We start from the raw sequence: 57,671 nt of genomic DNA, 5'->3' as shown, positions 1-57,671 counted from the left end.
ATCCCTTTTTAATTCCTCAATTTCACTTTTCTTTTGTGCCTGCTGCTCCTGATAAACGTTTGAAGCAACCTGAGCATCGGCCAACTCCTCTTGGTAGCGATCAAAAAACAGATCCAACGGCAATTCTTCCTCGAGCTCGCTTTCCATCGATTGAATATCCGGTAGCTCCTCTAAGCCCTTTAACCCGAAATAATCCATAAAATACGTGGTAGTCCCATACAAAATGGCTCGCCCTGGTCCATCCACACGGCCTTTTTCTTCAACCAGCTGTCGTGCGACTAACTTTTGGACAGAACCCGAAGACTGAACTCCTCGTATTTCATCGACCTCGATTCTTGTGATGGGCTGTTTATAAGCAATGATTGCCAATGTTTCCAAAGCCGCCTGAGAAAGCCGATTAGCTAGCGGCGATTGGGCATATTTTTTCAATAGTGGCGCAAACTCTCGCTTAGTGGTCAGTACAAAATGGTTTCCAACTTCCAATATATTTAGAGCAGAGGCCGTGTTCTCCTGATAATCCTTTTGCAGTTCCTGAATCAAATCATAAACTGCCGCTGTTTTCGTGCTCAAAAGAAAACTCAGCTCGTCTAAACCGATTCCTTCATCACCCACGACAAACAGCAGTGCTTCCAATTCACTCTTTTTGTTCATTTGCCTCGTCCTCTTTCACTGCATAAAGCATGATTTCCGAATAATTCTCTTCTTGTGTCACACGAACTTGGCGATTTTTCATCAACTCTAGCATCGCCATAAATGTAGTCACAATCTCAGCCTTAGAATAGCTGGTCAAAAATGTCGCTAAGCTGCGTCCTACATTTGGAGAAAGTGATGACAAAGAGTTCTTAATGTCCGTCATCTTATCTTCAATTGAAGTCTCATCTGCGGCAATCGTAGTCTCAACTACCCGCCGTTTTTTCCGTTTTTCCAACATGGCATGAAAAGCCAAGAACAAGTCGATAGTCGTCAACTGGTTTTCTGGTAGTGCCGGATCCTCGTCTTTATATTCATCAACATCCATCGGTTCTTTAGTATAAAACTGGCTGCGCTCTTCTTCTTTTTCAGACAATAACTCAGCAGCATATTTAAACTTCCGATACTCTAAAAGTTGAGTCACTAATGCTTCACGGGGATCTTCTTCATACTCTTCGGTTTCTAGCTCCAGCTCAGGCTTTGGTAGCAGCATTTGGGATTTAATCGCCATCAATGTCGCGGCCATTACCAAATATTCTCCTGCCAATTCCAGCTCCAGTGTCTTCATCGCATGAATGTAACCCATGTACTGTTCTGTCACATCAGAAATTGGGATATCGTAAATATCAATTTCCAACTTTTGAATCAGATGCAACAACAGATCTAACGGTCCTTCAAAAACATCCAATTTGATTTTGATCTCTTCCAACTGCCGATTCCTCTCACTTCGCGGGGCGTTTTAAGCCCGCGGAAAATATTCTTTGTACACATCGGTCATGCGTTTTTTAGTAATATGCGTATAGATTTGTGTCGTCGAAATGTCCGCGTGCCCTAACAACTCCTGTACAGTTCTAAGATCCGCCCCATTTTCCAAAAGATGGGTGGCAAAGCTGTGACGCAGCGTATGAGGTGTAACGGTTTTTGTGATACCTGCTTGGCGCACGATCTGTTTGAGATTTTTCCAAATTCCTTGCCGCGACAGTCCTGTTCCGTGGTGATTGACAAATAAATGATCTTCTTCAGGATGTTTAGTTGTCAATAGTGGTCGGGATTCATCCAAATAACGACCAAGCCATTCAATTGCATAATCTCCTAAAGGTACGATGCGTTCTTTGTCTCCTTTACCCAACGTCTGCAACAGACCGATACTCAGATGCAAATCCTTCAATTTCAAGCCAATCAATTCGCTGACTCGCAAACCAGTGGCATACATAACCTCTAATATCGCCCGGTCTCGCAGCCCCAACAGCTCTTTTGTATCTGGTGTTTCAATAAGCTGCTCCACTTCTTCCAGACTCAGCGTATCCGGTAAGCGTTGTTGCTTTTTCGGTGATTCGATGTGTTGCATCGGATCGTGATCGGTATAACGTTCTTGCCGCAAAAATTGATGGAAACGGCGCAAACTTGAGATCATGCGGGCGATTGTTGCCGAAGATTTCCCTTCAGTCTGTAACTGCTGCAGTAATCCTAAAATTAAAAAGCGATCGACATTTTGCCAAGAAGTAATATTATTTTTTTTCAAATAATCCAGGTATTGATTCAGATCCCGCTCATAGCTTTCACGGGTATTTTTTGACAAGCCTCTTTCGATCAGCAAATAATGAAGGTAATCAACAATTTGCTCTTCCATAGTCTTCCCCTCAACTTTCGCTTTTCTATCATAGCAAATAACCGTCGATTTCGATAGTAGAAATCCACAGGCGCAAGAATTATCCAATAAGCAAGCATGTTTTCATTAGGTATAAATAAAAAGGGAATGACACGGACTTACCTAGTGTTTGATGAAATTAAGGTAAGCCAGCAGTTGAAATTTTTAGCAATAAAAAGCCGACTATCTTCCAATGATTCCAAGGAAGATGGTCGACTTTTGGGGTCTCACGTTTGGTAATATTCGTTTCAGAAGACGGTGGCTCAACTATTGTCACAGCTCCGTCTTCCTTGCAGCTCACGTTTGAGAGTGCTTCTTCCAAAGGCGCAGACAGGACGTTTGTCCGTCCACCTTAAGGCTATGATACCACTTGTTTACGGCGTTTTTTTCCACCGCCGGCAGCTCATCTGCGAGGCTCATCGTCTTCGAATTCTTTACGAAAATGGCGCCGCTCTTCTTCCGGTTCAACCTCATGTTCTTCTGGATCATGGAAAAGAACACGAATTTTCAACACTCGGGAGCCTTCCATTTCTTCTGATATCAAGGTTACATTGTCCACATCAAAGGAGAGTGCATCATCAGCATCTGGGATTGTCCCTAATGCAGTAATCAAATAGCCTGCCATCGTATCCACGTCACTCATATGCAAGTCAGTCCCGAATGCTTCATTGAACTCATCAATCAACATCCGTCCTTGAATCACGTATTCATTATCGGCAATTTTTTCATACAGGGTTTCCACTTCATCCGATTCGTCATCAATTTCACCGACGATTTCTTCCAATAAATCTTCTAATGTAACTAAGCCGACGACACCACCATATTCATCCAAAAGAATCGCCATTTGATTTTGCGTCTTTTTCAATTCATACAGCAAGTCATCAATAAACACTGTTTCAGGAACAAACAGCGGCTCTTGCATAATCTCTTTAATCTGCAACTTGTCGAAACCATCTTTGAAAGAAGCTTTCAACAAATTCTTAGTATGGAGAATCCCGACGACCTTATCCTTATCGTCATTATAGACTGGGATTCGTGAGTAGTTTTCAGCTAGAATGCCGGTCAAAATTTCTCTTACCGGATCATTGATATCCACCATAAAGGCATCCGTACGAGGCACCATGACTTCACGGGCAACCTTAGTATCCAAAGAAAAAATTCCTTGAAGCATCTCCAGCTCATCTTCTTCAAAAACACCTTCTGTTTCCAACATATAACGCATTTCATCTCTGGTCATCTTGGAATCTTCATCATCGAAGTCCATCGGTGTAATCCGTGCCAATAAGCTGGTAGAAGCCGACAACAGCCAGACAAAAGGTTTTGCAATTGCGCCGATTACTCGAATGATGCCAGAAGTAAACTTCGCAACTTCTTCGGATTTGTTCATCGCGATTCGTTTAGGATACAACTCACCGAAGACGATAGAAACATACGTCAAAATAGCCAACACGATGATATTTGCAATACTTTTTGCAGCAGCACCGCCACCTAATACAGGGGCTAAGCGGGAAGAAAGCGTATCAGCCAAGGATGCACCGGACAAAATATTGACCAAGGTGATCCCCACTTGGATTGTAGACAGAAAGTTGGTAGGATTTTGCAATACCTTCAACAGTTTCTGGGATTTGACATCTCCTTCTTCAGCTTTTTGTTCGATCCGATTTTTATTGACGGATACAACAGCGATTTCTGAGGCAGCTAAAAAGGCATTGATCAACGTCAAAACGATCAATAACAATATCTGCGCAAAAAGCGACTGACTCTCGGGGTCAGCATTCATAATGGCACTCTCTCTCTTTCATCTTCAAAATTAGTTTTGGGTAGAAAAAAACGTGGATAAATCCACGTTAAAATCGTATCATAAAGCATTTTTCTTTGCAATAAAAATCATTTCTCAAGACTGGTGGTTTTATCGGTCAAAAGGGAATGATTTTGCTTGATTTTATCATCTTTTATCATGCGAATCACGAAAATTACTATGGTCCGGCAAATAGCATAGAAAGGAACTCCCAAGAAAATGCCTAAAAGGCCAGCAATATTTCCTGCTACCAACAATACCAGAATAATCGTCAATGGGTGGATCTGAAGTGACTTGCCGATAACATTTGGGTAAATCACATTTCCGTCAAGCTGCTGAACAATCAAAACCACTACACAACACAGCAGCGCTTGCAGTGGCGAGCTGAAAACAGTCACTGCCACAGCTGGCAGCAAGCCCAAATACGGTCCCAAATATGGAATCAAGTTGGTGATCCCGGCGACCATCCCAAATAAGAAGGCATAATCGACGCCGATAATCAGATACCCGATAAAAGTGAACGTCCCAACAAAAATACATTCGATCGCTTGGCCGCTGATGTAACTAGAAAGTGTCTTGTTCATCTGCCCTAACAATTCTACAATCTGCTCCCGCCGCTTTTCAGGGAAAAAGCGTTGAATATTTGGCACTAGGCGCTCCCCATCCTTCAACATATAAAACAAAATGAAGGGAGCTGTCACGACAGTCATTGTCGTGGAAGCAATACCACCGACAATTGAGCCTAAACTATTTGACAAACCACTAAGAAACTTTTGAATGATGCTGCCATAAGAAATATCCAGTTTGTCAATTTGAGCTTCGATATCAACACCATTAAAAATTGGATTTTTAGCAATTTCTGTCAGCCATTTTTGGACGGAACTGATGAAGTAAGGCGTATTTTCTGCCAATGAAGCCAACTGTTTGACCAGATTTGGAATCACCGCTAACACAGTCCAAACAATTACCCCTAGCAACAATAAGAGCACTATCACGATTGCGAGGATTCTTTTCATCTTGGTCAGCTTTGTCAGCAAACCTACGATTGGATTTAGCAAATAGTAAAGAAACCCGGCAACCAGCACTGGTGCAAACAACGTGGTGAAGAAAGTTCCAATAGGTTGAAAAATAAAATTGATCTTGGTGGAAACTAAAATCAGTGTGGCTACAATCAAAAGTTCCAAAGACCAGAACATCAGCTTGGAGTTCTTCAATTTATCCAGCATATATTTATTCCTTTCCGTACTTTCTTTAAACTAACTACCAGAACAGAAAACTAGGCCTCTGCACTGCTAACTGAGATTTTGCATACTGACAATTTTTAAAAGAAAATACAGCCATTTTTATCAGTCAATTAAAAAGTATCTGTGTCCATCTTACCAAAAACCTTACAGAATACATACTGGAAAGAACAAACTTTTCGATTCATCTCGTTATTCCAAATCTGTGCTTTTCAGTTATACTAAAGAAAAGCTAATTTATGGCTTTTAGCAAATGAACAGGAGGTCAAGAAATGGTGATCGTTCATACCAAAGATACCATGAGCGGAATCTATTTAGATGCCGTCAAAATCCGACATAAAGTATTCGTTCAAGAACAACAGGTGCCTTTGTCGCGAGAAATCGACAAAGACGAAGCCTATGCAATCCATTTTGTACTCTACGATCAAGGTGAGCCTCTTGCAACTGCCCGACTATTGCCCATTGATGAAAATCAGGTCAAATTACAACGAATGGCCGTTCTTAAACAAGCACGAGGGCGAGGTCTCGGAGAAAAGGTTTTAGAAGAAGCTGAACGTTTCGCAAAAGAACAAGGCTTTAGGGAAATCACTCTCGGCGCCCAATTAACTGCACGTTTATTTTACGAAAATTCAGGATTCACCGCCTATGGTCCTGTTTTCCAGGATGCTGGAATCGATCATATCGCAATGACAAAAGACCTCTGACTCTAGCGCTAGGCAACTTATAATACAGGACAAACGTCACTAAAACTATGGCAATCCGCCTGTTAATGTCTTGCAAAATCAAGACTACCCAAGGTGAGAAACAAATTACTTTTATGTAGTAAATGGCGAACCTTTCATCTATAGAGATAAAAAAGGGTATGCCAGCAAATAATTGCGACAATCCTTGGGTCAAGTCCGTAGCAGGAACACGATCATACCTATAGAAGCAAAAGTCTGTGTTTGAAATTTTTCGCAATAAAAAGCCGACGAACTTCCAATGTTTTTAATGGAAGTTCGTCGGCTTTTGGGGTCTTGCGTTTGGTAGTGTTCGTTTCGAAAGTCACTGACAAGAGAATTGTCACAACCTTTTTTATTGCTAACTAGTCATGATTGGATTAGGCAAAGTTGCAAGTAAAAAAATTGCGCTGTTCTTTGACAGCTATTGGATATAAGTTTTTAGTGCTGCTAATATCCCTTGGGCAACTTTGTCCGGGTAATCCGCCTTTGTAATTTCAGCTAAATCGTGATCACTGTTTACGTAGCCCAGCTCAATCAACAGGCTGACTGGAACATAGGTTTCCCGAATGACATAATAGTTGCCAAAGCGAACCTCATTATTCGTTAATGGTAAACTCTGACCCAATGCTTTTGAGACAGTTTCCCCAAACTTTTGTCCTTCGTTGTAATAATAATAAGTGGTAAAACCCTGCATGCCATTGGCGTAATCGAAATTATCGTAGTGAAAACTGATAAAAATATCTGGATTTTCTTTTTGGGCGGCTGCCGTCACATCTTTTAGTGCCAACAGCTTGTCTTCTGTGCGGGTATAAGTGACATGCACCCCATTGTCAGAAAGTAGTTTTCCCACCGTTTCAGCCGTTTTTAAGGTCAGTGTTTTTTCATTCACACTGCCATCTGGACTTTCTGCACCAGTGTCGATTCCCCCATGTCCAGCATCCAAGACGACGGAGAGCTGGCTAAGATTTGTTGCCTTTTCTCTACGCTCGACTTCAACTATTGTCCCGGCATTTGCTTTAGGGATATAGCCTTCTTTTCCGGAATCGGCTCGGACTTTGACGTATTCGCCCTCTGTTTCCAAATAAGCCGCCCACTCTCCACGATGAAGCTTAGTAAGAACTTCACTTTCAGGATCAACCGTTTTTTTCACTTGAACGTAGTCATTGGCCGTTTCCTCAGTGGCATCGGTATCGTATAAGGACGGATCCACATAGGCGGCTACCATTTTTTCTGTCGTAATCCCTCGTTCCGGCAATTCAGATGACGAGGAGGCAGCTGTCGTTTGACTGCTACTCGAATCAGTCGGTGCTGCGACTGCATCTTCTTCCTGATTGAAATAGTATAAACTTCCTAGTAAACCTGCTGCAATGACTGCTGTGGCAGCAATCAGGATCAGCCCACTCTTTTTTTTCATTTTCGTCACAGCTCCTGTTTTTGTCATCTTTAATCTTACCCTATCTGCCTTAATTTTGGCTTAAAAAACACCTTGATTAAAAAGACGATTTTCAACGTCCATCTCAAAAAGAGCTACCAAAAAAGCGCCCAAAAAAACTGCCACAGACTTTCTGCAGCAGTTTTCGTCATTTTTGTGACAATTGCTTGTAGCGGTTATACCAGATATCGATGTAGCCTTCTGAAAACGGGCCTTTCCCATTATTAATCCAATCTACCAAGATTTTGACATTTTCCTTTAAAATAAAGTCAATGTCTTTAGGATAGTGCATAATCTTAGAGTGCAGTTCATACTCATCCACATCCAACAAGCGCTTTTCACCATCTGGAAATACTTTGATATCCAGATCATAATCGATGTACTTCAACGCTTCTTCATCCAGTAAATAGGGTGAAGCCAGATTGCAATAATAGGAAACTCCTTTCTCTCTGATCATCGCGATTACATTGAACCAGCATTCCTTATGGAAATAAACAATCGCCGGTTCTCGTGTCACCCAGCGCCGACCATCTGATTCGGTGACCAAGGTATGGTCGTTGACGCCGATCATTGAATATTCACTGGTTTTCAATACCATAGTATCACGCCACGTACGGTGCAAATTGCCATCGTGTTTGTAACTTTGAATGGTTACAAACTCGCCTTCTTTCGGAATTCGCATAGTTACCCTTCCCTCGCAAGCATGATTGCTTATCGTTTAGGATTTGTGAGCCAAATCAACCCGTTTTGCAGCTTGAAATCAGCTTTCATGAAACACACGTACTTCTTGGATTTGCAACGGACCTGCGCAAAAAGCAGGAATCATTCTTGAGCGGATGTCACATTATCCTAGTTACGAGCGTCACAAACCCGGCATCGGGAACATTATATCAATAAAAGCAGATATTGACTAGAAAACTTTGTTATCCCTCCGATTTTTATCAAGCTGTTCCACCAATTTTTGCTGTGGCTTTGGAAAAACAAGCTTTGAAAATTCGTCTTTTGCAACCCATTGTCCCGGCATTTTCTCTGGTGCTTCGCCGCCGATCATTCGCCCATAAAAAAGCAACAGGTGCCACTTCAAATGGCTGAATACGTGCGTCACTTCACCCAAATGCCGTTTCTGCCAAATAACATGAGCTTCTTCAAAAGGAAGCACCTGCTCCGCTTTATCCTCTTCTGCCACCAAAAGCTCCATTTGCAGCGACTCTTCTTTATTAAAACCTGTCTTTAGCTGTTGGTAATGCGTTTCGTCGATTTTCAGCAGCGGAAAGGTCCACATTTTTGCCAAAAGCCCGTTTTCCGGACGTTGCACTAACCAAAACTCCCCCTGACTATTTTCAATAGCAGCAGCCACATAATAAACCGGTTTTGGAGGCTGCTTTTTGGTCTTGACGGGGAAATCAGTCATCTTATCGTCTTTATAAGCCAAACAAAAGTCTTTTAAAGGACAGACGGGACACTCTGGCTTTTTGGGGGTACAAACGCTTGATCCGAGATCCATCAACGCCTGATTAAAATCACCTGGTGCAGCTTTTGGTATAATTTTTCGCATGGCTTCATCAAAAACTTTGCGGGAAGAAGCTTTTGCAATATCTGCCTCGATTTCAAATAAGCGACTGACTACTCGCATAACATTGCCGTCAATAGCCGGTTCTGGCAGGCCAAATGAGATACTGGCAATGGCACCCGTCGTATAAGGACCAATCCCTTTGAGAGAAGCAATCTCTTCCACCGTATCGGGCATTTTTCCAGCAAAGTCTGCTACCATTTGTTTTGCAGCCGCTTGTAGATTACGCGCCCGGGAATAATAGCCCAACCCTTCCCAGACTTTTAAAAGTTTTTCTTCATCTGCTGTGGCTAAGGCGTGAATCGTGGGAAATTCTTCCATAAAGCGATAATAGTAGTCGATTACCGTGTCTACACGGGTTTGCTGCAACATAATTTCTGAGATCCAGACACGATAAGGATCGGTATTCATCCGCCAAGGCAAGTGACGCTTCTTTTCATCATACCAATCTAAAAAGTTCTCCTGCAGTTGTTTGATCTCTTCTTTGGAAAGGGTGTCCCATGGTCTATTCGTCATCTTCAGTTTCCTTGTTTTCAATATAAATTTGTATAGCATCTAAATCAAAACCTTTTTGGTACAGGCTTTGCTTGACTTTTTGCCTGCGCTCTCGTGGCGGTTTTCGTTGATGTCTGCGCCACAATTTGTCTCCTTCTTTGGCCAAAGCTGCGGCTTCAGAATCAGCTTCTTTTTCAATCCGCAACTCAGCGAAGGCAGCATCGATTACTTCCCCATCAAAGCCTTTTTGCATCAGGGTCTGCCGAATCTTCTGTTGGGTTTCTTTAAAGCTTTTCCCATGAATTTTTTTTTGGGCTTTCATTGCTGTTTTTAACGCAACTTCCTGCTGATCTTCTTGACTGTATAGTCCTAGTGCCTGTTGGATCAGATCTTCGGCAACGCCTTTTTGCAGCAATTGTTGTTTCAAATTTCTTGGGCCCTTGTCAGAAAGACGCATCTGGGTTCGGACATAGCTTTCTGCAAAAACCAGATCATCCATCAAATGTAATTCTTTCAGGTGTTGCAAAATTCTCCGAACATCTTCTGGCGGTATCTCCTTGTCCTTAAGAAAGCGGCGCAGCTCCTTTTCCGTGCGTAATTGATAGCTGACATAGCGGTACGCTTCTTGCAGGCCAAGATCATAGGTACTGCTCTTTTTTAGTTCTTCAAGCTCAGTTTCGGTTAATTCCAGTCCCTTCAAAAGCCGATACTTTACTAGCTGGTCTTCAGAAACCCGCAGCCGCTCCTGATTGGAAAACTTCACCACAAAAAGGCCGCCCTTGTCTTTGGCAATTCCAGTCACTGTTATCCTATCCATTCACCTGCACCTGCTTTCTTCTCATCGGGGAACATACATTCCAGTTTAACATAAAAAAACTTTTTCAACGGCCGTGATGTGTTAAAATAATGTAGAATTTCAGAAATGAGGGAATCTTATGTTGCAAACCGTCGTTAAAAACGGCCAGAAACTCAAATTAAAGATCAAGCGCCTGGGAATCAACGGTGAGGGGATTGCCTACTATCGCCGCCTGGCAATTTTCGTTCCCGGTGCCTTACCCGGCGAAGAAGTCCAAGCGACTATTCTTCGCGGAGAAACAAAATATGCCGAAGCACGCTTAGATGACATTTTAAAGAAGAGTCAAGACCGGATTACGCCTCCTTGCCCTTTTTATGAGCGTTGCGGCGGCTGCCAACTTCAACATTTGTCTTATCCGGCTCAGCTAGCCTTCAAGAAAGATCTTTTGCAACAAGCACTGACTAAGTTCAAGCCAAAAAACTGGCAGGAATATCAGCTGCTCCCTACATTGGGTATGGATGAACCTTGGCACTATCGTAATAAAGCGCAATTTCAATTACGCTACGATCCGGTTGTAAAAAAAGCGGTGGCTGGCCTTTATGAGCGAGATAGCCATCGACTTGTCGCAATCAACGATTGTCCAGTCCAACTGCCGGATACCCAAGAAGCTATCAATACTGTTTTACAATTACTGAATAAATATGAGCTGCCAATTTATGATGAAAAGAAAAACAGTGGTATTGTCAAAACGATCGTAGTTCGTACCGGAAAGCAAACGGGTGAACTGCAAGTCGTTCTCGTGACCGCTACGACTAAACTGCCTCAGAAGAACCCACTAATTCGAGAAATTACTCAACGGCTGCCTAAAGTCGTCTCAATCATGCAAAACGTTCAAAGTAAAAAAACATCCTTGGTGATGGGAGACGAGACGCTGCACCTTTGGGGAAAAGAAGCCATTCGTGAAGAGCTTTTAGGAATGTCCTTTGACCTTTCTGCCCGTGCATTTTTTCAACTAAACCCGGCACAAACTGAAGTCCTGTATCGCGAAGCAGCGAAAGCACTTGATTTACAAGAAAATGAAACGCTTGTGGATGCTTATTGCGGTGTGGGTACCATCGGATTGAGTATGGCAGACAAAGCCAAAGAAATTCGCGGAATGGATATCATCGAAGCTGCCATTAGTGATGCCCGCAAGAACGCTGAGCAAATGGGCTTGAAAAATACTCGTTACGAAACCGGTACTGCGGAAGAGCTGCTACCACAGTGGCTTTCTGAAGGTTTTCGACCTGACGCTATCGTCGTAGATCCTCCTCGAACCGGTCTCGATCAGAAGCTGCGCCAAGCACTAAAGCGCTACCCCGCGAAAAAATTAGTCTATATTTCTTGCAATGTTTCCACGCTGGCTCGCGATCTGGTGCAGCTTTCAGAAGTCTATGACGTAGTTTATTTACAATCCGTGGATATGTTTCCCCAGACTGCCCGCTGTGAAGTCGTCGTTAAACTGACCCTTAAAAAATGATTCGCAGCTATCTCTTTATTTTCTACCTTAAGCGGATAACATCCTGTCAGTTTCACCTCAAAAGCGGACGACTACTTTCCCATACGAAAAGCTGTGACAATCACCTTATCCTTTCTCTAAAGCAAACATGAGCCAATAAAAAGAGAAGCAACTTCTGTGAAGAAAAACCAGAAGTTGCTTCTCTTTTCATTGTTAAACCTGTCAAACGATTCGCTAATTATCCTTCAGAAATGATTGCTGTCACAGGGTTCTTGTCGCGTTATAAAACTTTTTCTTGTTTATTTTGACATTGGCGACAGATTCCGTGAAAAGTCAGTCGATGATCTTTGACAGCAAAATGATAGCGACTCTCCACTACCTCTTCCACTTCACCTAACAGATCTTCTTCAATTTCTTCAATATTTCCGCATTCAAGGCACAGCAGATGATGGTGAAAATGCTTAGCTCCTTCTTTGCGAAGATCATAGCGGGCAACACCGTCATTAAAGCTGACTTTATCTACCACGTGAAGATCCGTCAAAATTTCCAACGTGCGGTAGACCGTTGCTAAACCGATATCGGGACTTTTTCGTTTTACAAAAAAGAAAACTTCTTCAGCGGAAAGGTGATCCTTTTCGTTTTCCAGCAAAACCAGCAAAGTGGCCTCACGTTGCGGAGTTAATTTGAAGCCGGCTTCGTGAAGTTGCTTTTTGACTTTCATCAATGCGCTGTTTGTGTTCATTTCCCAGATCTCCTTGCTGTTACATTATAATCATTACAATCTAGATGACGAATCATCTCTATCAAATTAAACTTATTATAAAGAATAATCGGGAATAAAACAAGTCATTCTCATTTAGGAAGTAAGATTGTATAGCCGTCTTCTTGCTTGATGCGCTTTTCCTTCAACAGATGACCAATAGCTCGCTTAAACTGGCCTTTGCTGATTCCAAACATCTTTTTGATGGCTTCTGGATCAGATTTGTCTGTATAAGGCATTTTTTTATCTGCTGATCGGTCCAAATACACCAACAGCATTTCTGCATCATCGTTGATAACTTCATGGGCCCGTGGTTTCAATGAAGCATTTAATACACCATCTGGCCGAACACCGATGACTCGTCCTTTGACTTGTTCACCAAGACGTGGCTCCATGTAGCGTTCAGAAGGATGGACAAATGCAATATAAAAATCATCGGTTAACAGATATGTTCCCGCTAACTTTAAGCGGAATACCGTTCCAGCGATGTCTTTATTTTTTTGTTCTTCAATCCCATGTCGGCTCAATGAGCGGAAAATTTTTTCATCCGCCAATGTGCCCCAAATGCGATCTTTGTGATCTACCCGCAAAGAAACCATCAGTCGATCGCCTTTTTTGGGCCACAGCTCCCGCATCGTAGGCAGCTCATCAAGAGAAACTGCAATATCTTTATCTGGCAAGCCGATATCCACAAATGCCCCAAGATCCCGGCGAGTTTCAGTTACTTCTGCAAAGGCATAATGTCCTTTACGACTTTTGGGAATCACAGTTGTAAATGACGGCTCTTGCTTTTGATTGAGATAGCCGAATCCTTCGACTGCTTCTCCTAATTGATGTTCCCCCTCCGTTTTGCGCAAGCGAAAAGTAAAACCATTTTTTTGGATGAAATAATGTGTTTCATTTTCATCCGTCACCAAGCCGCTGAAGACAGCTGCTAGTAATTCATTCATATTCGTTCCTCCATGGGGATAGCCCCGTTAAAATTAGACACTTAGCCCAAAAGCAAACGTAGCAAGGCAATACCAGCGATGCCGACGATGACAATCTTCATAAGGTCTTTTGTATAATAGCCTACCACTAAAGCAGGCAAACACGCTACTAATTCAGATACCTTAACAGTCGGCCACTGACCAGTCCGGAAATTCAACAGACTCTGTACTAGCAACGCTGTCAGAATACACAGTGGCAGAAAACTCAAAAAACGATTCACAGGCTCAGGAAAAACTAATTTGTCAGCAATAGTAAAGGGCAAAATGCGGGGAATCCACGTCACAACTGCACACCCTAAAACCAATACCAAAAATTCAGCAGAGATCATTGGATCACCTCTTTTCTTTCACTAAAAGCGCCTACCAGACAGCCACACAATGTCGCTCCGATAACAGCAATCTCAGCAGTTGAAACTCGCATTAAGATCACCAACGAAACAACAACAGTAAGCAGAACAAGCACTGTCTGACGGGTTCTTTTTTTCAATGGCAGTTCGGCTTGAAACAGCCATAGCCCTAGAAACATGGCCGTTAGTGCAAAGTCCAGCCCAAAACGCTCCGGACTGGGAATAAACTGGCCCAGCAGTCCACCAGCGAGGTTGGCAACAAGCCATGTAAGATAAGCAGCAACATTCAATCCGTGCATCCACGAGGAAGTCACGGAACGACCTTCCTGTAACGCCGTCGTCAAAACACCATATGATTCATCAGTCAGTAGTGTTCCAACACCGATATTACTAAGCAGACTTCGCCCACGAAAATGATAGGTCACCGATAGACTCATCAGAAAATGTCGTAGATTAACTAAAAATACGGTAGCAATAATAGACGAAACAGGTGCTCCGATAGCCAATAAGCCGCAAATGATAAACTGCCCGCTGCCGGCATACACCAATAACGACAACAACGCGATTTCTAAAATCGTCAACCCTACGCCTTTTTCAACGACTCCAGCGGCGAAACCAATCCCCAAGTATCCAAGTATTGTTGGAACACAAGCTTTTACTCCGTCGCGGAACGTCAAATAACCCTTTTGTCCTGCTTCCATGACAACGTCCCCCTTTTTATTCGATTGAAAACATCATATCGAAAAAAAGGAGGACGAACAAGGATTTTCAGAATTTTTCGGAAAATTACAGTTGTATCAACGAATGGTATGATCGTTACCATTACCACGGAAATAGCCAGTTTTACAATTGATCGTGACTAAATACAAAGGCAATTGATCATCAGCCATTCCTTGGGTTAGCGCTGACTGGTTATTGGTAGCAAAAAGATTGTAATACCCCTCTCCGTTTTCAATACGCACTGGTTCTAGTTTATAGCCACCCTCAACGATGTATCCCCGCTCTTTACAGATAGCTAAGACTTGTTCTTTAACGCCTGGTGCCCAGGTCCATGCTGGGTTACTGCTGTCAGCAATGTCAGATGCTACTGATCCTAATATCGGTGCATTGTCCGTGTTTGGTACCATGTTAGGTGAAGCTTCTGCTGGCAACGATCTGCCTTGGTTGTCAGTTGCCGCTCCACTAGTTGAGCCGCTTGCCGTTGAATCTGAAGCGTTATTTTCAACAGGTGTGCCAGCATCATCTGCCGTAGTTTGTGCGGCTTGATTAGCAGCAGCTTCGGCGGCTTGTTCTGCAGCTGCCTTGTTAGCAGTGATCTTTGCTTGCACCGTCTTCAATTGCGCTTGCAGCTGTTCTTTTTGCTCACTTGTTAGTAAGGCCGCTACCAACTTTTGTGCCTTTTGATAATCAGCTTCAGCTGGATTGGCGACAACTTTCCCTTCTTTTATCAAGGGATCAAGCGCTGTCTTGGCGGCAGCTAAATCTTTTTGTTGCTGTTTGAATTCTGCTACGGCATCTTTCAATAGTTTACTAAAAGGTGTCTCTTGTGTGGGCAATTCAAAATCAAGCGCACTATCCGGTTGGATGGGAACATCTTTTTTCAGTTCAGAGCCGGCAATGACTGGCGCTTGAAATAACTTATTGACGTCTTCTTGCAGTTGAAATTTCGTCTTGATTTCAGCAAATTCTTTTTCCAAATCGGCTTTATCAACAGAAGTTTTGACTAGCTTGCTGTTTAATGAGGCCAACTCTTCTTGGGTGATACCCGCTTTTAGAAATTGATGATCCTCATCAAGATACAAAGCAGAAATGGCTTGTTGCAATGACTTGGCTTCTGCCTGGGCTCTTTCTGCCGCTTGTTCTTGTGCCTGCACCTTTTGCTGTTCTTGTTGCTGGTGGTAGGCATAGCCGCCGCTCCCCGCTGCCAAAACAACAGCTGCCGCCAACAAGAATGGCCACTTCTTGCGACCGCTTTTTGATGGCTCATCAAGAGTCGACTTCGTCACGGCAGGTGCTGTTTGTCCAGAAACATTCGATGACACGGATGCGTTGGGTTCATTTCCTGAGGCTTTCACTGTTTTTGCTGCTGTCGATACTGCAGCAGCTTTGTCTCTGCGGGGTGTTTCAGGGTTAGAATCGACAGTCGAAACACCATTGTGCTGGGCTTTTTGTTCATTTTCCTGCTGGTTTTCTTGTTCATCTTCGAGATTCGCTACTACTTCAGCCTCTACCGGCACTGTCTTTTCAGTAGCATTCTCTTCCTGCTCAGCATCTAGTTGCTCATCAGCCCTTTCTTTTGATGGCAAATCATCTGACTCTTCTGTCACAGGAATGAACGATGCATCGGTAACCGGCGAAACAGTATCTCCATCAGCACTTTCAGTCAGTTCAGACACATTTTGAGCAGCTGCTTCAGCGGTTTCCTTTAGTAAAGGCGCCTCAGCTTCTTCCGTACTTCTTGAAACTTGGGAGGTTTTTACTTCCGCGTGCACTTCTGCCGACTCTGAAATTGGCTGATCTGCTGATTGCACAGGAGCTTTTGTCAGGTTACGCTCCTGTGGCTCGATTGCTGTATCCTTTTCTGGATCATTCTCAGGTAGTTCACCAGATTCTTTTGGTACTTCTGAAGCAGCCGAGGCCGATTCCTTTTCAGAATGTTCCTGCTTGGGTTCAAGGGCTTCGTTACGTTGTGCATCAGCAGGTTCCTTGCGGTTAGCTGCGATCAGCTCCTCCAATGTTGGCCCCTCATCTTCGACACCCATCCGATGTCGCTTGATATACGCAGCCAAGATCGGATTTTCGGAATCCTCTTCCTCTTCGTCTTTTGTTTCCGGTGAAGATAAATTTGGTTCTTGTTGTTCATTCATTTGGGACATCAACGCCCCTAGGGAAACATCTTCAAAATCAGACCAAGAAACGGAATCATTGCTTTTCCGATTTTTTTCATCAATTTCATGTAGTTTTTGTGCGATATTTTCTTTTATTTCATGGCCGCACCGTGGACAAACCAATTTGCCATCCAACGGTTCAAAGCCGCAATGTGGACACTTATCAATCAAAATAGCTTGCTCCTTACTTTGCTCAAGACTAATTGAGCTAGAATACGATTGCCTAACAGTAAATCTATCATATTATCCCGGCCGCGCCAATATTGTGAAGGTTACGATTTCCTTAAATTACTGTGGCGCTATGTAACTGTTTCGAGCTTTTAGGCACGTTATCTACAATTATCAGCGCCAAATAAAAGCGCCTCAAGCATAAGAAAAGCCGCTCTCAGTGAGAAGCGGCTTTAAATGGCTTATTCTAAAAAGTCTTTCAATTGTTTCGAACGAGACGGATGACGCAGTTTGCGAAGTGCTTTCGCTTCAATCTGACGAATCCGTTCACGAGTTACGCCAAACACCTTCCCGACTTCTTCCAATGTACGTGTGCGACCGTCGTCAAGTCCAAAGCGCAGACGCAAGACGTTTTCTTCTCGGTCAGTCAATGTATCCAAAACATCTTCCAATTGCTCTTTCAACAGCTCATAAGCAGCATGATCAGCCGGACTGGTAGCTTCTTGGTCTTCGATAAAATCACCTAAGTGGGAATCGTCTTCTTCACCGATTGGCGTTTCCAAAGATACAGGCTCCTGAGCAATTTTCAAGATTTCACGAACTTTTTCAGTCGGTAGATCCATTTCAGCACCAATTTCTTCTGGTGTCGGTTCCCGACCAAGATCTTGCAACAATTGTCGTTGAATCCGGATCAGCTTATTGATTGTTTCCACCATGTGAACTGGAATACGAATCGTACGGGCTTGGTCCGCGATGGCCCGGGTGATTGCCTGACGGATCCACCAGGTTGCGTAAGTCGAGAATTTGAACCCTTTGCGGTAATCAAATTTCTCAACTGCCTTCATCAGCCCCATATTTCCTTCTTGAATTAAATCCAAGAACTGCATGCCACGTCCGACATAACGTTTCGCGATTGAAACGACTAAACGTAAGTTAGCTTCAGCCAGGCGTTGTTTTGCCTCCTGGTCGCCTTCTTCAATCTTCAATGCCAAAGCGACTTCTTCTTCAGCCGTCAATAGCGGCACCCGACCAATTTCTTTCAAATACATCCGAACAGGATCATTGATTTTGACACCAGTTGGCGCTGAAAGATCTTCATCTTTCGCTTGTGTCGCCTTTTTTTCATCTTTTTTCAAGCTGTGAACAGATGGTTCTCCATTTTCGTCCACCACACTGATACCGGCATCTTCAACCTGCTGGATCAATTTATCCATCCCATCGGCGTCTAAAGAATAAGGTGTGGCCAATTGGTTGGAAAGTTCATCATACACCACTTGTCCTTTGGGTTTGTTTGCTTTGATGAACGCTGCTACTGCCTTGGTGTAGTCTTGCTTTGTTTCGTTTGCCATAATATTAGAAGGCCCCCCTTAAAAAATGTCGGTTTGCTTCAGTTGTTTCCTTAAATTTATAATCTCAACTGCCAACTCGAGTTCCAGTTGCGTATTTCCTACACGACCAGCTTCTTGCTGCCGAATAACTTTTTCATTGATTTCATCAGCTAATCTGGTCTTGTGAAATACCCGTAGGAGCGCACGAATCTCATGTTCGGTACTATCCTCTGGCATCGACAAGGTGGCAATGTTGATCACTTTGTTTTTGATTTCTGAATCATCAAGATAATCCAGAAAGGCGGCAATTTCAAATTCCCCTTTACTTTCGTAAAACGCTTGAAATAACCGATAAATCTGTTGATAGTCCTCATGAAGAAAATGGATGTCTTCTTGCTTCAAGCGAAAAACCAAACGCGGTTCACCAAACAACCGATAAAGCAGCTGTTGCTCCGCACGCTCGCCTTGAGTCAATGGACGTCTGGGACTATTTGGTGGCGCCAGAGAAGCTCCTGCGCCAAACTCCTCATCCGGTGGCGGTGGACCATAATCCTCATAGCCGGAAAAACCAGCCGCGCCATTTCCATAAGTCGAAGTTTGAGAACTACCCTTTTGCTGCACTTTTAAACTGCGCAGCTGCTGCTGCAACGTTTCTCGTTGCAAGTGGAACTCAGTTGCTAATTGAGTAAGATAGTGATCTTGCTGTATCAGTGAATCTACCTTGGTCAATTCTTTCAAAACGGTTTCGATATAGAGCAGTTGATCGTTCTCATTCGCTAAGTTATATTTTCGTCGATAGTAGTCCATCTGGAAGCTGAAGACCGTTTCGCGACCATGACGAGCCAATTGTGCGAAGGCTTCACCGCCAAACTTTTGAACATATTCATCCGGATCCCTACCGTCAGGAATCCTAACAATATCTAATTTCATCCGGCTGTTTTCCGTCAAAAGTGAAATTGCCCGCTGTGTCGCCTCAATGCCGGCATTGTCCCCATCATAACAAATGACAATAGTTTCCGCCATTCTGTCAACCGCAGCAATTTGCTGTTGCGTCAAACTAGTCCCCATGCTGGCAATCCCGTTTTTGATGCCCGAACGCCAAGCAGCGATCACATCCATAAATCCCTCAAATAGATACACCGTACTCTCCTTACGAATCGTACTACGGGCTTTGTCGAAGTTAAACAGCACGTTGCGTTTGTTAAAGAGTTCCGTTTCCGGTGAATTCAAGTACTTGGGTTGATCAGTACCGGGAAAAGCTTCCGTTTTAAAAAAGCGCCCCGAAAAACCAATCGTCTTTCCTTGGGGGTCGCGGATTGGAAACATAATTCGTTGGTAAAAACGGTCAGCCACACTACCGTCATCACGAAGAATGAATAGACCACTGTCAGGATATAGCTCGCGATCAAACTTCTCATTTTTAAAGACTTGCTCTAAAAATTGCCGCTGATTGGGCGCAAATCCAATCCCAAACTCAGCAATCAGCTCGTCTGTCAATCCTCTATCCCGCAGATACTCCAACGCCTGTTCACCAACAGCGGTGTTCATCAGCATATGATGATAAATTTCCTGCGCTTTTTCATGCAACCCAATGAGCTGTCGTTGTTTTGAATTGACAGGACTACCTTGCGCACTTTCACGATATTCCGGTGCTAACGGAATGTTCTCCATGTCCGCCACTTTAGCGACGGCTTCTGGAAAACTAATTCCTTCAATCTCTTCTAAAAAACCAAAAACATTGCCGCTCTTGCCACAACCAAAGCAATGAAAAAACTGCTTATCCTCCGCTACAGAAAATGACGGTGTCTTCTCATTGTGAAAAGGACAGAGTCCAGAGTAGTTTTTGCCGGCTTTTTTCAGTTGCACATATTGGCCGATGACATCGACGATATTCACTTTTCCACGAATCTCATCGATCAGTTGCTGCGGAATCCTAGCCATCTGCCTCACTCCTTCCCCCTGTGTTGAAAGCGGGTCGCTATTCAAATCCGACAGAAAAGACAGCTGACCATATCAAAAGCAAATCCGCTCACCGCTACGAAAGACCGCCGGGTATACCTGTTTTACTTCTTTGTTTCAGTCGTTCTCTTTTGATACATCGAATCCTCTGCGGTAAAAAATCGCACCAATAGACATCAGCGCGACCAACAGAAAGACCCAATTATACATAGTTTATTTTACCACAATGAATTTCATTTTCAAGTCTTTTGCATAAGTCCTTTCAAAGCAAAAAAGAAACGATCATCCGTGAAAATTGAATTTTCTCACGAATGATCTTCTTGATTATTTGTACTTTTCTTCTAAGCGACTCATCCAAGCCCCTAAAGCCGCCCCTGCCACGCACAAGGCAACACTGGCCGCATAGTTTCCCGCGGTGAACCCGCTATAGTCAGTCGGAACAATCATAATCGTGGAGGCTAAAACAATGCCCATGATAAAGTGAAATAGTTGTGGGTAGGCCTTGCTGAAAATGTAATCCATAACTTTCGACAAGCCCAAAACACAAATCACTCCGCCAATTCCGATTGGTAAAATCACACCCATATTAAGGTTTTTGATTCCGTCAGACATAGCTTTATACATCCCCATATATACCAAGAAGTTAGAAGGACTCAGCCCCGGTACAATAATTCCCAAACCAATCAAGCCACCGGCAATCATCCAAGTGAAAAAATTCTGATCTACATGACCAAACAAACCTGAACCTTTCCACAAAAACAACAATCCAGCAGCAAAACTTACGATTAGAATCACAACTTCTCGGGTACTGCGTCCTTTTTTTCCAGCCTCTTTCCACAACGCCGGAATCGTTCCAAGAATACATCCGACAAAAAACCAAAGAACTATGTTTTCATAAGTACCTAATGCAAAGCTAACGACAAAAGAAAGCAAAAAGACGCCGGTTATGCCCCCTAATCCCACCGGAATGAAAAACAAAACATTTTCTTTAAAATTACGGGTAATATGAGCCAGAAAGGAAATGATCCGCTCGTAGATCCCAAAAATCGCAGCCAATGCTCCGCCGCTGACCCCAGGAAGAATAAATCCAGAGCCGATAAACATTCCTTTTACAAAGCGTAGGATCCAGTCGCCGCCTCGCTTATTTTCTGTCATTTCTGTTTGCTTTTCCATGAAAACCAAGCCACCTCTTTTTTTCAAATATTCTTTAGTTTATCACAACTTCAACTTTCGACAACCCTAAAACAAGAAAGCAGTCAGCTCGTATTTCGTCTCATTCCACTTCACGATATCTGCGTAGAACAGATTTCCGCCGTTATGGTACAAAAAACCACCATTGTATAAAAGCGAATGAATTCCCCAGTAGCGGTATTTGGTCTGGTCTGCATTTCCCAGTTTTGGAGATAAGACATCTCGAGAATAGCTTTCAGCAATCTCTTTAGAATTCTTTTTCCCTCTTTCTGCGACATAGTTAATATAGTCAAGTCCAAAGTTATAGGCTTGAATCGCCGTTTCTTCGTCACAACCGGCTGCTTTGGCCTCTTGCAGTGCCTGAGCCAAAAATTTCACACCGGCATCAATTGAGTCGCCTTCATCGGTAATCTTCCCTGATTCACCATACCTGCTTTCAGAACTCTGCATCAAATCCGAATGTTTGCCCTTCGTCTCGGTAAAAATAATTGCTGCAATCAAGTCCGTTTGGTTGGCAATTCCATATTTCTCTGCGGCTTCAGCTATTTCGTCATCGTAACGATGGACATCTTTTAAAATCCGATAGTTTCGAATACCCAGAACAACGCCACCGATGATTAGTAGCAAAATCAGCAAGCCTAGTAAAAATTTCAAAATCCGTTTTATCACACGCTCAACCATCCGTTTTCTTTATAATTTCGTTATTGAAAAAACTCAACTTCTGGGAAATTCCCAGTGAAAGTCCCCTTCAACAATATGAAAATTCGTCTTTTTTCATACTACTATTTTACCTTTTCTTTGACCAGAAATGATCATTTTCTTTTCATAAACTTAAACAACCACCTTACAAAACCGTTCGTCTTGTCACTGAATCATTGTCCAAAAAACAGCAAAGCCGCTATAATATAGAAAAGCAGGTGAAACAGATGGTACAAGAAAAGCACTATGCCATCATGAAAGATGGTACAAAAATCTATTACGAAACTTGTGGCTCTGGTCCAACGCTGGTATTTCTTCATGGAAACGGCAGTAACGGCCGCTTTTTTTCTTATCAGGTCCCATTTTTTGAAAAAAATCATCGACTGATTATCGTAGACAGTCGCGGCCACGGGCATTCTACCAACAATGCCAAAGCCCTCTCTTTCCGGCTGATGGCGGATGACTTATTTACGGTTTTAAAACAAGAGCAGGTGACTATTTGTGATATCGTTGGCTTTTCTGACGGCGCCAATTTGGCTATGAAATTTGCAACTATGCATCCTGAAATGGTGCACAGATTGGTTTTAAATGCCGGAAATACCAATGTCAGTGGTGAAAAACTACTCTCCCGCGCAGCGACCCGTATCTGGTATGGTTGGACCTGGCTTTTGAGCTATTTTGTTCCCGGCTATAAAGCCAAGCTCAAAATAATTGGTTTGATGTTAAAAGACATCGGCGTTTCAAAAGAAGAATTACAACAAATCAAAGCGCCATCTTTGGTCATTGTAGGCAGTCACGATCTAATCAAAGTCCGCCACTCCCAATGGATTGCAAAGAACATTCCCCGCTCTGTTTTTAAACAGGTTTCCGGACAAGGGCACCTGCTAGCCCGTCGCGTCCCCCTTGTCTTCAACCAGGAAGTGGCTGCTTTTTTGGATGTGCCTTTTCCAATTTTCGAAGATCACTTGTGCTAGTATGCTGTCTGATACATTTTCAAATGAAGAGACTCTTTTTGAAGTCTAAAAAAAATGAATTGAAGGTGATGAAATGAAAGCAAGCATTGAATGGATCAAAGCCCATGCTAAAATATTCAAAACAATCTTTCTAGTAGCAGTGGTTGTTATCGTATTTGGAGAATTGATTTCTATTGGTAAAACAGTCAATATTAACCAACTAAAAAACTCCTTTGCCGATATTCCAGTTTATAAAATTATTTTGATGGGAGTTATTGGTATTCTCTCCATATTGCCAATGACTGGCTATGATTTTACTTTGAACCAGATGCTAGATCTCAAACATAAAAAAAGTTATATTCTCGAAACTAGTTGGTTAGTGAACACCATCAATAATATTGCCGGTTTTGGCGGTTTGGTGAGCATTGGCTTACGTTCAGAGTTTTACACAAAAGAAAAAAATAGCAAGGAAGTACTAGGTGCACTGTCGAAGATTCTCTTGTTTCTTGAGTCAGGTCTTTCTATTTTCAGCTTGATTAGTTTCTTCATGGTAATTTCCGGGACCACTGAGTCCTTCTTACGACAATACTGGGTTTGGTTGATCGGCGGCGGTCTATATTTCCCAGCAGTCTATCTATTCACTGCATTAAAGAAAAAAGGTCTTTTGGGCGGACTACAGACAAAATTTCGCCTCCAATTAGCCCTGTCTTCCTTCCTTGAATGGGGCGGTGTTTTAGCGACATTCCTAGTTATCGGCTGGTTTATGGATGTTCATGTGTCCATGTGGAATGTGGTACCTCTTTTTATCGCTTCTTCGGTGATGGGGATTGTCTCCATGATTCCTGGTGCGCTGGGGTCTTTTGATGTCATGATGATCTTGGGCATGTCCAATTTGGGGATTCCACGAGAAACCGTCATCGTTTGGTTGTTGCTGTTCCGCCTCTTTTATTACTTAATTCCCTTCGCTCTTGGAATGGTGCTGTTTTTTAAAAACATCTGGACTCGCTTGGATTCACGCTACGACAGCATTCCAAAAGAGCTAACCTTAGAAATTTTCCATAAAATTGAAGTTTTTATGTTGTATTTCAGCGGCATCATGTTGGTGCTTTTAGCGACGATTCCACAAGCTTTTTCGGAACTCAAATGGCTACAACACTTGAATTTCTTCCGCTATCATGCAATTGTTCAGTTCCCTAATATTATTCTAGGATTTTCTCTTCTAATCATGGGCCGTGGAATCGCTGCCCGGGTCAAACGGGCCTACTTTCCGACGATTGCCTTGTTAAGTATTGCGATTGTTTACAGTTGGTTGATTGACTTTAGTCCAGCAGCTGTAGTTTTATTGAGCTTAATGCTAATAATGATTGTCGTTTCTCGTAGTGAATTGTTTCGGGAGCAGCTTGTTTATTCGTGGGAATGGTTAACCATCGATGCCATTATTATCGGTACGCTGTCTTTGCTATATATCGCGATTGGTGTTTATAATTTGCCTTCTTTTCCTCATCATCGCAACGGCCGGACAATCTCATTTTTCCTGTTTCCTTCTGAGAAACTTTGGTTTTCCGGATTTGTCGCCATCATCATCGTCTCTTTGTTCATCTTGCTCTTTGTTCGTTATCTGCAAGGCTCGAAAAAACAGATGGGCATTTTTTTAGATGAGCAAAAGGTCTTAGCAATTCTTGATAAATTTGGCGGTAACATTGATAGTCAACTGGTCTTTTTAAAAGATAAATCCGTCTATATCTATAATGACGGCAAGGAGGATACCGTCTTCTTCCAATTTGCTACTTACAACAATAAGTGTATCGTTATGGGGGATCCTTCCGGTAAAAAAGAAGACTTTGAAAATGCCTATTATCAGTTCATCCATGAAGCGGATCAATGGTGTTATCAACCGGTCTTTTATGAAACCAATGAAGACAGCGTTATGACGCTTCACGAACTTGGGTATGATTTCATCAAGATGGGTGAAGAAGCCTTGGTGGATTTGGATACCTTCACCACCTCGGGCAAAAAAATGAAAGGAACGCGAGCCGTACTGAACAAAATCGCCAAAGAAGGGTATACCTTTGAAGTGTTGGAGACGCCTTTCTCTGAGACTGACATGCAGGCTTTCCGGCAGATTTCTGATTCTTGGTTGGGAGATCGTAAAGAAAAAGGCTTTTCTCTGGGCTTCTTTTCTGAAAGTTATCTTCAAAGAGGTCCCATGGCAGTGGTAAAAAATACAGATGGCGAGATCGTGTCTTTTGCCAATATCATGCCGACTTACACCAAGGAAATTGGAACCATTGATTTGATGCGCCACCATAGCGACAAGGCCCCTTCTGGCAGCATGGATTTTCTGTTTGTAAATCTTTTCGAATACATGAAAAATCAAGGCATCCGTTACTTTGATTTAGGGATGGCGCCACTGTCGAATGTCGGCAATTCCCGTAAAAGCTTTATTCAGGAACGAATGGCTTACTTGATCTATGAATTTGGTTCTCGCTTTTATTCTTTCCAAGGTTTGCGAGATTACAAAGAAAAATATGCCAGTGAATGGATTTCCCGGTATACTCTTTATTCACGGGACAGTTGGATTGCCTATGTCATGATTGCCATTTTGCTGATTGATAATCGAACCATCGAAAAAGACGGCACCGTGGCCCGCAACCGTAAAAAACGCTGGCTAAAGTTTTAATGATTGTTGAACTATTCAAAAAAGCTGTGAAACTCCCTTATGCATCAGGGTTTCACAGCTTTTTTATAATTACTTTTTAAAAATACACAGGCTATTTTGCAACATTGCCGGCGATATTCAATACATCCCAAGTTCGGGCAAATGGTGGTGCGTACATCAGATCCAACATCCCCAGATCAGCCGTCGTCATCTTAGCCGCAATCGCTGCCGCTAAAACATCGATCCGCAGTGCTGCTCCTTTTTCCCCACCGATTTGGCCGCCTAAAAGCCGGCGAGTCTCCTTTTCGTATACCAGTTTGACTCGAATATCCTTTTGACCAGGATAATAATCCGTCTGATTTTTATCGTCGATTACTATCGCTTTGTAATTTAATCCTAAATTTTTAGCATCGGCTTCTGTCAAACCAGTCCGAGCCAGTTCCAAATCAGTAAACTTGACACCAGACGTTCCCAGCGTGCCTGGATAATTAACTTCTCCACCGGCGATGCTTTCACCGGCGATACGACCCAATTTATTAGCACCAGTAGCCAGTGGGAAATATTTGTCCTCACCTGTGACCTGATGTTTAACCGTCGCGTTATCCCCTGCTGCCCAGACATCTGAAACATTAGTACGGCCTTGTTCATCAACAATCAAAGCACCATTTTTCAGCTTGGCAAATTCCGCCCCCAGAAAATCGTTGGCCGGCCGAACACCGATAGCGACCAAAACCAAGTCAGTTTCATAACGTCCTTTATTGGTTACGACTGCATCAATATGGGTCTTGCCTTCAAATCCGGTAACTGCTTCTCCTACCCGCACATCGACAGCCGCTTTGGCCATCTTGTTTTCCAGCAGTTCAGTAAACTCTTCATCAAAAGAGTCCTTCATCAGGCGATTGTCCAATTGAATGATTCGCACCGATTTTCCTTGATGCAGCAATGCTTCTGTGAATTCAATTCCAATAAAGCCGCCACCGACTACGGTCACATTCTTGACAGCTGGATCTTCCAGCGCCGCTTTTACTTTGATACCGTCAGCCATTGTCTTCAAGGTAAACAGATTATCGAAATCCACCCGATCAACCGGCGGCATAATCACCCGAGACCCGCTAGCGATCATCAGTTTGTCATAACTGTCAGAAAACTCCTCACCTGTCTCCAAGTTTTTCACAGTCACTTTTTTGGCAACGGTGTCCACTGCTGTTACTTCATGATGGAGTTGGATAGTGATTCCCTGCTTTTCAAAGGCTTCTTTGCTGCGGGCAATCATTTTATTTTGATCGGCAAAGAAATCACCAACAAAATAAGGCAGTCCGCAAGCTCCAAAACTAACCAATTCTCCTTTTTCATAAATGACAACTTCCGGAGCCTCAGCCATTTTTTGGACTTTGACGGCTGCACTAGTTCCAGCCGCCGTTCCGCCGATAATTATCGTTTTCATATACGCACCTGCTTTTTTATAATTGCATTCATTTCTATTTTAACCTTCAAGAAACCTTAGCTAGCTTTCCGATTTCCAGAGAAAGAACCAGAAAAACAGACCACAATCTATTCAACGACTGTGGTCTGTTTGTTTCAGACAAATCAAGATTCGATATCAGTTACCATACCTGATCCGACAGTACGTCCGCCTTCACGGATGGAGAAGGTCGTCCCTTGTTCAACAGCGATTGGATGAATCAATTCCACTTCAATCGTTACATTGTCACCAGGCATAACCATTTCAACACCTTCAGGCAATGTAATGGAGCCGGTCACGTCAGTTGTGTGGAAGTAAAATTGTGGACGATAGTTATTGAAGAACGGTGTATGACGGCCGCCTTCTTCTTTCGTCAAGATATAAACTTCCCCTTTGAACTTGGTATGAGGAGTGATGGAACCTGGTTTTGCCAAAACTTGACCACGTTCAATTTCCTCACGGCCGACACCGCGTAGCAGAACGCCGACATTATCTCCGGCTTCACCATAATCCAATGTCTTACGGAACATTTCCAATCCAGTAACAACAGCTTTTTGAGTTTCTGGTTTAATTCCGACAATCTCAACTTCTTCGCTGACTTTAATTGTCCCACGTTCGATACGACCGGAGGCAACAGTCCCACGACCAGTAATAGTGAAGACATCTTCCACTGGCATCAAGAAAGGTTTATCCGTATCACGAACCGGTGTTGGAATGTATTCGTCAACCGTATCCATTAATTCTTCGATAACCTTTTCTTGTTCAGGGTCACCTTCCAAGGCTTTCAAAGCGGATCCTTTGATGACTGGAATATCGTCACCAGGGAAATTATATTCGTTCAGCAATTCGCGAACTTCCATTTCCACCAGATCCAACAATTCGTCGTCATCTACCAAATCAACTTTGTTCAAGAAGACGATAATGTCTTTAACACCTACTTGCCGTGCTAACAAAATATGTTCACGAGTCTGTGGCATTGGCCCATCAGTGGCGGATACTACCAAAATGGCACCATCCATTTGCGCAGCACCTGTAATCATATTCTTTACGTAGTCCGCGTGTCCTGGTGCGTCAATATGAGCATAGTGGCGTTTTTCAGTTTCATATTCAACGTGGGCTGTATTGATTGTGATCCCACGTTCACGTTCTTCGGGAGCGGCATCGATTGCTGCATAGTCTTGTGCGTTTGCCAAACCTTTTTTCGCGAGGACTGTAGTAATGGCAGCTGTCAAAGTGGTTTTACCGTGGTCGACGTGCCCGATCGTTCCGATATTAACGTGTGGTTTGCTTCTGTCGTAATGTTCTTTTGCCATGATTAATCCCTCCAATAAATGTGTGCTTCAACGGTTGGCTTCCGCCTGGCACGACTCGGGTCAAGTGTTCTTGGCTCTCAACAAATCAATTATAGCCTTGTCCCGACACCTTGTAAAAAATTTTCACTCGAAGCACTTACTTTTTGTTAGTTTTTCGAATCTGTCTTTATTATAGGTCAAAAATGATCAAAGTCAAAAGATTTGCTTTAGCTTTCAAAACGCTTTTTATTTAAGTGAAAAAAGTGCCCCTTCAGTCAGCTATACCTTTGGTGATTAGAGCTTCCAACAGCAAGCTGCTGCTTAAATACTGTATAATAGCAGCAAGATTGAATTAATGAGGTGATAATTTTGAAAAAATGGTTTGCAGGTTTATTAGTGTTGGCTGTCTTTTGTGCTGGCAGTTTTTACACCTATCAATATTTTTACGGCGGCAGTAGTTTTTATACAGTGATTCGTGACGAGGGTACAAAATCCGGTAGTGGTGAGGATACTGTCTACGTCTACAAACAAGCTGCCTACGATGACCAAGGCGACCGAGTCTCAGTAGAAATGCGGGAGTATCGCAAACAACCTCTGCGACAGGGGGCTTATTTGAAGCTGTTGGTCAATCCGCAAAAAGGAGTACTTAGTTGGGAAGAAATTTCTGCCGATCAGGTGCCGAAAAAAGCCCTAGATCAATTAGAATAGGCATTTCCAAAGATTTAGCAAGCCCAACAACCGGCAACTGACCGGATACCGTCAGTCAAAACTATAATCTAAAAAAGCCCAGCTGTATCTTGACAGTCCTCTGTGGTTTCGGCAATCACTTTTTTCGAACACGCCACAGGTATGACAAAGGTCCAATTGGGCTTTTTTAATAACTCATATTTCACGTCGCACACTTGCTCACAGAGATCTTTTCACAAACGATTAACGACATCTTCTACGTTTTTGATGGTCACTGAGATAGTCCCATCAGGATTGTTGACAAACTCAATCAAATTCGGATCACGGTAAACATCCAAAGGAACAATCAGTTCAATACCATTGGAAAGCTTCAATTTCTGTTTTCCATACTTCTTTTCTGTCAATTCTTTGACTTCTCGCAGCAGCGGCGCGCGATCCACGAATCCTTTTTCTGCAACTTCTTCTTTAAAAGCCAATTTGGCCGTGATGTTGTCTTTGAAAACTTTTTCAGCTACCTCTTCAACAGCCAGTTCCCCATTTTCTTCAATGGAATCATAGACTGCCTCTTTGACATCAGCAATCAGATCATGCTTTGGCGCATCGAATTTTTTGCCAATTTTTTCGGCAACTCGTTTGATTACTTTGACATTGTCCTCCAAAGAAAGTTGTGGCTGGCTTTCGATGACTTCAGTAGAAAAATACAGCCGCTTTTCACCAGAAAAGGTGTATTTTTTTTCGACCAACTCATAGGCCATTGTCGTCAAATCAACTGTCAAACCTTCATCAGCCTTTTGGGTCTTATTAGCCAAGATTGCCCGATTAATGATCAGCTGATTTTTCAAACCGGCGTCCTCGCTGTCCACGTAGTGAGTATAGCCTTCGTTGTAGTTTACTTTCAAAAAAGCCACATGCAGCGCCGTATCCAGTTCATACAACACCACAAACACATCACATCCCGGTGCATCTTCACTTTGATTGTAGTTTTCATACCAAAGCTGCGTCAAATCTGCCGACGCTGTCACAAAATCTTGAGGCAGCCGTTTGATCATCTCAGTAAATGGCGCTGCTTCTGCCAATATGCCGGTTTTGGTTTGAGGTGTTGACAGCTTTTGAATCTTTTTTGTCAAATATTCTCGAATATATGCTGTCGTCAAATCCAGCGGTACTTGAGAAAATACCGGTGCACCGGACTCGCGATCTAGCAAATGTAGAATCGCTTGTTTCAAATAAATATCCATTTTGTCTCGTTCCTTCTTTTATAACCTGCAGGCAGGATTTTTTTCATGCCCGTTTAGTTTACACAAAATGATAGCTAAAAAACAAGTCAATGGCGACTGACTAAATCAAAGAGGGTTTCAGCCAAATTATCTGCTCCTGATGTCGGCGCCTGATTTGCTAGCAGGATTACCAATGTTTCGTTTGTCTCATCGCCATAGACAGCTGTATCAAAACCGCCTAGAGAGCCGTGAATCATTTTTCGCCCAGCTTCGTGCCAGAGCCCGCCACTGTAACTTTCTGAATCGACAGCTGCCATTTGGTGATACTCCGCCTTTGATAAAAGTCGCCCGTCGATTAACCCTTGTTGAACAGTCCATAAATCAGCTGCAGTCATATACAAATTGCCCGCCCCCAACAGACTTGAAAACAAACGCCGGCTGTTGTCAAAATCATCATCGCGATAATCCAGTCCCCACTCATGACGATAAGCTTGGGGGATGACTACACTCTCGGGAAGTTGATCCCAAGACCACGTATGTTTCAAATGAAGAGGCGCAATAATGCGTTGTTGCAGGTTTTCTTCATAACTTTTCCCAGTCAGTTTAATGATGATTCCCGCCAAAAGTGTATAATTGGCATTCGTATAGGAAAACTCCTGCTCATTGCCACTGGACAATTCATCAAGGGTATACTCCAACTGCTCGTCTTCAGTAGTCAATACAGACGGAGGCGCGGTCTCTGCCATTTGAATACCCGAGTTGTGATCTAGAAGTTGACGCACTGTAATCTGATTGCTGTCACTTATTTCAGGATAAAATTCTGCTAATGAAGTGTCATAGGTTATGAGTTTTTCTGACACCAGCTGCTGAATCATGACAGCGGTCATAAATTTTTGCAATGAAGCCACTGGATAGGCAACTTCCTCGTCATTTAATTGTTTTTCTTTAAGATTGGCAAAACCAAAAGATTCCTGAAAAATCGGCTGGCCATCATGTATGATCAATGCGGTCCCTTTGAAGGATTGTTGCCGCAATTCGTTTTCAATTTCTGTCTTCATCAAAGGAGAATCTTCATTTTCCTGCAGCAAGGTAGCCGCAAAAACCGGCTGTGGCGAATCTGAGAAGACCGCATCTTTGCCTACTGCTGCGCCCCAAAGAACTGACCCCAGCAAAAGCACGCTTAAAAAAAGACTGCTGATTATTTTTTTCATGTTATTTCCTCTCCATTCGTCTTTCGCTATTCTAATCTCTTTCAGCACTTTTTTCAGCGATTTAATCAATTTGTCATCTAATTGTTGAAAATGCAAAATTCAGGATTTTTCGGCAAGATTGCGCTACACTTGGTTTGTTATAAATATTACCCAGAATCAGTGAAGCTGCTTCTTCAAAAACGCTTAAACTCTTCTAAAAAATGTGGAGGGGATCAGCCCTTATTTTTTGCTTGAGACTTGAGCGAGTCTTGAGGATAGTCGGTTTAATAAAAAGGAGGAACTAACGCTATGCAATCGTTGACATCAACCTATACTTTGGCAAATGGAATCAAGATCCCGGTAGTCGGCTTTGGAACTTGGCAGACACCTGATGGGGAAGTCGCCGTTTCTTCAGTCAAATCTGCACTGGCAAATGGCTACCGTCACATTGACACTGCACAGGCCTATAAAAATGAAGAAGGTGTCGGCCGCGCACTCAAGGAAAGTGGTATTCCCAGAGAAGAGATTTTTCTGACTACCAAATTGTGGAATAAAAATCATAGTTACGATTTAGCAATGTCTTCTTTTGCCGAATCACTGGAGAAATTACAAACAGACTACGTGGACTTATTTTTAATCCACTGGCCGAATCCTGTCGATTTCAGAGATCACTGGCAAAATGCCAATGCCGAATCGTGGCGGGCAATGGAGGACCTGTACGAGGCGGGTAAAATCAAAGCCATTGGTATTTCTAATTTCCGACCTCACCACATAGAAGAACTGAAAAAAACAGCGAAAATTATGCCTATGGTCAACCAGATCTTTTTGGCACCCGGTGAAAAACAAGAAGAGGTTGTTTCCTATTGTGAAGACAACGATATTTTATTGGAAGCTTACAGCCCTCTTGGAACTGGCAAAATTTTCGAAGTTCCTGAAATGAAGGCACTGGCGGAAAAACACAACCGTTCCATCGCACAAATTGCTTTACGTTGGTCCTTGCAACACGGCTTTTTACCTCTACCAAAATCTGTTACTCCAAGCCGAATTAAAGAAAACGCGCAACTCTTTGATTTTGAATTGAGCAAAACAGACATGGCACAAATTGACGCGCTGGATGGTGTGGTTGGTAAAGCTGGCGACCCCGATCAAACGACCTTTTAAGGTGCCTGCAATGAATATCTCTGTTCGTTTAAACGCATTGCCGGAAAACGTCAAACAAACTTTTCATAAAGATTTTGTTTTTTTAATCTTTCCTGACAAAATCCAACATTTTCCAGCCCGCAATTGGACCAAAGAGCAAATTTTGGAAAAGCTCCATGAGTATCTGGGGACTACCATTGATTATCAACAATGGCAGGGCCATTTAATCGCAAGTTCGCCTGATAAAAAAATGGCTATTCTTCTCCCCAATCGTCACATGCTATGAGTTGTTGAAAGAATCCTTGACGAAGTTTTCTTTACAGAAAACTTTCCGCCAAGGATTCTTTTTTTACATAGGGCTTTTCAAAAAACGATTTATTCTTTATAATCAGATGGGATTTTACTCGTTTTCGCGGTTTGAATAACGGTGGTCAGATTGCAGCAAGTTAGTGAAGTAATCGAACAGACTTTCTTCCTCACCTTTGCCTCAGTCCCTCACGGCAAAAGACATTCTGACTCTCAGGTAGGGTCAGTTTCTCGGATACCGTTGTTTTATTCAAACCGCCCTCAACACAAATTAAAAAGGAGCCTTAAAATGAAGAAAAAGCAAAAAGAAAAGCTGATGAAAGCTTTCCGTCCCTCTTTTGAAAATGCCCGTCAACAATTGTTTCAACATCTGGAAAACAAAGCCGATGAATTATACGATTTGGCAATCTCGGTGAAACTCAATCCTAAAAAGCAGGATGAACTGCTAATTGAGAATCAAGGTCCCACGACTCGGGACAAACAGCTGACAGTCCCTATCGATCAAAGCTTCACCACAATTATCAAACGGATTCAAGAGCGGGAAAAAGGGCTGTTGGACCAATTTGCTACGAATCTGACACACGAAATCGCGAACTATTGGTATGTTCCAGCAGTGAAAGCTCCAGAAACAGAATCAGCTGTTGCGACAACCAAAACTGTCGCTGAAGCCAAAACTACCAATGAGGCTGCTAAAACAACCGCAACACCTGCAGTTGAAAAAGCAGATGAACAAACAGCTGTTGCAGCAAGTACAGAAACGGCGGCCACAGATTCTATGTCCCTTGCCGCTTTCACCGCAGCTATCCAGCAATTTCCTAAATTCTTTGTGGATCAAGATACCGAAGCAATTTTAGTAAAAGAAAAAACACCGAAGGAAGATCGGCTGTTGGCAACTATTTCCCGCCATACTGTTGGCGAATTTGTAATCGAAAAAGCATTGGATCGCAAATACAAATTGAAGACTGAAGTCATTCCAGTCATCGAAACCTTGGCAAACACCCCTCTTGCTGAACGCTGAGGACAAGTTGTCGTTTTCTGAACTAATCTGAACTAAACCCAAAAGAGCGTCCCCCTAAGCCGGCTATCGGCCTTAGGGGGACGCTCTTTTGACGCTTTTATTCTCAATTATTTCGCAGTGTTGCCAATAAACGCTTAGCAGCTGCTTCATTCATAACCGGTTCTCTTTTTAACAGGCGGCTGACTGCCTGCACTTCCTCTTCTTTGGCTCCGACTGACAGCGCCAACGAACGCGCTTGCAGTGCCATGTGACCTTTTTGAATGCCTTCTGAAACCAACGCCCGCAATGCTGCCAAGTTCTGGACGAGACCACCGGCAACAATCACTGAAGCCAGTTCTGCCGCTGTCGTCACAGCCATTAGTTGCAGGGCGGCTTGCGCCTTTGGCAGAACCCGAGTACCGCCACCAACAATTCCCACGGACAGTGGCAGCGTCAACTCCCCTACCAGTTGGTCTTCTTCCACCCGCCATTGACTCAGACCACGATACTGTCCGTCTTTTACTGCAAAAGCATGACAGGCGGCTGCTTGTGCCCGAGTATCATTTCCAGTGGCAAGCAAGATTCCCTCGATGCCGTTCATGATACCTTTATTATGGGTGGCTGCTCGATAAGGGTCCAGTTGCGCCAGACGTGAGGCGGCTGCAATACGCTTCGCGGTTTCCAAGCCATCCTCATTACGGCTAAGTTTTGCTACCGGTATACGGCAAACCGCGGTTACTAACGCTTCTGTCGTCAAATTGGACAAGATACTCAGCAAGACATTTTCTTCCGGTAAGGCTTCTCGCAAAAAAGTGGCACAAGCTTCCAAGATAGTATTGATAATATTAGCACCCATCGCATCTTTGGTGTCTGCTAAAAAATCAACGGAAACAAAGTCATCACCAATTTTACGTACCTGAATCTCTCGTAAACCGCCGCCTCTGGCATAGATGGAAGGGTAAGCATTTTCAGCAAGAGCAAAGAGCTGCTTTTTAGCAGCAGCGACAAAAGCCGCAACTTTGTCCTGATCTGCAACTTGACTGAAGACAATTTGCCCTCGTGCCAAACGTTCAGGGGCAAATGTTGTGATTTCCCCGGCCATCTTACTGCCATTGCTCATGGCGGCAATCACAGAAGGCTCTTCAGTGGCTACCGGAACAGTATATTTTTTACCGTTAACGATTAAATCCGGGACTACTCCCATGGGAATCTCAACTTCACTGATGCGATTTTCAATCAAATGATCTGCAATATCTGCTGCCAATGTCGTCTTTTCCAGTTCTTCTTTCAGCTGGGTATCAAGGATTCCTCGAGTTTCCAAATCTGCCAAGCGTTCTGCCGTCGTCAGCTCATAGAAGCGCTGGCGTTTTTTTTTTTGATTCGACGTTTTTTTTGGCACTGCTTCCAAAAGGACAGCCAATCCCAGTCCGCCACCAATACAAAGGGAAGCAACACCGTAACGTTTGTGTTGAGTTTGCAATTGATGCCCCAACGTCGTCAAAATTCTGGCCCCGGTCGCACCAATTGCATGCCCCAGTGAGATTCCGCCACCATAGATATTGATTTTTTCGGCAGGGATTTCCAGTTCTCGCTCCACCACAATAGAAGAAGCAGCAAACGCTTCATTGATTTCAAACAAATCGATGTCAGCAAGGGTTAGATCAGCCTTTTCCAACAGCTTACGGATGGCAGTAATCGGTGCAATCCCCATTACTGCGGGGTCGATGCCAATCTCTGAGACCTCTTTAATGACTGCCAAATAAGGCAGCCCCTTTTGATCCGCATAATCCTTGGAGGCCACTAGCAACGCAGCCGCCCCGTCATTGATTGTCGAAGCATTCCCGGCCGTTACGGTGCCCTCTTTTTTGAAAGCAGTTTTAAGGGTGGCCAGTTTTTCTACTGTGGAACCTGGGCGGATTCCTTCGTCTGCCGTCATTGTTCCTTCAGCTAAGGAAATGGGCACGATCTCCGCCTCAAAAAGACCCGCGGCACGGGCTGCTGCCGCTTTATTTTGTGAGTGAACAGCAAAAGCATCTTGTTCTTTACGACTGATGTGGTACTTTTCTGCAACATTTTCTGCAGTCAACCCCATGTGTTTTTCACTTTGGGCATCCGTCAGGCCATCGATGATCATGCTGGAGATGGGGGTGTCATATTCTCCACTTGCCGCATCAAATACTTGCAGCTGAGGTGCCCTGGTCATACTTTCAATACCACCAGCCAGTACCACCTCTGTTTCTCCTAGCAAAATCGCTTGACGAGCCAACAAGACTGCCTTCATCCCCGATCCGCAGACCTCATTGATTGTTGCTGCCGGAACGCTGTAATCTAATCCAGCCGCTAACGAAATCTGTCGAGCAGGATTTTGTCCGTTGCCCGCCTGTAAAACATTGCCAAAGTATACTTGGTGAATATCCTCTTTTACCTGTGGATATTTGTTTAATAAAGCTTGCGTCACCTTGGTTCCTAATTGAACAGCCGTAAAATCTTTCAATTGCCCTTTGTATTTGCCAATGGGTGTTCGCAATCCGTCTAAAATGACAACTTCTTTCATGAAGTCACCTCCACCTTGCAATATAACATTTCTATCCATAAAAACAAATAACATTTCTTCCGTGGCTGTCTAGCTCTCAAAAAGTTTTAACAAACTTTAAATAATCACTTTTTGCTTTCGCAAGCGCAGGATTTTGTGCTAATTTAATAGAGGAATTAACCCTACATTTGAAAAAAATATAGCAAAACACAAAGACACTTTTCGCTCTGTCTTTGTGACCATCCAGGAGGCCCGAAATGACTGCAGGGATCGATAAAATAAACTTTTTTGTACCGCCGTACTACTTGGATATGAAAGATCTGGCCCACGCTCGCAATGTGAATCCAGACAAGTTCACCATTGGAATCGGACAAGATCAAATGGCGATCTCTCCGGTTTCTTATGACATCATCACGATGGCTGCCAATGCTGCACTGCCACTTCTCACCGAAGAAGACAAGCAAGCCATTGACTTGGTGATTGTGGGAACCGAATCCAGCATTGATGAGTCAAAAGCTGCTGCCGTGATTCTTCATGGCTTGCTGGGTATCCAACCTTTTGCTCGCGCCATCGAATTGAAAGAAGCTTGCTATAGCGCAACTGCCGGCCTACAATTTGCCAAAGAGTATGTCTTGCGCCATCCAAACCGCAAAGCTTTAGTAATCGCCGCTGATATCGCCCGTTACGGCTTGAACTCTGGAGGCGAACCGACACAAGGCGCCGGCGCTGTGGCAATGGTCATCAGTTCAGAGCCCCGAATTTTAGCCCTTTCAGACGAAAGTGTCGCTTTGACTCAGGATATTTATGACTTTTGGCGTCCTACCGGTACCGAATATCCAGTAGTAGACGGCCCGTTATCAAATGCTACGTATATCGAATCCTTCCAACGAGTTTGGCAGGAATTTGGTCGGCGCTATCAGAAAAGTTTGGCAGACTTTGCGGCCCTGAGTTTCCACATTCCTTATACTAAAATGGGCAAAAAAGCTTTGTTGGCAGGCTTGGCTTCTGAAAGTGAGGAAGAACAAGCACGGATTCTCACACAGTACGAAGAAAGTATCCGTTACAGCCGCCGCGTCGGCAATCTGTACACCGGTTCGTTGTACTTGGGACTGATTTCGCTTCTTGAAAATAGTCAGCAGCTTCAAGCTGGTGACCAAGTGGGCCTATTCAGCTATGGTTCAGGAGCTGTCGCCGAGTTCTTCACCGGAACTTTGCAAGAAGGCTTTACTGATCATCTGAGAAAAAACCAGCACGAAGCACTCCTAGATGCACGAATTCGTTTATCAGTTGCCGAATACGAAGCAATGTTCAGCACCGAACTGACAAATGCCAATCTGGCAGCTGATCCAGATACGACACCTTTTCGTCTGGCCGCAATTCATCAGCAAATCAGAGAATATCGCGCCTAAATCTGTGAGACTTGTCTTCTTTTGCGTTCGTTTTATTCTATGAAATTCAATGGTAATCTCAAATAAAAAAATCCTCCGGGCTCTGGGAAAAGTCATCGCCAGAACCTGGGGGATTTTTGCTGCTCTTTTTCACTGATAGGTCAGGAATTATTAGCCTGTTTTGCCATGAACTCTGCTAGTTGCTTCTCTGAGGGCATACCGCTTTGGGCGCCCATTTTTGTGACAGACAACGAAGCCCCAAATGAAGCTTTCAATACAGCTGTCTCCAGCGGTTCCTTTTTAGCAAGAGTTGCTGCCAAAATGCCATTGAAAGTATCTCCAGCACCTGTCGTATCGGTAACAGCCATCCTAGGCGCTGCCACGGTCTTCACCTTCCCCTCCAGGACATAAGAGACCCCATTACTGCCACGAGTAACAATCAGCTGGGTTTCTTGTTTTTTTGACCAGGATAGCATGGCCGCTTCCACATCAAATGATTCCGTCTCTGAACTGGTTTGGACCATCCGTCTGAATTCTCGTTCATTTGGTGTGATGTAATCGACAAATGGTAACATCGCTTCCACTGCTTCGTGGTAGGGAGCCGGATTCAAAATAGTGATTAGCCCTTTTTCCTTGGCTCGTTTAAAGGCATCCATCACAGTCGCCGGGGGAATTTCTAACTGAGCAAGCAGAACTTGAGCTTGTTCCAGCACATCCTCTTTCAAGTCATCCGGTGTAACTAGCTGATTAGCTCCTGGCAAGACGACGATTGCATTGTCTTCTGGTAGCTTCATGATAGCAGCCGTACCGGTGAATGCACCAGCTTCCAATTTCACCTGACTCATATCGATTGCTGCCATGTTCATATGAATCATCAGCTTGTCACCAAATGTATCGTTACCAACTTTTCCTACCAACGTCACCGGAACGCCTAAACGACGGCATGCCACTGCTTGATTTGCACCTTTGCCACCAAAAAAATAGCTAACATTGTCACCAAGAACAGTCTCCCCGATACTGGGCATTTTTGAAACTTCCATGACGAGATCCATATTTAAACTTCCCAGTACTAGAACCTTCATTTTTGCGCCTCGTCTGCATTAAGACATTCTTCATCGGACAGTGTTCGAATCACGCGACAAGGGGTACCAAATGCCAAGACATTTGCGGGAATATCCTTTGTCACTAGGCTGTGAGCTCCGATTACTGAGTTTTCACCAATACTGACTCCCGGTAAAACGGTAACGCCCGCTCCTAACCAGACATTGTTGCCAATCGTCACGGGTTTGTTGAATTGGGCTTGCTGCAGCCGCAATTGTGGTGACAATGGATGCCCTGCCGTACACAAGCTGACATTTGGCCCCATCATTACCTTGTCACCAATCGTAATCTTCGTGTCATCCACTAACGTCAGGTGGGAATTAGCATAAACATTCTTACCAAAATAGGTATTTTTCCCCCAATTTGCCGAAAAAGGTGGTTCGATATATGAACCCTCCCCAAAATCACCTAACAACTGCTGCAAGATGGCTTGTTTTTCTGCACCTTTACTTGGCAAGGTATGATTGAACTGAAACAACAAGTCACGATAACGGGCCTGTTCCTTCAAGATTTCTTCGTTTTCAAAATAGATTTCGCCGGAATCCATCTGCTCTTTTATTTTTTCTGTCTCCACAAAACTCACCCTTCTTTTCTGAAATCACTTGCCTTTTTATTATAGCACGGGAAAGCTCCTCTTCAGCTTGAAAGGGTGATTTTTCAACCTTTGCCCACAACACATTTTTTACCAAATGAAAAAATACTTAACAGTTATCGGATAGAACAAAGCCTCTACTTTTCCAACAAAAAAACAGACAGTTCCTCGAATGAGAAAACTGTCTGCTTCTAAACTTCTAATCTGCTCGCAAGGCAATGGCCGCATCTTTTTTAGCAGCCATTCGTGCGGGAATGTGTCCACCCATGATCGTCAGAACTGTTGAAATAATCACTAGGATTACTGCATGTCCAATATCCAACTGTGCCACATTTTTTAGCTCCGTCAATTTATAAATTATAGAATTGATAGGGAACGTCGCCAGATACGCAATCACTACACCCAACGTACCGGAGAAGACACCCAAAATCGCTGTCTCTGCATCAAAGACCCGCGTGATGTCTTTTTTCCGAGCCCCCAAAGCTTTCAAGACGCCAATTTCCTTTGTACGCTCAATGACTGACGTATAAGTGATGATGGCAATCATAATCATGCTGGTGACAAGTGAGATACCAGCAAAAGCTACCAACACATAGGTAATCGCGTCCATCAAGCCACCAGTCAACTCAGTCATCGTTCCAGCTAAATCTGAATAAACGATTTTATCTGCTTTTGATTTGCCTTTGTTCCAAGCATCCAGATAGTCCAAAATCTTATCTTTATCCTTGAAGTTGTTAGGATAAATCATCATGGAATAAGGAATGCCACTAGCCCCCAGATAATCCAACAGATTGTCTTTGGCTGTCTGATCCAATTTTTCGTTAGACATGACATTCACATCACTGTCTTTTTGTGCTTTGACAATTGCTGAGTCTTGGTTGGTTTTAATGACTTGTTGTGCCAAACTGTCGCTATAGGCAATCCCTGGTGCCAAAAGGTCCATGGTTGCCGAAGATTTAACTCGTAGAATCCCGGAAATTGTCAGCTCTTCATTGTTCTCGTTTTGGTAAACAGCTTCCAAATCCTGATTAGGCATAAAGTTTCCTGTAGGTAACTGTGTATAGTATGCATCATTGTAAATCAGTTTGAGCTTAGTTCCTATCAGCTCATCAAAAGACAGTTCTTCTCCGTCTTTGACATCAAACCCAAGATTTTTCAAACCATTGATATTGGTATTGTTGTTTTTATCCACCACTAATACCAAATCGGTGTCTTTTTCCGGATAGCTGCCTGCCAAAAGCGAATAGTTATCTTTCAAAAAGTTGGTGCCGTCTTTTTGCAACTGCTTCGGAAATGAGGAGACGCCGACACCGGTTACAGAAGACATCATGGACATCATAGAGCCGGTATCCGGATTGTCCGGAGAATCGTTAGACAGTTTAACATTTTGGGCTTTGCCGTCTACTTCTCGCATCAAATTCAAATTCACTAAGCGGGTATAGCCAATATTATTGGACAGCTCAGGATCGATATCATTGATGTAATCCACATAAGACTGATCCAATTTATTGATGTGCTGTGCCTGGTCTGCAGCACTGGTTTTAGCAGTGATGGTCTTTTCTTTCGGGAAGTCAGCTTGCGAGGAGTCCCCTGTCATCGTCTGACGGTCCTCTTCGGTGGTAATCTTGGAAATAGTAATAGGGAATTTTGCCAAAGTTTCAGCCTGAGTCGTATCAATCTGCTTTTGGAACCCATTTGACAAGGACAAGACGATAGCAATTCCGATGATCCCGATACTGGAGGCAAAAGCGGTCAGAAACGTTCGGCCTTTTTTGGTACGAATATTATTGAAAGACAGATGAAGAGCCGTAGTGAATTTCATCTTAGTATGCTTCAGATTGAACAAGTCTGGTTTTGGCCGCTCTTTATGAGGATTGGAGTCGTGACGAATCTGTCCATCAGCAAACTCAATAATTCGATCCGCATATTGGTGCGCCAGCTGTGGATTGTGGGTAACCATGATTACCAATTTTTCCCGGGAAAGCTCTTGGATTAGTTCCATAATCTGAAGGCTCGTTTCAGAATCCAAAGCACCAGTAGGCTCATCACATAATAAGATATCTGGATCATTGGCCAGTGCCCGTGCGATAGCTACCCGCTGCATCTGCCCACCGGAAAGCTGATTCGGCTTTTTATGCATATGGTCTTTTAAGCCGACTCTGGTCAAGGCATCTTCTGCCCGCCGTGTTTTTTCTTCTTTTGAGACACCGCTCAGGGTCATCCCCAACTCAACATTGTCAATAATCCCCAGATGGCTAATCAAATTGTAGCTTTGGAAAACAAAGCCAATGGAGTTGTTACGGTAAGCATCCCAATCACTGTCTTTAAATGTTTTGGTGGACTTGCCATTGATGACCATGTCACCTGAATCATAGTTGTCCAAGCCACCGATGACATTTAACATTGTCGTTTTTCCGGAACCACTAGGGCCCAAAATGGCTACAAATTCCTGTTTACGAAAAGCAACGGAAACACCGTCCAATGCTTTAGTGGTAGTTTCTCCCACCGTATAATACTTTTTAATATCCTTTAATTCCAGCATGTGATCCCTCCTGTTTTTCTTCTTGCCGCGGATCCATATTCTGCTAAGTTGTCGCAATCCAGCTGTCTTCACAACGGTTCATGTCACAGAAATTATCCCATAATCTGCGGATTTTTTCGGAGATAATGCTCTCCTCATTAACAGGAACAGCATATCATCCTTTTATGAACTGAAAATGAAATCCAAGCGATTTTCATGAACTTGTATCATAACCGGTAAAAATGCTAAACTCTGAGTAACAAAATGAGTAGCAAATTTTTTCTAAGGAGTACACTTATGAACAAGATTCTGGTAATCGAAGACGAGCCAAACTTGAGTCGTTTATATGAGCGAGTCTTGACCGACCACCATTTTCAAGTGGTTACTGCTGAAAATGGAGAACAGGCATTGACTAAACTGGAGGACCATCATATTGATCTGGTCATCACCGATATTATGATGCCGGAAATGGATGGTTTCCAGTTTACTCATTTGATTCGGCAAAGCGGCTACGATTTGCCGATTTTAGTGATTACTGCCAAAGATAGTTTCGCTGATAAAAAACACGGCTTTCGTCTGGGAGCCGATGATTACATGGTGAAACCGGTCAACTTGGAGGAGATGTTGCTGCGGGTTGAGGCTCTTTTGCGCCGTGCCAAGATCGCCCACGAGCAAGAACTGACAGTTGGCAAGACAACCTTAAATCAACAAGAGCTGACTTTGACACGCGAAAAAGAAGTTCTCTGGCTACGGAACAAGGAATTTCAACTGCTGTATAAATTACTGAGCTATCCCAATAAAATTTTTACCCGTCAACAACTGATGGCTGAATTATGGGGACTAGACAACCAAAGCGATGAGCGCACAGTGGATGTCCATATCAAGCGTTTGAGAGAACAGCTGCAACGCAACCCCGATTTTGATATTGTTACCATCCGAGGTCTTGGCTATAAGGCGGTGCTCACCTATGAAGCATAAAATTTATTCTAAGCTGTGGATCTATTTTTCCTGTCTCGTCTTTTTGGCCTTGGTCTTCTTTTCTATTCTGATGGGAACCCTGATTCTTTTCTTGTCTCGTCAAGGGTTGATTCAACCCCGTGGAGACAATCACCTATTCATCATTTTCATTCTTCTAGCCTTCAGCGTATTGGTAGGAACCGGTTCTTCAGCAGTTGTTGGCCGTCGAATCTTAGCTCCTGTCAAAGAGCTCTCAGAAAAAATGAATAAAGTCGCTTCTGGAGACTTCACTGTGCAAGCCGATTCCGATCAGAAAATCGAAGAAATCCAAAATTTGTTCGCCGATTTCAATGTCATGGTGGCTGAACTCAGCAGCACTGAAACCTTGCGCAACGATTTCGTTGCCAATGTTTCCCATGAATTCAAAACACCCATTGCCACGATTCAAGGTTATATTCAATTGCTGCAACACGGTAGCCTCAGCCAATCTGAAAAAGCCGACTACTATCACCGCATCCTTGAAGGAACCCAACAGCTGGCAAATCTCAGTGACAATATCCTGCGCTTAACAAAACTCGAAACTCAAAACCTGCCCATCGAAAAAGAATCCTTCCGAATCGACGAGCAGATTCGAGAAGTTCTCTTGTTTTTACAACCCCGTTGGGAAGAAAAGCAGCTGGACTTGGATCTGCATTTACCTAAAACAAACTACGTCGGAAACGAAGAGCTCTTGTACCAAGTCTGGTTAAATTTAATGGACAATGCGATCAAGTACTCTAACCCCAAAGAAACCGTTACGGTAACTTTGTGCGACACTGACGAAGCATTAGTCATCCGTTTTACCGACCGCGGGACAGCCATCCCGGAAACCGAATTAAAACGGATTTTCGACAAATTTTATCAAGGGGACACCAGTCGCAAAACCGCTGGTAACGGCTTAGGCCTGGCTTTGGTACGAGAAATTCTTCAACTTCATGACGGTCGTGTCCAAGCCGAGCTCTTGCCCGAACACAAAACTTGCTTCACCGTCTTTCTCCCCCATCCGCAGGAATAAACCACCCTTCCTAAAAAGTCATTACAAACGGTGCGGTAAAATCGCTGTTTTTTCGCGATTTTACCGCTTCTTAGTGGCTTTTTTTCTCTTTTTTCTTTTTCTTTCCTTTCATAGTAACCTTCTCTTGATTTCTGCCGCCCCTATTTCCCTCCCTTTTCTGTTTAAAACCGCACAATTATTCAGAAAATTGCAAAATCAGATTGACTTATTCACTTGAATTCCTGTATAATTTAAAAAATATCTTTGAAATTTTGATAAAATATCCAGTTTTCTTTCAAAGATGCAATTTTGCTTTCAAAAATAGTGACACCCAGCCGCCTTGGAACCGTTGACCGGATCTGCACCAATCACCATCATTCATCGCAGTTTTGGCTCATCCAGATGAATACACCTGAAAGGTTTGCCGGAGTGATTGTAGTGAGACGCCCCATTTGGCAAATGCTGAATGGTTTTTTTGTCTATTGGGACATGGCACAAAACGCCGCGGATGGTCGAGGAAAAATGTTGGGTAGCTTTTATGAGGGCAAGAATACCAGACACGGGGGAATGAAAAATGAAAATGAAAAAGTGGACAAGAGCAACACTGTTGGCAGTTTGTTTGTTAAGTATCAGCGCCTGCGGAAATGCTACTCCTGCTAGCGACAGCAGCAATGCAGCAGCTGACGATGGAAAGAAAAAGGTTGGCGTCTTGCAATTGGTGGCTCATGCCTCTCTTGATGCATCCTACGAAGGTTTTTTGGAAGGCTTAGCAGAAAACGGCTACCCGGAAGACAAGATTCAACTGGATTATCAAAATGCCCAAAACGATCAGGCCAATCTGAAATCCATGAGTGAAAAACTGGTCAAGGCAAAACCCGACGTATTATTGGCAATTGCAACACCGGCAGCTCAGGCATTAGCCAATGAGACCAAAGATTTGCCTATTACAGTGACTGCAGTCACCGATTTGGCAGGAGCAAAACTGGTTGCCAGCAACGAAAAACCCGGGGGCAATGTCACCGGCACCACAGACTGGGCTCCAGTTGAAAAGCAAATCGACTTGCTTTTGTCTATCGTGCCTGATGCGAAAACAATCGGTATTGCCTACAATGCTGGTGAAACCAACTCTAAAATTCAAGCGGACGCAGCCGAAAAAGCCCTGAAAAAAGCTGGTGTCAATGCGAAAGTACTAACTGCCAATACCACCAATGATGTGCAACAAGTCATGACTAGTTTGGCCAAAGATGTCGAAGGAATTTACATCCCCACTGACAATACCTTTGCAACGGCAGCCCCCGTGGTAGGCGATGTCGCTAAACAAACCAAAACACCCGTCATCACCGGTTCTGTCGAACAAGTCGAAGGTGGTGCGTTGGCCACCTATGGGATTGACTACAAATCGCTGGGTAAACTCACCGGAAAAATGGCCGCTGAGATTTTAGATGGCAAAAACACCCCCGCCGATATGCCGGTCCAGTCAGCCACTGATTTTACTTTGGTGGTCAATGATGAAATGGCACAAGCACTTGGCATTGACAAGGACACCATCAAACAACCGAAATAAACACAGCCAAACAAAATAATTATATCGACCGGTACGACTGTTACTTTAGTAAAAAAAAACAACCTCGACTACCGGTCGAAATCTGAAAGATTTGGGGAATATTTATGAGTGTTGAAACGATACTGGTTCTATTACAATCGGCCTTTTCACAGGGAGTCTTGTGGTCTTTATTAGCTATCGGCGTGTTCTTGACGTACCGTATTTTGGATATCGCAGACTTGACTGCTGAAGGGACCTTTCCATTAGGAGCAGGCATTGCTGCACTGGCTATCACAAAAGGCTGCTCGCCATACCTGGCTTGCCTGTTTGCTTTTGGTGGTGGGGTTTTGGCAGGTCTTACCACAGGAATCTTCCATACAAAGCTAAAAATTCCCGCGCTGTTAGCTGGGATCATCACCATGACCGGGTTGTATTCAGTCACAAATCGCATCATGGGCGCACCTAATATTCCTTTACTAGGCAACAGCAGCGTCTATACCTGGTTTGAAGACTTGGGCTTGTCCAAAAACAATGCCGCGATTGCCGTCGGTTGTATTTTTGCAGCTTTGATAATCCTGCTCCTCTACTTCTTTTTCAAAACGGAGATTGGCTTGGCTATCCGGGCTACCGGCGACAACGATGCCATGAGCGAAGCCAACGGAATCAATACCGATACGATGAAGCTGATCGGCTACATGCTTTCAAATGGCTGCATTGCATTGTCCGGTGCACTATTGGCTCAAAACAACGGTTATGCCGATCTGAATTCCGGTGTCGGTACCATTGTCATTGGATTGGCTGCAATTATCATTGCCGAAGTCCTTTTCCGTAATTTGCCGCTTTTACCCCGCATGTTGACCATCGTCTTGGGGGCGGTGATTTACCGCTTTATTTTGGCAATCGTTTTCGAGTTTAATGTTCAGCCACAGGATATTAAATTGTTCAGCGCATTGATTCTAGTGGTTTGCTTATCGACACCACAAATCCGCAACCGCTTTGCGACTAAAAAAGCGGCTAAAGGAGGGGCACAAAAATGATACCTGTATTGGAAATCAGCGACTTGCACCAGGTCTTTGAAGCTGGAACAGTCAATGAAAATCACGTACTGCAAGGCATTGATTTGACGATGCAGCCAGGTGAATTCATCACTATTATTGGTGGTAACGGCGCCGGTAAATCCACCTTATTAAACAGCATTGCCGGCACCATCCCTGTTGAACAAGGAACAATTTTACTAAATGGGGAAAACATCACTCGTCATTCCGTGACCCGCCGTTCAAAGGCCATCAGCCGCGTCTTTCAGGATCCTAAGATGGGGACTGCCGTTCGTCTAACAGTGGAAGAAAACATGGCTTTGGCGATGAAGCGAGGTCAAAAGCGGGGCTTTAGTTATGGCGTAAAAACCAAAGATCGAGGTTTTTTCAAAGAACAACTAGCCCGTTTAGGCTTGGGCCTAGAAGATCGCTTAGGCGCGGAAATTGGCCTATTGTCTGGTGGACAGCGCCAAGCCATCACACTGCTGATGGCGACCTTGCAGCGACCGGAACTGATTTTATTGGATGAACACACAGCTGCTTTGGATCCGAAAACCTCTGTAACCGTGATGGAATTAACTACAAAGCTGATTCAAGAACAAAGCTTAACGGCCTTTATGGTAACCCACGATATGGAAGATGCCATTCGCTATGGCAATCGGCTAATCATGCTTCATCAAGGACAAATCGTCGTTGATCTGTCCTATGATAAGAAAAAAAACCTGACTGTGCCGCAATTGATGGCTCTTTTCCACCAGAGCAGCGGGGCTGAATTAACAGATGATCAACTGCTATTGTCCTGAAATTTAAACAGCAAAAAAGGTGCACTGACGTAAATTTCGACTGCCTCTGTCCGATTAACGAATTAATTGGGAGCAGTTAACAGCGAAATTTACGCCGGTGCACCTTTTAAATTTATTCCATCCTCTTTAGTCCTGAAGTTGCCACACACATTCTACGGTTACATGGCTCTGGATGGCCGCTGGATGAAGCTCAGGCATGCTGAATACCACATTATCAGCAGCTGACAGCCGCGGAGTCACTTCCGTCTGAGAAGTAAGCTCACTCTTGCCCTGACCATAGCTAATTGTCGCCAGCTCTCCCAACTGCTTACCCGCAGCAGCAGCTAAGACGACTGCTTTTTCGGTGGCATCTGCTACTGCCTGACGCAGCAGTTCATTTTGAAATTCTTTTGACTCTGCTACTGTAAAATTCAACTGTACTTCTGGTTTTCCACCAGAACGATCAACTGCAGCAATTACTTTTTGCAAGCGTTCGTTTTCAAAAGTAAATTGCAATTGTAGCACTTGATTCACCAGGTATCCTTTGAAGCGCTGCTGCCAGCGACCCTGCTCATCATTAAAAGATTCATAGTCACTGCTGACTGAAAATCGCTGTGTCACAATCTCTTCTTGCTTAAATCCACAGTCAGTCAATTCTGCTTCTAGCCTATTGATTTTCTCAGTGGCTTGCTGATATGCCTGTTCATAATCAGCCTTGGTCGTGTTAAAAATCAAGGTCAGTTCAATCTGATCTGCTTTTTTCTGCCCGCGACCTTCTCCACTCACACGAATCGTCCCCATCAGGCACCACTCCTTTTCTATTTTAAATTAACGGTGACCCTCTGGAGAAGTGCTTGCTCCCAGATACGGCCGCCTTTTGCAGCATGAGGCTTGGTGTTTATCATCCTGCTCTTTTGTTTCTTGCATCCGTTATTTTACATCTTACATCATGGCTCTGTTATATCTTCGCCGCGTTCATTTGAATCAGCAGCCAAAAAGGCAGCCAATTTGTCATCCAGCTGTTGATCATTTTCATACTTTTTCAGCAAATGCTCAGCAGTCGCTTCGTTTTTTTGTACATCTGCTATAAGGGCCTGTTTGACGGCTGTCACATTTTCACCACCGAAAAAATAATTCTCATAAAGAAAGTCAGCGATGATTAGTGCCGGTGACAAGTGTTGTTGATCTTCATCCGTGATTTCCAATGGCAGATGAACGAGGCGATCAGTCGGCATAAAATCAATCGCATAACCGTAGAAATAAGCATCCTCAGCCTGTTTAAACTTTTCTATATCATTGTAATCAGCAGGCTTTGGCGGGGTGCCTCCCGGAAGATAGCTGAAATCTGGATAAAAGCTCTTATCCCACTCATCATTGGCCATTTCGTTTTGCAGGCGGATGATTTCCTCTGCTAATGACGGTAACAGCGGACCTATCAATCGTTCTCCTTCTTCTGTAATAAAATAAGTGGGTTCTTTTATCTTCGCAGCTTCAGGATCTTCAGCAGCGCGATTTTGATAGACAGCTAACAACTGCGCTTCATTTCCGTACTCGCTAAAACTTTTGATCTGCAACCGCGCACCTGTCGCCACTTGGGACGCCGTTTCTTCTAATTGTTGAGAAAAGTCGGCCAGTATCGGTAAAAAGTCCGGACTGCCGCCTTCAGCGAAATGCCGCTCATAATATTCGCGGACTTCCAGCTTCTGGCTTTCAGTCAATCCCATGAACATCGTTTTTAATGTTTGTCCTGTCATAATTTCACCTCATCTGCTCTTTTACCCATTTTATCAAAATCACAATAGAAATACGCTATCAGAGGTTTGATTCGAAAAAGCCCCTGCTCCCTTTTCAAAAATGATACGACTTTTATCCTTTTCCAATAGTGTTGCACCGAGGAGTTGTCTAACAAAGCCAAACAACTCAGCTAGACAAGTGACTTTTTTATTGAATTTGAAAGCGTTATAAAACTCAACTAATTCAAGAAATACTCTATAAGGTACAGTTGTATAGGCAAGATAAAAACAGCTAAAAATCAGTTGTTTTTGTTTCATATTTAAAATTGGTATGTTACCATTTGATTATCACAAAGTGTAAAGGGGTTATCCAATCATGCAAAAAGAGATCGTTTTGGGGAAAAAATATGAAGTTAAACCGGCTGCTTTCCATCGTAATATCGTCGGGGTTGCTAAAGCACTGTCAAACGGCAAAATCGTATTTCAAATCGATTATTGTGATATTTGTGACCGGCAAACAGCCGCTGCTGCGAAAAACGAGGTTCTAGCAAGCTATGCTGATGTAAAAGGGGCGTTGGGGGACACTTGCTTTTTCAGCTGATCACTACATTTTTTTAGCCGACTTATAAAAGACTACGATAAAAACATCGCAACCAGATGGGATTATTCCCCGCTAGTTGCGATGTTTTTTTCATGACTATAATCTTTGCGCCATATCCCAGCTGCCTAACAAATACATCGCTCCCATTGCTCGATCGTACAATCCGTAACCAGGACGAACGTTGGTGGCATTCTCACCGAAGACATGTCGGCCATGATCCGGTCGAATATACCCTTCGAAACCTGAATCCGACAATACTTTCATGACTCCGGTAATATCTACTGTACCATCTTGGCTTCGATGAGAAACCTCGCTGAAATCCCCATTGAAATCCACCCGTACATTTCGAACATGCATAAAATGTACGCGCTGGCCAAATCTCTTCAACAAATCCACCACATCATTTTGAGGATCAGATCCCAATGAGCCGGTACAAAATGTCAGCCCATTATACGGACTGGGATTGACCGCTAAGAGCTTTTTAATATTGTCTTCATTGTTCACCAGCCGCGGCAAACCGAATATTGAAAAAGGAGGATCATCTGGATGGATCGCCATTTTGATATCATAGGCTTCACAAGTAGGTAGGATTGCATCTATAAAGTATTTGAAATTCTCTCGTAACCGATCATCGTCAAACCCTTCATAGGCAGCAAAGAGGTCCTTGATTCGAGACAGTCGCTCTGGCTCCCAACCAGGAAGCGTCAAGCCATGGCTTTCTTTTTCCACCATGTCTACCAGCTCTTGCGGATCGGCAGACATAATCTTGGCTTTGTCAAAAAACAGTGCGGTTGACCCGTCCGGCAGTGGATGAAACATATCTGTACGCGTCCAATCAAAAATCGGCATGAAATTGTAGCAGACAACCTTGACGCCGTTTTCCGCCAGGTTTTTCAGACACTCCTTGTAAGTTTCAATATAAGCATCCCGTGTCGGCAACCCCAGCTTGATATCTTCGTGAATGTTGACAGATTCGACAATCGTTGCTTTCAAACCATGAGCTTCAATATAATCAATCTCAGCTTTGATTTCTTCGTTGCGCCAGAGTTCCCCGGCCGCCTTATCATGCAAAGCCCAGACAACCTCTTCGACCCCTGGAATTTGTCGGACATACTCCAGCGGTATTGGATCATTGCCTCTGCCATACCAGCGAAAGGACATTTTCATAATATTTCCTCATTTCTGTGAGTTGATTTGAACACTCTCAGAAACCTCTGAAAGCATTTTTAAATTTTAGATTCGTTCCGGACAGCTATAACACGTATTATTCGTATCTATCTAAGCACAGCCTTACTTTTGAACGAGTAATTGAACCTCATTAAGCGCCAACTACTATTTGCTTTTCAAGAAGTTGCGACCTTTTTGATCACAGCTTTCACAGCGCCTTTTTTACTGCACATTTCTGTAAAGAAGGCGAGCACTGTGTCAGCCAGTCCAATCTGATTTAGATCAACCCCGAAAATCTTTTCATCTGACAAAAGCGCTTTGATTTTTTCAATATTGACCGGTGCGCCAAGTTCAAAGTCAGCAAACAACGGTGTCAGTTGATTCAAAAGTGGGTCTGGACTCAAAGTCATCGGCGTACCGGCATCATTGATTCCAGTCAAATACCGTAGCCACCCGGCAAATACTAAGGGAATGACCTGTAATTGAGTAACCGACAGCGTGCCAGAACGCAAATAGGCTTTTAGTGTCTCGCCGTAGCGCACCGACAGCTTTTGGGAAGTATCTGTTGCGATTCGTTGGGGGGTGTCGGGGATATAAGGATTCGGAAAACGAACCGTAATGACCTCATTGATGAAGCGTTTAGGATCGAGAATCTTAGGATCTACCACTACCGGCAGCCCTTCATCGTAGCCAAGCTTTTTGATAAGAGCCACTAAATCAGCATTCGTCATTTCTTCATGAATCAAGGTGTACCCTAACAAGCAGCCAAAGATAGCCAGTGCGGTATGCAACGGATTCAAGCAAGTAGTCACCTTCATGGTCTCAACTTGATTGACAGTTTGACGGTCAGTGAAAATCACGCCAGCTTCCTCTAACTGAGGACGACCGTTGGGAAACACATCTTCAATCACGAGGTACTGGGTCTCTTCCCCATTGACATAAGGCGCGACAAACGTATGTTTAGCCGTTTCACTTGGCGCCATGTCTGAAAGGCCGGCTTTCGTCAGCAGCCTTTCCACAGACTGGTCGGGACGAGGTGTGATTTTATCAATCATCGACCAAGGAAAGGTCACTTTTTCACCAGAAGTAACATACTCTGCAAAGCCTTGCGGAGCTGTGCCTTTGTTCACCCACTCTTTAGCAAAACGGGTCATAGCCTGTTGCAGTTTTTCTCCGTTGTGGCTCATGTTGTCCATACTGACCATCGCTACGGGAAATTGCCCCGCTGTGAACCGTTCAAACAGCAGTGCTGCAATTTTCCCCATATAGCTGACAGGAGCTGCTGGGCCATTTTTAAAATCTTCTGCTACCGCGGCTGTCAGCTCTCCCTGATTATCCGTTAAGCTGTAGCCTTTTTCAGTAATGGTCAAGCTAATCATTTGTAAAGATGGCGCCCGCAGAATTGCCTTTAAACGAGCGAAATCCGGAGTGCCGGTATCCATTTTCAGATAGTCACTAATACTGGCAAGAATTTCCTTGTCTACTTCTCCATTGCTTTTCAGCGTTACATTCACCGTCAAGTTATCAAAAGTAGCTAGCCGGTCTACAATCTCATAATCATACCCCTCTGCCACGATGATCCCTTTATCCATTACTTGATTATTTAACAATTGTTGAGTAACACTTCCCAAAAATCCTCGAAAAATATTGCCGGCACCCAACTGCAGCCAAATCGGCTCTTCGAAAGTAGCCGCCTGCACAACAGCCGGTTCGTAGGTCGGCAGCCAAAAGCCTTCCGCCGTTAACCGCTCTTTATGCACAAAGATGTCCTTATTTAAATTCATGATGCGTCCTCCTGAATTTGTCTACTTTCCCCTCACCCTTAGGCTAAGTTGAAATAAGTACGAGCATTCTCATAACAAATATTGGTAACCATTTTTTCCAAAAGCTTCATGTCTGCCGGATAACAACCACTGGCTACTTTTTTTCCAATGTAATCACAAAGAATCCGGCGGAAATAATCATGGCGGGGATAGGAAATAAAACTGCGGGAATCGGTTAACATGCCTAAGAAGTTCATCAATATTCCTTGGTTTGCCAATGTATCCATCTGCTTCACCATCCCGTCAAACGTATCGTTGAACCACCAACCAGCGCCGAACTGGACTTTATTCTTGATTCCTTTATTGTTTCGTTGAAAGTTTCCACATGTCGTAGCCACCAAGTCGTTAATCATTGGGTTTAAGTTATAAAGAATAGTCTGCGGCAGTTGATCCGTTCCATCCAGTGCATCTAAAAAGCCGTTCAGATGCACGGCGACATCCCCTTGGTCCAAAATCGAGTCACAACCAATATCTGGTCCCAATTCGCTGAAAAGACGCGAGTTGGCATTGCGAACCGCCCCAAAATGAATCTGCATGGTCCAGCCATATTTTGCGTATTGCCGCCCCAGATCCGTCATCATTCGTCCCTGCCATTTAGCCACTTCCTCACGGGATACAGGCAGATTCTTTAGCCCTTTTTGATAGATGGCTTCTACCTCCTCGTCAGTGGCCGATTGGTAAAGAAATTCATTGAAGCCATGATCGGAAATGATACAGCCATTTTCATGGAAATACTGCACTCGTTCTGCCAAAAAATCTGCCAGCTCTTGATAAGTGACAAGTGACTGGTGACTAACCTTGCGACAGGCGTCAATATAAGTGGCCAACCCTTTCTGGATATTCAAGATCGGATCCGGTCGAAAAGAAGGCGCCACAACAAACGACTCTGTTTCACGAATCTTTTTATGGTAGTTCAGATCACTCAAAAGATCATCTGTCGTCCCAATAAAGCGAACATCTGACTGTTTGATCAACGTTTTTGTCGTATACGCTTTTTCTGCCAACATTCGATTACAGGTTTCGTAGATCTCTTGAGCGGAATCACGAGTTAAAAGCGCAGTGATGCCGAAGTATTCCTTTAACTCCAGATGTGTCCAATGATACAGCGGATTGCCTAACAGCTGCTCCACCGTCTCAGCCCAAGCTAAAAATTTGTCCCAGTCCGACCCTGAGCCAGTGATTAATTCTTCTGGGATTCCATTGGCCCGCATCGCCCGCCATTTATAATGATCCCCACCCAACCAAAGATCCGTAATCGAAGTAAATCGATGATCTTCGGCAATAAGCGCTGGTTCCAAGTGACAATGGTAGTCAATGATTGGCAAATTCTTCGCGGTCTTATGATAGAGTGCTTGACCGATTTCCGTCGTTAATAAAAAATTTTCATGGATAAACATGAAACCACCTCTATGCTTTCTTTAAACTGATATATTAGTATCATATAACTCGAAATGGTAGAATGCAAGGGTTTTCGTAAAATATAAATGAACAGAGATTTACTAGATCTTCAGGAAAAAAATATTTCTGAAAAAAATCAAAAAAAGTATTGAAATATTACTGTAAGACAGGTATACTCTTTTAAGTAAGTGACAAACAAATATGTCGTTTGTGTTATTTTGCCGGCGTGGCGGAATTGGCAGACGCGCTGGACTCAAAATCCAGTGCCCGTTGAGGGCGTGCCGGTTCGACCCCGGCCGCCGGTATTGACTTCCATCGTTTATCGATGGAAGTTTTTTTGCATACTCTAAACTTTCAAATAAGGCCAAGTGTTTTTTGAATATAAAGATAGTCCGGTAGATCTTAGAAACATCCGCCGACCAGCGACTCTTGAGGACGTCGCCAAAGCTCAGCTGCCAAAAGAGGTATCTTATGAATAAGAAAATTACAACATTGTGATCGTCATCTTGGCAATGGTCTCTATTCTAATGGTGGCACTGGATTTCTCCTCTACCACCTCATTGGCCCAGCAACCTTTTGTGGCCATCAATAATCTCATTTTAATAGCTTTTGCCTTCGATTATTTCTATCGCTTTGCAAAGTCCAATAAAAAAGGAAATTTTACGTTACAAATATTTTTGACTTGTTAGCGATTATTCCATTTGACGCTATCTTCTCTTTTTTCAAGATAGTGAGGATTTTCCGAATAGCAAGAATCAGCCGCTTCTCTCGTTTAAGCAGGTTAGTTGGGGTTACTGGAAAACTTACCAAAAAGATTTCAACCTTTCTGAACACACGAAATTTCACAAAAGTTTTATATGCGTCAGCTGTTCTAATTACCCTATCTGCAGCCTTGTATTCTTACGCTGAGAACGCTCCCTTCATCGATTCCTTCTGGTGGGCCCTGGTTACAGTAACAACTGTGGGCTATGAGGATATTTCCCCTCACAGTCCACTTGGAAAATTTGCAGCCATTTTGTTGATGTTTCTAGGCATCGGTTTTATCGGTCTCCTCACTTCTACAATCACTGATTATTTCAATAAACAAGATGAAGAAAAGGAAGATGATCACGTCCAAGAAAAGTTGGATGAACTTCTGAAGCAAATGGAAATTCTTCAAAAGAAAATCGATGATTTGGAAAAGTAAATGTAGAACGTATGCTATTTGGCATAGAAGTTCAAGACCAAAGAATATCATTGATTAATTTAACTATTGCAGAGCCTAAATTGAACCATTATTGATTGCGCCTGGCAGGTATCCTTGCCATGACTTTTTTTATTGAGCCAATCAAAACTACCCGTGTAAACGGGTGGTTTGCTCTGTGGCTGGAAGCCTCTTTTACCGGTCACGACCTGAAAGGCCCTCTGAGTAATCTCCCTCCCGCACCACTATTTCACACTGATTCTAAACGAATCTTCCTCTGCTCACTCTAGTTCTTTCTTTTACGATTTTTTTCTCCTGTAAATAGATCATGTTCTTCAAACAGGGTTAATTGATTTGCTACGTAATCTTCTTTAAGCTGATTTCGAATATCTTCTTCGATTACTTTTTGTTGGTTCTATGATATTTGGTGTTGTTACTCTCAAACGAGTAAGGACACCAAATATTTTTTTATAACAAAAAGACACTTGGTTGTCCTATAATTAAATCGCCAAACCCAATCATAGGAGGATAACCAAATGTCCATAGCTAAGAATATCAAATGTACGGATGAAAAGACAAGTCTTTCCATCAAACAAATTCTGAATATCAAGGATTCACATATTACCTTTTCAGAAGAGGCGATTAGTAAAGCAATCATCCATGGCCATATGGCCAATGTATTTACTGGCGTATTAACTGGAGAAGCGCATCGGTGTGAATATTGTGGGGAGGATTCTGTCATTCGCCACGCCTATCAAGAAAGTTGGATTCAATTGCTTCCGTATCAAGAAGTCCCCACTTATCTACACCTGTATAAACAGCGGTTTCGTTGCACCCAGTGCCATCATACTTTTTCTGCTAAAGCCTACTATGTAGCGGAAAATTGTTACATTTCGCAAGCCTTAAAATTTGCGATTGCTGTGGATTTGAAAAAGAAGGTTTCGATGAAGGATATTGCACAGCGGTATTTTGTTTCCACAAAAACCGTTGAGCGTGTCTTAGACAGCTTCTTTAAGGAACCTCGTAAAAAACCCAATTCTCTTCCCAAACATCTTCTAATTGATGAATTTAAAGGAACGAGTGATTGTGAAGGCGCTATGTGTTTTATTATCAGCGATGCGGACACTGGTAAAATCTTTGATATCCTAGATGACCGACGCAACTTCAAATTACGGGTATACTTCCAACGATTTTCCTTAAAAGTTAGGCAACGAGTCACACACATTGTGATGGATATGAACGCCTCTTACGATACAGTGACTAAAGATGTCTTTCCAAATGCGCGACTCTCTATCGATCGCTTCCACGTCATCCAACAAATTACACGCGCCTTCAATAATCAACGAATTCAGGCAATGAACCAGCTAAAGAAAAGTGATCCACAGGATCAAAAAGATTACCGAAAGTTGAAAAAGTATTGGCGAACGATTTTGAAGAAAAATACAAAGTTAAATTATACCGCCTTCAAGCAATTTCCGCTCTTTCAAAGGAAATACGTAACCGAATCCTAGGTGCTTGATTACCTACTGTCTATAGATGACCAACTACGATAAAGCTACGAGATCTATCAAGAGTTATTGGCTGCTTTTGATGCAAAAAATGCCACCGAATTCTTCAATTTGATTGAAGAATTACCACATACCATGAATGCTAGCTTTAAAAAAGCCATTCGTTACCTGATAAAGCACAAAGAAGCCATCACAAACTCTTTAAAATCCCCCTATTCCAATGGAAAACTAGAAGGAAAAAACAACCTTATCAAAGTCATCAAAAGAATAGCATTTGGATTCCGGACTTTCCGTCACCTTCGGATGCGCGTTCTGATCCAGCAAAATATCTGTGAAATCATTTAATAACACAAAAAAGGAAATGCCGAAGCACTTCCTAAAGTGTGATTTGATCAAAACAACATCATTTGACAAAGAGCCTTTTTGTTTCGTCCTACCGTATCCATATAAAATCCTCGACACCTTCAAAACGCACAAAAAAACGGCTCTTCGTCAAATAGTGTTGGTGAGTTCAAATTGAATGAGTGAATGAGCTCAGGCAGGAAAAAATTCTTGCCTGAGCGCTTTTTTATTTTTCGCTCTTTCTTAAACAAAAATCAGCCCTTGGATGATGTAGATTCTTGAGCGAAAATTCAGGAAGTTCCGATATCCA

At 43.3% G+C, this 57,671-nt stretch carries 47 protein-coding genes, 1 tRNA gene and 3 pseudogenes; 18 read left to right on the top strand and 33 right to left on the bottom strand.

Annotated features, from left to right (window positions below):
• Window positions 1–87: 87 nt before the first annotated feature.
• From scpB to BAU14_RS12725, 5 genes and pseudogenes are all read right to left on the bottom strand, one after another.
• Window positions 88–651 (bottom strand): annotated as a pseudogene (scpB, locus tag BAU14_RS12745) (SMC-Scp complex subunit ScpB); the annotation flags it as partial.
• Window positions 635–1,399, bottom strand: a complete 765-nt coding sequence (locus BAU14_RS12740) for a segregation/condensation protein A (RefSeq protein ID WP_161900487.1) — start codon at window positions 1,397–1,399, stop codon at window positions 635–637. The pseudogene scpB and the gene BAU14_RS12740, both read right to left, overlap by 17 nt.
• Window positions 1,400–1,429: 30 nt before the next feature.
• A complete protein-coding gene (gene xerD / locus BAU14_RS12735; RefSeq protein ID WP_161900486.1) occupies window positions 1,430–2,320 on the bottom strand; it encodes a site-specific tyrosine recombinase XerD in 891 nt (296 codons plus the stop codon).
• A gap of 421 nt (window positions 2,321–2,741) precedes the next feature.
• Window positions 2,742–4,118 (bottom strand): hemolysin family protein, encoded by a 1,377-nt coding sequence (locus BAU14_RS12730; protein ID WP_161900485.1) that lies wholly within the window; start codon window positions 4,116–4,118, stop codon window positions 2,742–2,744.
• Between the two features lie 107 nt (window positions 4,119–4,225).
• Window positions 4,226–5,362 carry an AI-2E family transporter gene (locus tag BAU14_RS12725; RefSeq protein ID WP_161900484.1) on the bottom strand — a complete coding sequence of 379 codons (1,137 nt, stop codon included), beginning with the start codon at window positions 5,360–5,362 and terminating at the stop codon, window positions 4,226–4,228.
• A gap of 287 nt (window positions 5,363–5,649) precedes the next feature.
• Here BAU14_RS12725 and BAU14_RS12720 point away from each other — a divergent pair, with 287 nt between their 5' ends.
• Window positions 5,650–6,081, top strand: a complete 432-nt coding sequence (locus BAU14_RS12720) for a GNAT family N-acetyltransferase (protein ID WP_161900483.1) — start codon at window positions 5,650–5,652, stop codon at window positions 6,079–6,081.
• Between the two features lie 439 nt (window positions 6,082–6,520).
• On the opposite strand, the gene BAU14_RS12715 is transcribed toward BAU14_RS12720, so the two are convergent.
• From BAU14_RS12715 to recX, 4 genes are all read right to left on the bottom strand, one after another.
• On the bottom strand, window positions 6,521–7,513 hold the full coding sequence (locus tag BAU14_RS12715; protein WP_161900482.1) for an N-acetylmuramoyl-L-alanine amidase: 993 nt from the start codon (window positions 7,511–7,513) through the stop codon (window positions 6,521–6,523).
• Between the two features lie 166 nt (window positions 7,514–7,679).
• Window positions 7,680–8,213, bottom strand: a complete 534-nt coding sequence (locus tag BAU14_RS12710) for a DUF402 domain-containing protein (RefSeq protein WP_161900481.1) — start codon at window positions 8,211–8,213, stop codon at window positions 7,680–7,682.
• Window positions 8,214–8,441: 228 nt separating this feature from the next.
• Window positions 8,442–9,617: an A/G-specific adenine glycosylase gene (gene mutY, locus BAU14_RS12705; RefSeq protein WP_161900480.1), complete on the bottom strand. Its 1,176-nt coding sequence runs from the start codon at window positions 9,615–9,617 to the stop codon at window positions 8,442–8,444.
• Entirely contained in the window at window positions 9,607–10,413 is an 807-nt protein-coding gene (recX, locus tag BAU14_RS12700) for a recombination regulator RecX (protein WP_161900479.1), read from the bottom strand. Before recX ends, mutY begins: the two co-directional genes overlap by 11 nt.
• A 118-nt stretch (window positions 10,414–10,531) precedes the next feature.
• Here recX and rlmD point away from each other — a divergent pair, with 118 nt between their 5' ends.
• Window positions 10,532–11,911 (top strand): 23S rRNA (uracil(1939)-C(5))-methyltransferase RlmD, encoded by a 1,380-nt coding sequence (gene rlmD, locus BAU14_RS12695; RefSeq protein WP_161900478.1) that lies wholly within the window; start codon window positions 10,532–10,534, stop codon window positions 11,909–11,911.
• 259 nt (window positions 11,912–12,170) lie between these two features.
• On the opposite strand, the gene BAU14_RS12690 is transcribed toward rlmD, so the two are convergent.
• The 9 genes from BAU14_RS12690 to BAU14_RS12650 form a co-directional block, all read right to left on the bottom strand.
• Window positions 12,171–12,632 (bottom strand): Fur family transcriptional regulator, encoded by a 462-nt coding sequence (locus BAU14_RS12690; RefSeq protein WP_161900477.1) that lies wholly within the window; start codon window positions 12,630–12,632, stop codon window positions 12,171–12,173.
• A 110-nt stretch (window positions 12,633–12,742) separates the two neighbouring features.
• Window positions 12,743–13,600 carry a S1 RNA-binding domain-containing protein gene (locus tag BAU14_RS12685; RefSeq protein WP_161900476.1) on the bottom strand — a complete coding sequence of 286 codons (858 nt, stop codon included), beginning with the start codon at window positions 13,598–13,600 and terminating at the stop codon, window positions 12,743–12,745.
• 41 nt (window positions 13,601–13,641) lie between these two features.
• Entirely contained in the window at window positions 13,642–13,968 is a 327-nt protein-coding gene (locus BAU14_RS12680) for an AzlD domain-containing protein (protein WP_161900475.1), read from the bottom strand.
• Window positions 13,965–14,687 carry an AzlC family ABC transporter permease gene (locus BAU14_RS12675; RefSeq protein WP_161900474.1) on the bottom strand — a complete coding sequence of 241 codons (723 nt, stop codon included), beginning with the start codon at window positions 14,685–14,687 and terminating at the stop codon, window positions 13,965–13,967. The genes BAU14_RS12680 and BAU14_RS12675 overlap by 4 nt, the downstream gene beginning before the upstream one ends.
• A gap of 96 nt (window positions 14,688–14,783) precedes the next feature.
• Complete coding sequence (locus BAU14_RS12670; RefSeq protein WP_161900473.1) at window positions 14,784–17,045, bottom strand: cell division site-positioning protein MapZ family protein; 2,262 nt, start codon at window positions 17,043–17,045, stop codon at window positions 14,784–14,786.
• A gap of 239 nt (window positions 17,046–17,284) precedes the next feature.
• The gene (rpoD, locus tag BAU14_RS12665) at window positions 17,285–18,391 is read right to left on the bottom strand and encodes an RNA polymerase sigma factor RpoD (RefSeq protein WP_161900472.1); all 1,107 of its coding nucleotides are present in this window, start codon (window positions 18,389–18,391) and stop codon (window positions 17,285–17,287) included.
• Window positions 18,392–18,409: 18 nt separating this feature from the next.
• Window positions 18,410–20,311: a DNA primase gene (gene dnaG, locus BAU14_RS12660; RefSeq protein WP_161900471.1), complete on the bottom strand. Its 1,902-nt coding sequence runs from the start codon at window positions 20,309–20,311 to the stop codon at window positions 18,410–18,412.
• Window positions 20,312–20,653: 342 nt separating this feature from the next.
• Window positions 20,654–21,502 carry a DUF368 domain-containing protein gene (locus tag BAU14_RS12655; RefSeq protein ID WP_202622233.1) on the bottom strand — a complete coding sequence of 283 codons (849 nt, stop codon included), beginning with the start codon at window positions 21,500–21,502 and terminating at the stop codon, window positions 20,654–20,656.
• Window positions 21,503–21,568: 66 nt separating this feature from the next.
• The gene (locus BAU14_RS12650; RefSeq protein WP_202622232.1) at window positions 21,569–22,201 is read right to left on the bottom strand and encodes a lysozyme family protein; all 633 of its coding nucleotides are present in this window, start codon (window positions 22,199–22,201) and stop codon (window positions 21,569–21,571) included.
• Between the two features lie 245 nt (window positions 22,202–22,446).
• Here BAU14_RS12650 and BAU14_RS12645 point away from each other — a divergent pair, with 245 nt between their 5' ends.
• Together BAU14_RS12645 and mprF are read left to right on the top strand one after the other, a co-directional pair.
• Window positions 22,447–23,193, top strand: a complete 747-nt coding sequence (locus BAU14_RS12645) for an alpha/beta fold hydrolase (protein ID WP_161900469.1) — start codon at window positions 22,447–22,449, stop codon at window positions 23,191–23,193.
• A gap of 73 nt (window positions 23,194–23,266) precedes the next feature.
• Window positions 23,267–25,852, top strand: a complete 2,586-nt coding sequence (mprF, locus tag BAU14_RS12640; RefSeq protein WP_161900468.1) for a bifunctional lysylphosphatidylglycerol flippase/synthetase MprF — start codon at window positions 23,267–23,269, stop codon at window positions 25,850–25,852.
• 91 nt (window positions 25,853–25,943) lie between these two features.
• Here mprF and BAU14_RS12635 read toward each other — a convergent pair whose 3' ends face one another.
• Both BAU14_RS12635 and tuf read right to left on the bottom strand, forming a co-directional pair.
• Window positions 25,944–27,275 (bottom strand): CoA-disulfide reductase, encoded by a 1,332-nt coding sequence (locus BAU14_RS12635; protein WP_161900467.1) that lies wholly within the window; start codon window positions 27,273–27,275, stop codon window positions 25,944–25,946.
• Window positions 27,276–27,418: 143 nt separating this feature from the next.
• Entirely contained in the window at window positions 27,419–28,606 is a 1,188-nt protein-coding gene (gene tuf / locus BAU14_RS12630; RefSeq protein ID WP_161900466.1) for an elongation factor Tu, read from the bottom strand.
• Between the two features lie 348 nt (window positions 28,607–28,954).
• Between tuf and BAU14_RS12625 the strand changes: the two genes are divergently transcribed.
• Window positions 28,955–29,293, top strand: a complete 339-nt coding sequence (locus BAU14_RS12625) for a YxeA family protein (RefSeq protein WP_161900465.1) — start codon at window positions 28,955–28,957, stop codon at window positions 29,291–29,293.
• Between the two features lie 212 nt (window positions 29,294–29,505).
• Here the strand turns inward: BAU14_RS12625 and BAU14_RS12620 are convergent, their stop codons facing one another.
• Together BAU14_RS12620 and BAU14_RS12615 are read right to left on the bottom strand one after the other, a co-directional pair.
• Window positions 29,506–30,510 (bottom strand): nucleoid-associated protein, encoded by a 1,005-nt coding sequence (locus tag BAU14_RS12620; RefSeq protein WP_161900464.1) that lies wholly within the window; start codon window positions 30,508–30,510, stop codon window positions 29,506–29,508.
• A gap of 86 nt (window positions 30,511–30,596) precedes the next feature.
• Window positions 30,597–31,700 carry a serine hydrolase domain-containing protein gene (locus BAU14_RS12615; RefSeq protein ID WP_161900463.1) on the bottom strand — a complete coding sequence of 368 codons (1,104 nt, stop codon included), beginning with the start codon at window positions 31,698–31,700 and terminating at the stop codon, window positions 30,597–30,599.
• 288 nt (window positions 31,701–31,988) lie between these two features.
• On the opposite strand from BAU14_RS12615, the gene BAU14_RS12610 reads away from it, so the two are divergent.
• The 3 genes from BAU14_RS12610 (at window position 31,989) to BAU14_RS12600 (ending at window position 34,143) form a co-directional block, all read left to right on the top strand.
• Window positions 31,989–32,840 carry an aldo/keto reductase gene (locus BAU14_RS12610; protein WP_161900462.1) on the top strand — a complete coding sequence of 284 codons (852 nt, stop codon included), beginning with the start codon at window positions 31,989–31,991 and terminating at the stop codon, window positions 32,838–32,840.
• Window positions 32,841–32,850: 10 nt separating this feature from the next.
• Window positions 32,851–33,105, top strand: coding sequence for a hypothetical protein (locus BAU14_RS12605; protein ID WP_161900461.1), 255 nt, complete (start codon window positions 32,851–32,853; stop codon window positions 33,103–33,105).
• A 309-nt stretch (window positions 33,106–33,414) separates the two neighbouring features.
• Entirely contained in the window at window positions 33,415–34,143 is a 729-nt protein-coding gene (locus BAU14_RS12600) for a hypothetical protein (RefSeq protein ID WP_161900460.1), read from the top strand.
• Between the two features lie 103 nt (window positions 34,144–34,246).
• Here the strand turns inward: BAU14_RS12600 and BAU14_RS12595 are convergent, their stop codons facing one another.
• On the bottom strand, window positions 34,247–36,676 hold the full coding sequence (locus tag BAU14_RS12595; RefSeq protein ID WP_161900459.1) for a hydroxymethylglutaryl-CoA reductase, degradative: 2,430 nt from the start codon (window positions 36,674–36,676) through the stop codon (window positions 34,247–34,249).
• 236 nt (window positions 36,677–36,912) lie between these two features.
• Here BAU14_RS12595 and BAU14_RS12590 point away from each other — a divergent pair, with 236 nt between their 5' ends.
• Window positions 36,913–38,064, top strand: a complete 1,152-nt coding sequence (locus BAU14_RS12590; protein ID WP_161900458.1) for a hydroxymethylglutaryl-CoA synthase — start codon at window positions 36,913–36,915, stop codon at window positions 38,062–38,064.
• A 140-nt stretch (window positions 38,065–38,204) separates the two neighbouring features.
• Here the strand turns inward: BAU14_RS12590 and BAU14_RS12585 are convergent, their stop codons facing one another.
• The 3 genes from BAU14_RS12585 to BAU14_RS12575 all read right to left on the bottom strand — a co-directional run bounded on the left by BAU14_RS12585 (window position 38,205) and on the right by BAU14_RS12575 (window position 42,278).
• On the bottom strand, window positions 38,205–39,125 hold the full coding sequence (locus BAU14_RS12585; RefSeq protein ID WP_161900457.1) for a ribokinase: 921 nt from the start codon (window positions 39,123–39,125) through the stop codon (window positions 38,205–38,207).
• The gene (locus BAU14_RS12580; RefSeq protein WP_237580469.1) at window positions 39,122–39,718 is read right to left on the bottom strand and encodes a sugar O-acetyltransferase; all 597 of its coding nucleotides are present in this window, start codon (window positions 39,716–39,718) and stop codon (window positions 39,122–39,124) included. Before BAU14_RS12580 ends, BAU14_RS12585 begins: the two co-directional genes overlap by 4 nt.
• A gap of 217 nt (window positions 39,719–39,935) precedes the next feature.
• On the bottom strand, window positions 39,936–42,278 hold the full coding sequence (locus BAU14_RS12575; protein WP_161900456.1) for an ABC transporter ATP-binding protein/permease: 2,343 nt from the start codon (window positions 42,276–42,278) through the stop codon (window positions 39,936–39,938).
• Between the two features lie 276 nt (window positions 42,279–42,554).
• On the opposite strand from BAU14_RS12575, the gene BAU14_RS12570 reads away from it, so the two are divergent.
• The 5 genes from BAU14_RS12570 to BAU14_RS12550 all read left to right on the top strand — a co-directional run bounded on the left by BAU14_RS12570 (window position 42,555) and on the right by BAU14_RS12550 (window position 47,627).
• Window positions 42,555–43,235, top strand: coding sequence for a response regulator transcription factor (locus BAU14_RS12570; protein WP_161900455.1), 681 nt, complete (start codon window positions 42,555–42,557; stop codon window positions 43,233–43,235).
• Window positions 43,225–44,268 carry a HAMP domain-containing sensor histidine kinase gene (locus tag BAU14_RS12565; RefSeq protein ID WP_161900454.1) on the top strand — a complete coding sequence of 348 codons (1,044 nt, stop codon included), beginning with the start codon at window positions 43,225–43,227 and terminating at the stop codon, window positions 44,266–44,268. The genes BAU14_RS12570 and BAU14_RS12565 overlap by 11 nt, the downstream gene beginning before the upstream one ends.
• Before the next feature lie 553 nt (window positions 44,269–44,821).
• The gene (locus tag BAU14_RS12560; RefSeq protein WP_161900453.1) at window positions 44,822–45,811 is read left to right on the top strand and encodes an ABC transporter substrate-binding protein; all 990 of its coding nucleotides are present in this window, start codon (window positions 44,822–44,824) and stop codon (window positions 45,809–45,811) included.
• A 104-nt stretch (window positions 45,812–45,915) separates the two neighbouring features.
• Window positions 45,916–46,827, top strand: coding sequence for an ABC transporter permease (locus BAU14_RS12555; protein ID WP_161900452.1), 912 nt, complete (start codon window positions 45,916–45,918; stop codon window positions 46,825–46,827).
• The gene (locus BAU14_RS12550) at window positions 46,824–47,627 is read left to right on the top strand and encodes an ABC transporter ATP-binding protein (protein WP_161900451.1); all 804 of its coding nucleotides are present in this window, start codon (window positions 46,824–46,826) and stop codon (window positions 47,625–47,627) included. Before BAU14_RS12555 ends, BAU14_RS12550 begins: the two co-directional genes overlap by 4 nt.
• 126 nt (window positions 47,628–47,753) lie before the next feature.
• Here the strand turns inward: BAU14_RS12550 and BAU14_RS12545 are convergent, their stop codons facing one another.
• From BAU14_RS12545 to BAU14_RS12535, 3 genes are all read right to left on the bottom strand, one after another.
• Window positions 47,754–48,407 carry an SIMPL domain-containing protein gene (locus BAU14_RS12545; RefSeq protein ID WP_161900450.1) on the bottom strand — a complete coding sequence of 218 codons (654 nt, stop codon included), beginning with the start codon at window positions 48,405–48,407 and terminating at the stop codon, window positions 47,754–47,756.
• A 146-nt stretch (window positions 48,408–48,553) separates the two neighbouring features.
• Window positions 48,554–49,360 carry a hypothetical protein gene (locus BAU14_RS12540; protein ID WP_161900449.1) on the bottom strand — a complete coding sequence of 269 codons (807 nt, stop codon included), beginning with the start codon at window positions 49,358–49,360 and terminating at the stop codon, window positions 48,554–48,556.
• Window positions 49,361–49,399: 39 nt separating this feature from the next.
• Window positions 49,400–49,657 carry a hypothetical protein gene (locus BAU14_RS12535; RefSeq protein WP_161900448.1) on the bottom strand — a complete coding sequence of 86 codons (258 nt, stop codon included), beginning with the start codon at window positions 49,655–49,657 and terminating at the stop codon, window positions 49,400–49,402.
• Window positions 49,658–49,715: 58 nt separating this feature from the next.
• Here BAU14_RS12535 and BAU14_RS12530 point away from each other — a divergent pair, with 58 nt between their 5' ends.
• Window positions 49,716–49,940, top strand: a complete 225-nt coding sequence (locus BAU14_RS12530) for a hypothetical protein (RefSeq protein WP_161900447.1) — start codon at window positions 49,716–49,718, stop codon at window positions 49,938–49,940.
• Between the two features lie 96 nt (window positions 49,941–50,036).
• On the opposite strand, the gene uxuA is transcribed toward BAU14_RS12530, so the two are convergent.
• From uxuA to uxaC, 3 genes are all read right to left on the bottom strand, one after another.
• Window positions 50,037–51,107 carry a mannonate dehydratase gene (gene uxuA / locus BAU14_RS12525; protein ID WP_161900446.1) on the bottom strand — a complete coding sequence of 357 codons (1,071 nt, stop codon included), beginning with the start codon at window positions 51,105–51,107 and terminating at the stop codon, window positions 50,037–50,039.
• A gap of 176 nt (window positions 51,108–51,283) precedes the next feature.
• Window positions 51,284–52,891: a mannitol dehydrogenase family protein gene (locus tag BAU14_RS12520; protein ID WP_161900445.1), complete on the bottom strand. Its 1,608-nt coding sequence runs from the start codon at window positions 52,889–52,891 to the stop codon at window positions 51,284–51,286.
• A 38-nt stretch (window positions 52,892–52,929) separates the two neighbouring features.
• Window positions 52,930–54,327, bottom strand: a complete 1,398-nt coding sequence (gene uxaC / locus BAU14_RS12515; protein ID WP_161900444.1) for a glucuronate isomerase — start codon at window positions 54,325–54,327, stop codon at window positions 52,930–52,932.
• Between the two features lie 221 nt (window positions 54,328–54,548).
• On the opposite strand from uxaC, the gene BAU14_RS12510 reads away from it, so the two are divergent.
• Both BAU14_RS12510 and BAU14_RS12505 read left to right on the top strand, forming a co-directional pair.
• Window positions 54,549–54,633: transfer RNA gene (locus tag BAU14_RS12510), tRNA-Leu, on the top strand.
• Between the two features lie 377 nt (window positions 54,634–55,010).
• Entirely contained in the window at window positions 55,011–55,514 is a 504-nt protein-coding gene (locus BAU14_RS12505; RefSeq protein WP_161900443.1) for a potassium channel family protein, read from the top strand.
• Between the two features lie 283 nt (window positions 55,515–55,797).
• Here the strand turns inward: BAU14_RS12505 and BAU14_RS14405 are convergent.
• A pseudogene (locus tag BAU14_RS14405) lies at window positions 55,798–55,911 on the bottom strand (IS200/IS605 family transposase); the annotation flags it as partial.
• Between the two features lie 136 nt (window positions 55,912–56,047).
• On the opposite strand from BAU14_RS14405, the pseudogene BAU14_RS12495 reads away from it, so the two are divergent.
• Window positions 56,048–57,364: pseudogene (locus tag BAU14_RS12495) on the top strand (ISL3 family transposase).
• Window positions 57,365–57,671 lie beyond the last annotated feature (307 nt).

The sequence above is a fragment of the Candidatus Enterococcus leclercqii genome (assembly GCF_009933135.1).
GTDB lineage: Bacteria > Bacillota > Bacilli > Lactobacillales > Enterococcaceae > Enterococcus_C > Enterococcus_C leclercqii.
The sequence above is the reverse complement of the archived record's forward strand: the minus strand, read 5'-3'. Positions and strand labels throughout refer to the sequence as shown.

Excerpts from the sequence above, each read along its gene's own strand:
- mutY (WP_161900480.1), bottom strand. The coding sequence starts at position 9,617 with ATGACGAATAGACCATGGGACACCCTTTCCAAAGAAGAGATCAAACAA.
- rlmD (WP_161900478.1), top strand. The coding sequence starts at position 10,532 with ATGTTGCAAACCGTCGTTAAAAACGGCCAGAAACTCAAATTAAAGATC.
- BAU14_RS12600 (WP_161900460.1), top strand. The coding sequence starts at position 33,415 with ATGAAGAAAAAGCAAAAAGAAAAGCTGATGAAAGCTTTCCGTCCCTCT.
- BAU14_RS12530 (WP_161900447.1), top strand. The coding sequence starts at position 49,716 with ATGCAAAAAGAGATCGTTTTGGGGAAAAAATATGAAGTTAAACCGGCT.
- BAU14_RS12565 (WP_161900454.1), top strand. The coding sequence starts at position 43,225 with ATGAAGCATAAAATTTATTCTAAGCTGTGGATCTATTTTTCCTGTCTC.
- xerD (WP_161900486.1), bottom strand. The coding sequence starts at position 2,320 with ATGGAAGAGCAAATTGTTGATTACCTTCATTATTTGCTGATCGAAAGA.
- BAU14_RS12725 (WP_161900484.1), bottom strand. The coding sequence starts at position 5,362 with ATGCTGGATAAATTGAAGAACTCCAAGCTGATGTTCTGGTCTTTGGAA.
- BAU14_RS12720 (WP_161900483.1), top strand. The coding sequence starts at position 5,650 with ATGGTGATCGTTCATACCAAAGATACCATGAGCGGAATCTATTTAGAT.
- BAU14_RS12730 (WP_161900485.1), bottom strand. The coding sequence starts at position 4,118 with ATGAATGCTGACCCCGAGAGTCAGTCGCTTTTTGCGCAGATATTGTTA.
- BAU14_RS12555 (WP_161900452.1), top strand. The coding sequence starts at position 45,916 with ATGAGTGTTGAAACGATACTGGTTCTATTACAATCGGCCTTTTCACAG.
- BAU14_RS12675 (WP_161900474.1), bottom strand. The coding sequence starts at position 14,687 with ATGGAAGCAGGACAAAAGGGTTATTTGACGTTCCGCGACGGAGTAAAA.
- dnaG (WP_161900471.1), bottom strand. The coding sequence starts at position 20,311 with ATGGCTAGGATTCCGCAGCAACTGATCGATGAGATTCGTGGAAAAGTG.
- BAU14_RS12585 (WP_161900457.1), bottom strand. The coding sequence starts at position 39,125 with ATGAAGGTTCTAGTACTGGGAAGTTTAAATATGGATCTCGTCATGGAA.
- BAU14_RS12685 (WP_161900476.1), bottom strand. The coding sequence starts at position 13,600 with ATGAATGAATTACTAGCAGCTGTCTTCAGCGGCTTGGTGACGGATGAA.
- BAU14_RS12595 (WP_161900459.1), bottom strand. The coding sequence starts at position 36,676 with ATGAAAGAAGTTGTCATTTTAGACGGATTGCGAACACCCATTGGCAAA.
- BAU14_RS12710 (WP_161900481.1), bottom strand. The coding sequence starts at position 8,213 with ATGCGAATTCCGAAAGAAGGCGAGTTTGTAACCATTCAAAGTTACAAA.
- rpoD (WP_161900472.1), bottom strand. The coding sequence starts at position 18,391 with ATGGCAAACGAAACAAAGCAAGACTACACCAAGGCAGTAGCAGCGTTC.
- BAU14_RS12605 (WP_161900461.1), top strand. The coding sequence starts at position 32,851 with ATGAATATCTCTGTTCGTTTAAACGCATTGCCGGAAAACGTCAAACAA.
- BAU14_RS12550 (WP_161900451.1), top strand. The coding sequence starts at position 46,824 with ATGATACCTGTATTGGAAATCAGCGACTTGCACCAGGTCTTTGAAGCT.
- BAU14_RS12635 (WP_161900467.1), bottom strand. The coding sequence starts at position 27,275 with ATGAAAACGATAATTATCGGCGGAACGGCGGCTGGAACTAGTGCAGCC.
- BAU14_RS12715 (WP_161900482.1), bottom strand. The coding sequence starts at position 7,513 with ATGAAAAAAAAGAGTGGGCTGATCCTGATTGCTGCCACAGCAGTCATT.
- uxaC (WP_161900444.1), bottom strand. The coding sequence starts at position 54,327 with ATGTTTATCCATGAAAATTTTTTATTAACGACGGAAATCGGTCAAGCA.
- BAU14_RS12655 (WP_202622233.1), bottom strand. The coding sequence starts at position 21,502 with ATGGAAAAGCAAACAGAAATGACAGAAAATAAGCGAGGCGGCGACTGG.
- BAU14_RS12620 (WP_161900464.1), bottom strand. The coding sequence starts at position 30,510 with ATGGATATTTATTTGAAACAAGCGATTCTACATTTGCTAGATCGCGAG.
- BAU14_RS12610 (WP_161900462.1), top strand. The coding sequence starts at position 31,989 with ATGCAATCGTTGACATCAACCTATACTTTGGCAAATGGAATCAAGATC.
- BAU14_RS12615 (WP_161900463.1), bottom strand. The coding sequence starts at position 31,700 with ATGAAAAAAATAATCAGCAGTCTTTTTTTAAGCGTGCTTTTGCTGGGG.
- BAU14_RS12520 (WP_161900445.1), bottom strand. The coding sequence starts at position 52,891 with ATGAATTTAAATAAGGACATCTTTGTGCATAAAGAGCGGTTAACGGCG.
- BAU14_RS12535 (WP_161900448.1), bottom strand. The coding sequence starts at position 49,657 with ATGAAACAAAAACAACTGATTTTTAGCTGTTTTTATCTTGCCTATACA.
- BAU14_RS12540 (WP_161900449.1), bottom strand. The coding sequence starts at position 49,360 with ATGACAGGACAAACATTAAAAACGATGTTCATGGGATTGACTGAAAGC.
- BAU14_RS12680 (WP_161900475.1), bottom strand. The coding sequence starts at position 13,968 with ATGATCTCTGCTGAATTTTTGGTATTGGTTTTAGGGTGTGCAGTTGTG.
- BAU14_RS12560 (WP_161900453.1), top strand. The coding sequence starts at position 44,822 with ATGAAAATGAAAAAGTGGACAAGAGCAACACTGTTGGCAGTTTGTTTG.
- BAU14_RS12650 (WP_202622232.1), bottom strand. The coding sequence starts at position 22,201 with ATGGTTGAGCGTGTGATAAAACGGATTTTGAAATTTTTACTAGGCTTG.
- BAU14_RS12645 (WP_161900469.1), top strand. The coding sequence starts at position 22,447 with ATGGTACAAGAAAAGCACTATGCCATCATGAAAGATGGTACAAAAATC.
- BAU14_RS12545 (WP_161900450.1), bottom strand. The coding sequence starts at position 48,407 with ATGGGGACGATTCGTGTGAGTGGAGAAGGTCGCGGGCAGAAAAAAGCA.
- BAU14_RS12570 (WP_161900455.1), top strand. The coding sequence starts at position 42,555 with ATGAACAAGATTCTGGTAATCGAAGACGAGCCAAACTTGAGTCGTTTA.
- uxuA (WP_161900446.1), bottom strand. The coding sequence starts at position 51,107 with ATGAAAATGTCCTTTCGCTGGTATGGCAGAGGCAATGATCCAATACCG.
- BAU14_RS12690 (WP_161900477.1), bottom strand. The coding sequence starts at position 12,632 with ATGAACACAAACAGCGCATTGATGAAAGTCAAAAAGCAACTTCACGAA.
- BAU14_RS12590 (WP_161900458.1), top strand. The coding sequence starts at position 36,913 with ATGACTGCAGGGATCGATAAAATAAACTTTTTTGTACCGCCGTACTAC.
- mprF (WP_161900468.1), top strand. The coding sequence starts at position 23,267 with ATGAAAGCAAGCATTGAATGGATCAAAGCCCATGCTAAAATATTCAAA.
- recX (WP_161900479.1), bottom strand. The coding sequence starts at position 10,413 with ATGGATAGGATAACAGTGACTGGAATTGCCAAAGACAAGGGCGGCCTT.
- BAU14_RS12575 (WP_161900456.1), bottom strand. The coding sequence starts at position 42,278 with ATGCTGGAATTAAAGGATATTAAAAAGTATTATACGGTGGGAGAAACT.
- tuf (WP_161900466.1), bottom strand. The coding sequence starts at position 28,606 with ATGGCAAAAGAACATTACGACAGAAGCAAACCACACGTTAATATCGGA.